At 71.0% G+C, this 56,511-nt stretch carries 50 protein-coding genes and 1 pseudogene (2 of these 51 cut by a window edge); 30 read left to right on the top strand and 21 right to left on the bottom strand.

The window, feature by feature from the left end:
• From WMF34_RS45080 to WMF34_RS45110, 7 genes are all read right to left on the bottom strand, one after another.
• On the bottom strand, positions 1-818 hold the 5' portion of the coding sequence (locus tag WMF34_RS45080) for a hypothetical protein (RefSeq protein ID WP_437991688.1). It extends 493 nt beyond the left edge of the window; 818 of the gene's 1,311 nt are visible here — the first part of the coding sequence; its start codon is at positions 816-818; the stop codon falls past the left edge of the window.
• 10 nt (positions 819-828) lie between these two features.
• Positions 829-2,205, bottom strand: a complete 1,377-nt coding sequence (locus tag WMF34_RS45085; RefSeq protein WP_437991689.1) for a hypothetical protein — start codon at positions 2,203-2,205, stop codon at positions 829-831.
• Positions 2,206-2,536: 331 nt separating this feature from the next.
• On the bottom strand, positions 2,537-4,456 hold the full coding sequence (locus WMF34_RS45090) for a hybrid sensor histidine kinase/response regulator (RefSeq protein WP_437991690.1): 1,920 nt from the start codon (positions 4,454-4,456) through the stop codon (positions 2,537-2,539).
• 234 nt (positions 4,457-4,690) lie between these two features.
• Positions 4,691-5,005 carry a DUF3817 domain-containing protein gene (locus WMF34_RS45095; protein ID WP_012241440.1) on the bottom strand — a complete coding sequence of 105 codons (315 nt, stop codon included), beginning with the start codon at positions 5,003-5,005 and terminating at the stop codon, positions 4,691-4,693.
• A complete protein-coding gene (locus WMF34_RS45100; protein WP_231864585.1) occupies positions 5,002-5,181 on the bottom strand; it encodes a hypothetical protein in 180 nt (59 codons plus the stop codon). Before WMF34_RS45100 ends, WMF34_RS45095 begins: the two co-directional genes overlap by 4 nt.
• A 163-nt stretch (positions 5,182-5,344) precedes the next feature.
• Positions 5,345-6,061, bottom strand: a complete 717-nt coding sequence (locus WMF34_RS45105) for a DJ-1/PfpI family protein (protein ID WP_437991691.1) — start codon at positions 6,059-6,061, stop codon at positions 5,345-5,347.
• Between the two features lie 275 nt (positions 6,062-6,336).
• Positions 6,337-7,296, bottom strand: coding sequence for a GlxA family transcriptional regulator (locus WMF34_RS45110; protein WP_044967338.1), 960 nt, complete (start codon positions 7,294-7,296; stop codon positions 6,337-6,339).
• A 149-nt stretch (positions 7,297-7,445) separates the two neighbouring features.
• On the opposite strand from WMF34_RS45110, the gene WMF34_RS45115 reads away from it, so the two are divergent.
• The 4 genes from WMF34_RS45115 to WMF34_RS45130 are packed head-to-tail and all read left to right on the top strand — an operon-like array spanning position 7,446 to position 11,969.
• Positions 7,446-8,165 carry an ABC transporter ATP-binding protein gene (locus WMF34_RS45115; RefSeq protein ID WP_012241444.1) on the top strand — a complete coding sequence of 240 codons (720 nt, stop codon included), beginning with the start codon at positions 7,446-7,448 and terminating at the stop codon, positions 8,163-8,165.
• A 20-nt stretch (positions 8,166-8,185) separates the two neighbouring features.
• Positions 8,186-9,421: an ABC transporter permease gene (locus tag WMF34_RS45120; protein ID WP_437991692.1), complete on the top strand. Its 1,236-nt coding sequence runs from the start codon at positions 8,186-8,188 to the stop codon at positions 9,419-9,421.
• Positions 9,415-10,614, top strand: coding sequence for an FtsX-like permease family protein (locus WMF34_RS45125; protein ID WP_437991693.1), 1,200 nt, complete (start codon positions 9,415-9,417; stop codon positions 10,612-10,614). The genes WMF34_RS45120 and WMF34_RS45125 overlap by 7 nt, the downstream gene beginning before the upstream one ends.
• Positions 10,611-11,969, top strand: a complete 1,359-nt coding sequence (locus tag WMF34_RS45130; RefSeq protein ID WP_437991694.1) for a sensor histidine kinase — start codon at positions 10,611-10,613, stop codon at positions 11,967-11,969. Before WMF34_RS45125 ends, WMF34_RS45130 begins: the two co-directional genes overlap by 4 nt.
• Here WMF34_RS45130 and WMF34_RS45135 read toward each other — a convergent pair.
• Positions 11,962-13,371 (bottom strand): sigma-54-dependent transcriptional regulator, encoded by a 1,410-nt coding sequence (locus WMF34_RS45135; RefSeq protein ID WP_012241448.1) that lies wholly within the window; start codon positions 13,369-13,371, stop codon positions 11,962-11,964. The two genes, WMF34_RS45130 and WMF34_RS45135, sit on opposite strands and share 8 nt — an antisense overlap.
• Before the next feature lie 34 nt (positions 13,372-13,405).
• On the bottom strand, positions 13,406-14,017 hold the full coding sequence (locus tag WMF34_RS45140) for an NADPH-dependent FMN reductase (RefSeq protein ID WP_437991695.1): 612 nt from the start codon (positions 14,015-14,017) through the stop codon (positions 13,406-13,408).
• 308 nt (positions 14,018-14,325) lie between these two features.
• Between WMF34_RS45140 and tam the strand changes: the two genes are divergently transcribed.
• A complete protein-coding gene (gene tam / locus WMF34_RS45145; protein WP_437991696.1) occupies positions 14,326-15,096 on the top strand; it encodes a trans-aconitate 2-methyltransferase in 771 nt (256 codons plus the stop codon).
• Between the two features lie 18 nt (positions 15,097-15,114).
• Here the strand turns inward: tam and WMF34_RS45150 are convergent, their stop codons facing one another.
• The gene (locus tag WMF34_RS45150) at positions 15,115-15,495 is read right to left on the bottom strand and encodes a hypothetical protein (protein ID WP_012241451.1); all 381 of its coding nucleotides are present in this window, start codon (positions 15,493-15,495) and stop codon (positions 15,115-15,117) included.
• Positions 15,496-15,712: 217 nt separating this feature from the next.
• Here WMF34_RS45150 and WMF34_RS45155 point away from each other — a divergent pair, with 217 nt between their 5' ends.
• The gene (locus WMF34_RS45155; protein ID WP_437994709.1) at positions 15,713-16,642 is read left to right on the top strand and encodes a hypothetical protein; all 930 of its coding nucleotides are present in this window, start codon (positions 15,713-15,715) and stop codon (positions 16,640-16,642) included.
• Between the two features lie 157 nt (positions 16,643-16,799).
• Positions 16,800-17,453 (top strand): exonuclease domain-containing protein, encoded by a 654-nt coding sequence (locus tag WMF34_RS45160; protein ID WP_437991697.1) that lies wholly within the window; start codon positions 16,800-16,802, stop codon positions 17,451-17,453.
• Here the strand turns inward: WMF34_RS45160 and WMF34_RS45165 are convergent.
• A complete protein-coding gene (locus tag WMF34_RS45165) occupies positions 17,389-17,895 on the bottom strand; it encodes a MarR family winged helix-turn-helix transcriptional regulator (RefSeq protein WP_437991698.1) in 507 nt (168 codons plus the stop codon). The genes WMF34_RS45160 and WMF34_RS45165 overlap by 65 nt on opposite strands.
• Positions 17,896-17,945: 50 nt before the next feature.
• On the opposite strand from WMF34_RS45165, the gene WMF34_RS45170 reads away from it, so the two are divergent.
• On the top strand, positions 17,946-18,623 hold the full coding sequence (locus tag WMF34_RS45170; RefSeq protein WP_437991699.1) for a DUF4336 domain-containing protein: 678 nt from the start codon (positions 17,946-17,948) through the stop codon (positions 18,621-18,623).
• A 357-nt stretch (positions 18,624-18,980) separates the two neighbouring features.
• On the opposite strand, the gene WMF34_RS45175 is transcribed toward WMF34_RS45170, so the two are convergent.
• The 3 genes from WMF34_RS45175 to WMF34_RS45185 form a co-directional block, all read right to left on the bottom strand.
• On the bottom strand, positions 18,981-19,505 hold the full coding sequence (locus tag WMF34_RS45175) for an SRPBCC family protein (protein ID WP_173427437.1): 525 nt from the start codon (positions 19,503-19,505) through the stop codon (positions 18,981-18,983).
• Positions 19,483-19,848, bottom strand: coding sequence for an ArsR/SmtB family transcription factor (locus WMF34_RS45180; RefSeq protein ID WP_437991700.1), 366 nt, complete (start codon positions 19,846-19,848; stop codon positions 19,483-19,485). Before WMF34_RS45180 ends, WMF34_RS45175 begins: the two co-directional genes overlap by 23 nt.
• A gap of 335 nt (positions 19,849-20,183) precedes the next feature.
• Entirely contained in the window at positions 20,184-21,050 is an 867-nt protein-coding gene (locus tag WMF34_RS45185) for an AraC family transcriptional regulator (protein ID WP_012241458.1), read from the bottom strand.
• A gap of 108 nt (positions 21,051-21,158) precedes the next feature.
• Here WMF34_RS45185 and WMF34_RS45190 point away from each other — a divergent pair, with 108 nt between their 5' ends.
• From WMF34_RS45190 to WMF34_RS45200, 3 genes are all read left to right on the top strand, one after another.
• Positions 21,159-21,821: a glutathione S-transferase family protein gene (locus tag WMF34_RS45190; RefSeq protein WP_012241459.1), complete on the top strand. Its 663-nt coding sequence runs from the start codon at positions 21,159-21,161 to the stop codon at positions 21,819-21,821.
• Between the two features lie 124 nt (positions 21,822-21,945).
• Positions 21,946-22,962 carry an aldo/keto reductase gene (locus tag WMF34_RS45195; RefSeq protein WP_231864588.1) on the top strand — a complete coding sequence of 339 codons (1,017 nt, stop codon included), beginning with the start codon at positions 21,946-21,948 and terminating at the stop codon, positions 22,960-22,962.
• A gap of 57 nt (positions 22,963-23,019) precedes the next feature.
• Positions 23,020-23,814: a helix-turn-helix domain-containing protein gene (locus tag WMF34_RS45200; RefSeq protein WP_012241461.1), complete on the top strand. Its 795-nt coding sequence runs from the start codon at positions 23,020-23,022 to the stop codon at positions 23,812-23,814.
• A 6-nt stretch (positions 23,815-23,820) separates the two neighbouring features.
• Here the strand turns inward: WMF34_RS45200 and WMF34_RS45205 are convergent, their stop codons facing one another.
• Positions 23,821-24,762: a quinone oxidoreductase family protein gene (locus tag WMF34_RS45205; protein ID WP_437994710.1), complete on the bottom strand. Its 942-nt coding sequence runs from the start codon at positions 24,760-24,762 to the stop codon at positions 23,821-23,823.
• A gap of 185 nt (positions 24,763-24,947) precedes the next feature.
• Here WMF34_RS45205 and WMF34_RS45210 point away from each other — a divergent pair, with 185 nt between their 5' ends.
• Both WMF34_RS45210 and WMF34_RS45215 read left to right on the top strand, forming a co-directional pair.
• Entirely contained in the window at positions 24,948-25,880 is a 933-nt protein-coding gene (locus tag WMF34_RS45210) for a LysR family transcriptional regulator (protein ID WP_437991701.1), read from the top strand.
• 108 nt (positions 25,881-25,988) lie between these two features.
• Positions 25,989-26,519: a hypothetical protein gene (locus WMF34_RS45215; protein ID WP_437991702.1), complete on the top strand. Its 531-nt coding sequence runs from the start codon at positions 25,989-25,991 to the stop codon at positions 26,517-26,519.
• Between the two features lie 202 nt (positions 26,520-26,721).
• On the opposite strand, the gene WMF34_RS45220 is transcribed toward WMF34_RS45215, so the two are convergent.
• Positions 26,722-27,996 (bottom strand): DUF4832 domain-containing protein, encoded by a 1,275-nt coding sequence (locus tag WMF34_RS45220; RefSeq protein WP_437991703.1) that lies wholly within the window; start codon positions 27,994-27,996, stop codon positions 26,722-26,724.
• Between the two features lies 1 nt (position 27,997).
• On the opposite strand from WMF34_RS45220, the gene WMF34_RS45225 reads away from it, so the two are divergent.
• Complete coding sequence (locus WMF34_RS45225) at positions 27,998-28,276, top strand: hypothetical protein (protein ID WP_437991704.1); 279 nt, start codon at positions 27,998-28,000, stop codon at positions 28,274-28,276.
• A 235-nt stretch (positions 28,277-28,511) separates the two neighbouring features.
• Here the strand turns inward: WMF34_RS45225 and hisC are convergent, their stop codons facing one another.
• The gene (hisC, locus tag WMF34_RS45230) at positions 28,512-29,609 is read right to left on the bottom strand and encodes a histidinol-phosphate transaminase (RefSeq protein WP_437991705.1); all 1,098 of its coding nucleotides are present in this window, start codon (positions 29,607-29,609) and stop codon (positions 28,512-28,514) included.
• 210 nt (positions 29,610-29,819) lie between these two features.
• Here hisC and WMF34_RS45235 point away from each other — a divergent pair, with 210 nt between their 5' ends.
• From WMF34_RS45235 to WMF34_RS45245, 3 genes are read left to right on the top strand one after another with little or no spacing between them, the layout of a single operon-like run.
• Positions 29,820-30,377, top strand: coding sequence for a glycine cleavage system protein R (locus WMF34_RS45235; RefSeq protein WP_231864591.1), 558 nt, complete (start codon positions 29,820-29,822; stop codon positions 30,375-30,377).
• Between the two features lie 34 nt (positions 30,378-30,411).
• Entirely contained in the window at positions 30,412-31,353 is a 942-nt protein-coding gene (locus tag WMF34_RS45240) for a hypothetical protein (protein ID WP_437991706.1), read from the top strand.
• Positions 31,354-31,383: 30 nt separating this feature from the next.
• Positions 31,384-31,623: a hypothetical protein gene (locus WMF34_RS45245; RefSeq protein WP_437914050.1), complete on the top strand. Its 240-nt coding sequence runs from the start codon at positions 31,384-31,386 to the stop codon at positions 31,621-31,623.
• Between the two features lie 183 nt (positions 31,624-31,806).
• Here WMF34_RS45245 and WMF34_RS45250 read toward each other — a convergent pair whose 3' ends face one another.
• Positions 31,807-32,592, bottom strand: a complete 786-nt coding sequence (locus WMF34_RS45250) for an HAD family hydrolase (RefSeq protein WP_437991707.1) — start codon at positions 32,590-32,592, stop codon at positions 31,807-31,809.
• Positions 32,593-32,712: 120 nt separating this feature from the next.
• Between WMF34_RS45250 and WMF34_RS45255 the strand changes: the two genes are divergently transcribed.
• The 7 genes and pseudogenes from WMF34_RS45255 (at position 32,713) to WMF34_RS45285 (ending at position 44,612) form a co-directional block, all read left to right on the top strand.
• Complete coding sequence (locus WMF34_RS45255) at positions 32,713-33,501, top strand: Uma2 family endonuclease (RefSeq protein ID WP_044970440.1); 789 nt, start codon at positions 32,713-32,715, stop codon at positions 33,499-33,501.
• 234 nt (positions 33,502-33,735) lie between these two features.
• Positions 33,736-34,848, top strand: coding sequence for a M23 family metallopeptidase (locus WMF34_RS45260; protein WP_437991708.1), 1,113 nt, complete (start codon positions 33,736-33,738; stop codon positions 34,846-34,848).
• A 147-nt stretch (positions 34,849-34,995) separates the two neighbouring features.
• A complete protein-coding gene (locus WMF34_RS45265; RefSeq protein WP_437991709.1) occupies positions 34,996-35,685 on the top strand; it encodes an MgtC/SapB family protein in 690 nt (229 codons plus the stop codon).
• Between the two features lie 496 nt (positions 35,686-36,181).
• Entirely contained in the window at positions 36,182-36,427 is a 246-nt protein-coding gene (locus WMF34_RS45270; RefSeq protein ID WP_437991710.1) for a hypothetical protein, read from the top strand.
• 51 nt (positions 36,428-36,478) lie between these two features.
• Positions 36,479-37,462: an SGNH/GDSL hydrolase family protein gene (locus WMF34_RS45275; protein WP_049876558.1), complete on the top strand. Its 984-nt coding sequence runs from the start codon at positions 36,479-36,481 to the stop codon at positions 37,460-37,462.
• Between the two features lie 896 nt (positions 37,463-38,358).
• Positions 38,359-38,536 (top strand): annotated as a pseudogene (locus WMF34_RS45280) (PLP-dependent aminotransferase family protein); the annotation flags it as partial.
• Positions 38,537-38,858: 322 nt separating this feature from the next.
• Positions 38,859-44,612 (top strand): HEAT repeat domain-containing protein, encoded by a 5,754-nt coding sequence (locus tag WMF34_RS45285; protein WP_012241477.1) that lies wholly within the window; start codon positions 38,859-38,861, stop codon positions 44,610-44,612.
• Between the two features lie 136 nt (positions 44,613-44,748).
• On the opposite strand, the gene WMF34_RS45290 is transcribed toward WMF34_RS45285, so the two are convergent.
• From WMF34_RS45290 to WMF34_RS45300, 3 genes are all read right to left on the bottom strand, one after another.
• Positions 44,749-45,312 (bottom strand): sigma-70 family RNA polymerase sigma factor, encoded by a 564-nt coding sequence (locus tag WMF34_RS45290; protein ID WP_012241478.1) that lies wholly within the window; start codon positions 45,310-45,312, stop codon positions 44,749-44,751.
• Positions 45,313-45,499: 187 nt separating this feature from the next.
• The gene (locus WMF34_RS45295) at positions 45,500-46,396 is read right to left on the bottom strand and encodes a helix-turn-helix transcriptional regulator (RefSeq protein WP_044967352.1); all 897 of its coding nucleotides are present in this window, start codon (positions 46,394-46,396) and stop codon (positions 45,500-45,502) included.
• Between the two features lie 120 nt (positions 46,397-46,516).
• On the bottom strand, positions 46,517-47,647 hold the full coding sequence (locus WMF34_RS45300; protein WP_437991711.1) for an RNA polymerase sigma factor: 1,131 nt from the start codon (positions 47,645-47,647) through the stop codon (positions 46,517-46,519).
• Between the two features lie 346 nt (positions 47,648-47,993).
• Between WMF34_RS45300 and WMF34_RS45305 the strand changes: the two genes are divergently transcribed.
• The 6 genes from WMF34_RS45305 to WMF34_RS45330 form a co-directional block, all read left to right on the top strand.
• Positions 47,994-48,995: a hypothetical protein gene (locus WMF34_RS45305; RefSeq protein WP_012241481.1), complete on the top strand. Its 1,002-nt coding sequence runs from the start codon at positions 47,994-47,996 to the stop codon at positions 48,993-48,995.
• A 95-nt stretch (positions 48,996-49,090) separates the two neighbouring features.
• The gene (locus tag WMF34_RS45310) at positions 49,091-50,644 is read left to right on the top strand and encodes a hypothetical protein (protein ID WP_012241482.1); all 1,554 of its coding nucleotides are present in this window, start codon (positions 49,091-49,093) and stop codon (positions 50,642-50,644) included.
• 38 nt (positions 50,645-50,682) lie between these two features.
• Positions 50,683-52,227, top strand: coding sequence for a hypothetical protein (locus WMF34_RS45315; RefSeq protein ID WP_437991712.1), 1,545 nt, complete (start codon positions 50,683-50,685; stop codon positions 52,225-52,227).
• Between the two features lie 406 nt (positions 52,228-52,633).
• Positions 52,634-54,094, top strand: a complete 1,461-nt coding sequence (locus WMF34_RS45320; protein WP_437991713.1) for a hypothetical protein — start codon at positions 52,634-52,636, stop codon at positions 54,092-54,094.
• On the top strand, positions 54,091-56,295 hold the full coding sequence (locus WMF34_RS45325) for a hypothetical protein (protein ID WP_437991714.1): 2,205 nt from the start codon (positions 54,091-54,093) through the stop codon (positions 56,293-56,295). Before WMF34_RS45320 ends, WMF34_RS45325 begins: the two co-directional genes overlap by 4 nt.
• Positions 56,292-56,511: the 5' portion of a hypothetical protein gene (locus WMF34_RS45330; protein WP_437991715.1), read on the top strand. It continues 848 nt past the right edge of the window; only the first 220 of its 1,068 coding nucleotides appear in the window; its start codon is at positions 56,292-56,294; its stop codon lies off the right edge, out of view. The genes WMF34_RS45325 and WMF34_RS45330 overlap by 4 nt, the downstream gene beginning before the upstream one ends.

The raw sequence follows: 56,511 nt of genomic DNA on the forward strand, positions 1-56,511 counted from the left end.
ATGGCCGCGAGCATCACCTTCGCCGCGCCGGGCTCGGCGCCGAGCGGCAGCGTGAACAGCCCGCCGTCCTCGAACGCAGGCGGCGTCCCCGCCTCGACCCAGTAGAGCGCGCCCTGGTCGACAGCGAGCGCCGTGACGCCGCGGGTGCCGGCCGCGAGCTCGGCCACCTCGCCGCCGGCCTTCGGGACGGCCGCGAGGCCGCGCGCGTGCGCGAAGTACACAGCGGCCTCGTCGAGCGCGAGCGGGCCCGGGAGCTCCTGCTCCGGCGCGAGCGCCACCGGCTCCCCGCCGCCCGGATCGAGCCGCATGACGCTGCCGTCCGGCGCGTCGCCCGTGCCCTGGTTCGTCCAGTAGAGCCCGGTCGCGTCCATCCCGAGGAACGTGGGCAGCCGGAGCTCGCCGGCGAGCACGGCGGCGTCGCAGGTGCCGTTCCAGCAGGCGTCGGCGCAGGTCACGCCGCAGGCCCCGCAGTGGCGCGGGTCCTCCGCGACGAGGACCTCGCAGCCGTTGCCGCCGTCGCCGTCGCAGTCGGCTCGCCCGGCGTCGCACGCGAGGGTGCAGGCGCCCGCCGCGCAGAGCGCGGTCGCGCCGTCGCCGCCCGCGCAGCGCGCGCCGCACGCGCCGCAGCTCTCGACGCTCGTCAGCAGGGCGGCCTCGCAGCCGTTGTCGCTGTCGCCGTCGCAATCGGCGAATCCTTCCGGGCAGAGGTCCTCGCGCGGCGCCGTGGGCCCGGGCGGCGCGGCGCTCGGCGGTGAAGAGCAGGCGGCGAGCAGGAGCGCGCCGAGACCGAACAGTGCGTGACAGGGGTTCGAAGGCATCGGCGTCTCCTCAGGGGTTCGGGTGGACGACAGGCAGGAACGCCACGCACATCTCGTCGAGCGTCGACTCGCCGAGGACGATGTCCTGCGGCGCGGGCAGGCGCTCCTCGATGAGCTGCGCCGCGAGCGCCGGGTTCTCCGTGGTGTTGTCGTACGTGCAGCGCAGCTCGATCGTGTCGCCCGACCGCAGCGTGGGCAGCTCGTCGATCGGCGCGTCGTAGCTGTAGAGCCGCTGCCAGTTGTAGTCCCACGCCGGCGTCTGGACGAGGCACTGGCGGTCGGCCTCGTCGCCCCGCGGATCGGCGCGGATCTGGTCGACCTTGAGGTCGACGCCGGCTCGGTGCATGTGGACGCCGGCGCCGTAGATCGAGATCTCGGGGATCGGGAAGTCGATGACGTACCGCATCCGCTCCACGTGCCCCCGGGCGCCGGCGGGGATCCGGAACTCGACGCTCCCGCGGTCGCCCGGCCCGGGCAGGAGCCCGTTGCCGTCCCGGAACGGCGCCTCGGCGTTGCCGAGCGCGAGGTTCGAGAGCGCGCGGCTCGGCTTCTCGTCCGCGAGGCGGAGCGCGACCCGGGTCGCGTCGGGCGAGGGCGCCTCGCCGGGCTTCGGGTGGTAGTGGACCTGCATCACGAGCAGCGCGTTCGCTGGCACCGAGATGCCGATGTCCGGCGGCAGCTCGAACGCCTGCGTGCCGGGCGCCCAGGCGCCGAGCAGCGACGTCTCGGAGAGGCGCGCGTCGCCGAAGCACTCGTAGCTGCCGCTCTCGCCGCCGAGCGCCTCGCCCTCGCGGTTCGCGTCGATGAAGAGCAGCGCGTGGTGCACCACGGCGCGGTTGCCCGGCAGCACGTCGTAGCCCTGGACCCACGCCTGCTCCGTGAGCCCCGGATCGAGGACGAAGCAGCGGAAGCTGTCGGAGCCCTCCGCCGCCGCGAAGGGGGCCCTGGGCGAGAGCTCGAGGTCCGTGCGCGACAGGCCCGCCGCGACGGGGGTGGTGGGGGCCGGGGCGTCCGCGGGATCCCCCTTGGGCGCGCCGGCGTCGCTCCAGGCGCGGAGCAGGGCGATCTCGTCGAGGGAGAGGTGCAGGTCCCCCCGGAACGGGCGAGGGGGCGCGCACTCGTCGGTCGGCAGGGCGCCCCACGGGGGCATCCGCCGCGCCTCGGTCTCGTCGGCGATGACCGGCGCGAGCGCCTTCGCGCTCTCGTACGAGGCCAGGCTCACCGGCGCGGTGCCGCCCTGCGCGTGGCAGCCGAGGCAGCTCTTCTGGAGCAGCGGCTCGATGTCCCTGTGGAATGTCGGGGTGCTCGCGCCCGGCGCCGACTCGGCAGAACAACCGAGGAGGAGCGCCGTGGCGGAGGGCAAAACGAAGTGGATGAGAAGACGCATGCGGGGCGCCCAAGCAGCGGGCGTGCCCGAGAGGATTGGCCGCAATCCGCGGGCGGCGCGCGAGGGCGCGTGTCCGCGTCCGGACAGGTGTCCGCGGCGGAGGCGGACAGGTGTCGTGCGCCCGCGGTCCGGCGCCGGTTTCTTGCGGGGGACGAGCGAGGGATGCGGACTGGAGCCCTCCCGCCTGACCTCCGAGGAATCCCTGCAATTGCAGCCCTTTTCAGCGGAGACAATTTCACAGGGAGTCGGCAGACGGGGAGGGAAATCTTCAAAATACTCCCCGTCTCCCTGCCTCCCTGTGAATACTCCCCGCTTCCGCGCCTGGTTCGTATCAGGCGCCTTTGCGCGCGAGCCGATAAACCGTCGCCACGAGCTCGCCCGGCTGGACCGGCTTGGCGAGGTGGAGCTGGAACCCGGCGTCCCGGGCCTGAAGGATGTCCTCGCGCCGGGCGAAGGCGGTGAGCGCCAGCGCCGGCACGGAGCCACCGAGGTCCGGAGCGCGGGATCGGAGCTCCCGAAGGAGGGCGTAGCCGTCCTGCTCCGGCATGGCGATGTCGCTGACGAGCACGTCGGGCCGAGCGCGGCACATCATCTCCAGCGCTGCCGAGGCCGAGCCGGTCTCGTCCGCCTGGGCGCCTGCCTCGCGCAGCACCATGGTGACGAGCTCCCGCGCGTCCGGCTCGTCGTCGACGACGAGCACGCGCAGCCCGTCGAGCCGGGGGAGCGTCCCGGCCGAGGGATGCTCGATCTCGGACGAGACCTCGGAGCTCTCGCTCTGCGCCAGGGCCACGGCCCGCACCGGCAAGCGCACGCAGAAGGACGCCCCCTTCCCCTCGCCGTCGCTCTGCGCGCGGACGGCGCCGCCATGGAGCTCGACGAGGTATTTGACGATCGCCAGCCCCAGACCGAGTCCGCCGTGCTGCCGTGTGGTGGCCGCCTCCGCCTGGCGGAACCGCTCGAACACGTGCGGGAGAAAGGTGGCCGAAATGCCTTTCCCGGTATCCGTCACCGTCACCTCGACGCCGCCCGGATGGAGCGCCGTCTGGAGTCCGACCTGCCCGCCGCCCGGCGTGAACTTCACGGCGTTGACCAGCAGATTCGTGACCACCTGCTGGAGGCGATCGGGATCACAGACGATCTCCCCGACACCGGGATCGAGCCTGACGTCGAGGGCGACGGCCTTCGCGTCAGCGGCCGGCCGGACGGCGTCGACGGCGGTGCGGACGAGCTCGTTCACGCTCGCGTTCCTGGGGTAGAGGCGGATCTTCCCGGTCACGATGCGCGAGCTCTCGAGGATCTCCTCGATGAGCCTGGCCTGCGCCTCGGCGTTGCGTTCGATGACCTCCATCGCCTTGGGCGCGAGCTCCGGCCGCGAACGCTGCATGCGCGCCCACCCGAGGATCGCGGTCAGGGGCGTGCGGAGCTCGTGCGAGACGATCGCGAGGAACTCGTCCTTCAGCCGGCTCGTCTCCTCGGCCTGCGCCAGGACCTCGGCCCGCTGCTGCTCGAGGCGCTTCTGATCGTCGACGTCGGTGCAGGTGCCGAACCAGCGGAGGATGCGCCCCGCGTCGTCACGCATCGGCACCGCGCGGCCCAAGAACCAGCGGTATGCGCCGTCGGCGCGCCGGAAGCGGTACTCGATCTGGTAGTCTTCCCCCGTCTCGACGGAGCGAACCCACCGCTCCCAGGCGCGTTGCTGATCGTCCGGGTGCAGCTGGTCGTTCCAGCCGGCGCCGTGCGTGGCGTCGGGCGTCTCGCCGGTGTAGTCGTACCAGCGGCGGTTGTAGAAATCGTGATAACCGTCGGGCCGCGTCGACCAGACGAGCTGCGGCATCATGTCGAGGATGCGGCGAAGGCTGCGCTCGACCTCCGGGATGTCGTGGGTCTCCGAGGTCAGCGCTGGAGCGGCCGGCACCGGGGCGGCGCGCTCCTCGACGAACAGGATCCCGACGAACGCCACGGCGCCTGAAGCGTCGCGGATCGGGAAATAGTGCCCGGTGAACGGCGCGCCGCTGATCGAGCCGAGCGGCACGGCGCGCGAGACGCCGTCGAGCGCCGCGCGAAGCGCCGAGGCGTGCCCGCCCCGCAGCGCGGACGCGATCTCGTGGCGGTCGTCGGCGCGCGTGCCGAACCTCGCTCGATACGCCGGGTTCTCGTGGGTCGCGACGCCAGCCGGGCTCAGCACGAGGACGGGGAGGGGGAGCCCTCCGATGACGTCGTCGAGCCACAGCTGCTCTTGCTGCTGCTTCATCCGCAACGACATCCTATAGCGCACCGGCGCGATCGGCGCCGTCGGCGCGTCGCGACCTCGAGGCGGACGAGCGGCTTCGCGAGCAGGCGAGCGTGCCGGGGCGATTCGAATGCAACCGCCTCGCAAGCTCAGCCAGTCCTGGCCTGTCCGTCGTACCTGGGCATCACGCCCGTGTCCTTGAGCCGCATCCGCGCGCAGCGCCGGCGCGCGTGACGTGGACGCGACACGCCAGCGTCAGCCCTCGCCGGCCGCCTGCGCGTCGCCCTCGATCTCGCGCTTCAGGGCGCGATCCAGCACGAACGTCCCGAAGGGGACGAGCGACGCGACGAGCGCCGCGAGCGAGCGGCGATGCGGCCAGTCGCGCTCGCTGGCCACGCGAATCAGCGCGCCGACGAACAGCAGGAAGAGGAGCCCGTGGGCGCTGCCGACGATCCGCACGGCGATCGGCAGCTCGAAGAGGTACTTGAGCGGCATCGCGACGCCGAGGAGGACAAGGAAGGACAGCCCTTCCAGGAAGCCGACGAGGCGCAGGGCGCGGAGCGCGCTCATCGTTCGACACCAGACCAGGTGGGGGGAAAGACCATCATCAGCAGCACCACGAAGAGAGGGGTAAAGGTCGTTACGAACCCGCCGATCGTCCGTCGATCGCGCGCGGCGCCATGGACGAGGGCGAGCCGTGAAGCCAGCGACAGCGGGATCGCCGCGGCGATCCAGAGCTCCGTCATGGGGAGTTGCCGCAGCGCGGTCAAGAGGTATCCCGCGATCCACGTGACGACCAGCCCCGGGGAGGCCGCGGCGTGGGTGGTGGCGCGCTCCCGATCGACGAGGGATGCGGCGACAGATGCTGGCGTGATTCTGCGGGCCATCGCGGCTGCGCGCCCGTGCGCCTCAGCTCGCTCTCTTGCTCCTCTCGGCGGCGATCTTCCGCATCTGCTGATCGTACGGGTCGAGGACGCTCACTATGCGCTGCGTCAGCTCGGGTCCCGCGGCTTCGGGCACCCCGGCGTTGAAGGGCGGGGCGGGGTCGTATTCCAGCATGAGCTGCGTCAGCTTCGCGGCATCGTCCCCGCGCAGCAGCGCCAGCAGCGTCAGCCCGAAATCGATGCCTGCGGTCACCCCGCCGCCCGAGATCCGGTTGCGATCGACCACGACGCGCGCCCGGACGCACTCCACGCCGAACGCCTCCAGGATGTGGCGCGTCGACCAGTGTGTCGTGGCCTTGTATCCTTGCATCAAACCCGCCGCGGCCAGGATGAGCGACCCCGTGCACACGGAGGTCACGTACCTGGAGCGGGCGCCCCGATCCCTCAGGAACCGAAGGATCTCCTGATCCACCATGGCGTCGGGGGTGCCCATGCCGCCCGGCACGAACAGGATGTCCAGGTCGTCCGGACAGTCGCTGAAGGTCGCCGTCGGCTGGATAGGAACCCCCGAGTCCGACATGATCAGGTCGCGCGTCTTCCAGAGCAGATAGGTCGTCGCGTGAGCGGTCAGCACGCTTTGCGGGCCGATCAGATCCAGCGCCGTGAGGCCCGGGTAGAGCACCATGCCGACCCGGAGCGGCGGCTGAGGATCTGGCAGCTTGATATCGTAGGTGTCCGCCATCGTTCGTCCCTGAACCCTTTCGTTTCGTCTCGTCATCTGCCGATGAACGCTCGATGGCGGGGCTTCGTCTCGACGCGGCCCCGCGCATGGCGTTCACGAGCGCGGCTGAGCGCGCTTCGCAGGCCTGACTGTGAGCGGCGCCGGCCGCGGCGGAAAGGACATCGTCCCCTGCTTTCAGGACACGCGGGCGCAGGGCCCCGCGCCCCGTCGCGCGCGACCGCGCGCGAAGGATCCGGCGAGCGACGACGGCGTGCGGCCGGGCGCCCGGCGTCCGCTCACGCTCGACCGAAGCGCCTCCGGTAGTCCTCCGGCGTGACCTGCAGGGTGCGCTGGAACGCGCGCCGCATCCGCTCGTCCGTGCCGAAGCCGCAGTCGCGCGCGAGCTGCTTCATCGAGGCTCGGCCTCCCTCGAGGCAGGAGCGCGCCTGCTCCAGCCTGGCCGCCTCGACGAACTTCGCGGGGGTCATCCGCATGGCCCGGGTGAACGTCCGCGCGAAGTTGCGCGGGCTCATCCCGGCCCTCTCCGCCAGCGCCTCGACGCGCAGGTCGGCGTCGAGGTGCCGGAGCACCCAGTCGATCACGCCCTGCAGCGGGCCCGCTGCGACCGTCTGCGCGAGGAGCGGGCGGCTGAACTGGGACTGTCCACCCGGGCGCTTGAGGAACACCACGAGCCCCCGCGCCACCTGGAGCGCCATGTCGTATCCGAGATCCTCCTCCACCATCGAGAGCGCGAGGTCGATGCCCGCTGTCATGCCCGCCGACGTGTAGATCTTTCCGGACCGCACGAAGATGGCGTCGGGGTCGACCTCGACGCCGGGAAACTCGCGCGCGAGCGCCGCCGCGGAATGCCAGTGGGTGGCCGCGCGGCACCCCGCGAGCAGCCCCGCGGCGGCGAGGAGGAAGGCGCCCGTGCAGACGGCGCCCATGCGCCGCACCTCGGGCGTCGTCGCGCGGAGCCAGGCGAGCAGCCGGGCGTCCCGCGTCGCTTCACGGGTCTCGCCCCCGGCGACGAGCACCGTATCGATGCCGGGCGCCAGATCCGCGAGCGCCTTGTGGGCGACGATCTGCACCCCCGACAGCGTCCGGATCACGCCGCCGTTCACGGCCGCGATCTCGACCGCATAGGCGGGGGGAGCGCCGGGCACCTTCGCGCTCGCGATGTCCGAGGCCAGGGCGAATACGTCGGTGGGCCCCACCACGTCGATGGCGCTCGCGCCGTCATACGCCACGGCCACGACCCTGCGCGTCGGTCCATGGCGATGCGCGCGCGGCGCGGCAGAGGGAGCGGATTTCGATGCAGACAGCCGCTTCACGCGACGACGGTAGCTGGCTGGCCGGTGGCCGTGAAGATAAAGTACCTGCATTTCCTGCCAAAGTGGCCGACATGATACGGATGACGAGCGTCACCAAGGTCTACCGGCGCGGCCTGTTCGAGACCCACGCGCTCGCCGGGTTCACGCTGCACGTCGCGCGCGGCGAGTTCCTCGCCGTGATGGGCCCCTCCGGCTCCGGGAAGACGACGTTCCTCAACGTCGCAGGGCTCCTCGATCCCTTCGACGGGGGCGAGTACCTGCTCGACGGCGAGCCGATGCAGGGGCTCTCCGACGCCCGCGCGAGCGCGATCCGGAACGGGAAGATCGGCTTCGTGTTCCAGAGCTTCCAGCTCATCGCCGACCTCGACGTGCTCGACAACGTCGACGTGCCGCTGCGGGTCCGCGGCCTGGCCGCGCGCGTGCGGCGCGAGCGCGCCCTGCGCGCGCTCGAGGGCGTCGGCCTGAGCGCGCGGCTCCACCACCGGCCCAGCGAGCTCTCGGGCGGCCAGCAGCAGCGCGTCGCGATCGCGCGCGCGCTGGTCGGCGAGCCCTCGCTCCTCCTGGCCGACGAGCCCACCGGCAACCTCGACTCCCGAGCGGCGCGGCAGATCCTCGATCTGCTCGAGCGCATCCACGCCGGCGGCACGACGATCGTCATGACCACGCACGACCCCGAGCTGGCGGCGCGGGCGCGCCGCAGGGTCCACGTGCTCGACGGCAAGCTCATCGATCCCTGGGCCCCCGCGCCGCCGGCGCCGCCCTCGGAAGCTCCGCCGGAGGGCCTCCCGTGACGGCTGGCGACGCGCTCCGGATGGCCCTCAGGAGCCTCGGCCGGCAGCCCGGGCACACCGCCATCATGCTGCTGGCGTTCACGCTCGGCCTCGCGGCATGGACCGCCGCGCGCGCGGTCCTCCACGCGCGCGCGTCCGATCCGTTCGCGTCGGCGCGCGGGCTCTACTTCGTCTCCCTCCCGCGGGAGGGCGGCGCCGTCACCGATCCCAGGGCGATCGATCCCCCGAGCTACCGCGATCGCGTCCTCCTCGAGAGCCCCCACCCTTCGCGCGCGTCGGATCTCTTCGCCGCCGTGGCCGCCGGGAGCCCGGACGACGGCCCGCTCGTCCCTGTCCAGGTGATCTTTTGCACCAGCGATCTCTTCGGGATGGTGGGCGCAACGGTCCGGAGCGGCGCGATCTGGCCGGCGGCGGAGGGCGCCGGCCACGAGCGCCCTGTCGTGCTCTCCGACGCGGCGGAGCGCGCGCTGTTCTCCGGATCGAGCGGGATCGGGCGCGCGCTGCGGCTCTTCGGCGAGCCGTTCCGGGTGGTCGGCGTCGTCGCGCTCCCGGCCGTCCCGCGCACGCGCGCCCCGCGCACGGCCGTGGTCTTCGCGCCGAGCGCCGCCGGCCTCGCGCTCGGCGTCCGGCCGGCGCTGGTCCGTGAGGTCGAGGACCCGGGCGGCAGCTTCGACGCGCTCGCCGCCACCGACAACGGCTGGCTGGATCTCGTGGTCGAGCTGCGGGACGAGCCCAGCCGGGCCGCGTTCCAGGCCGAGCTCGACGCCTACGTCCGCGGCGAGCGCGCGCGCGGCCGGCGCGTCCTCGGGGCCGAGCTCGTGCCGCGCGAGCGCCTGCACGCGCTCCGCGCGGACGACCCCGGCACGACCCTGTTCGTCCTTCTCGCCGACGTCCTCCTCGGCGCCTGCACGCTCAGCGTCGCGCGGCTGCTCGAGGGGAAGCTCCGGGCGAAGCGCGCCGAGATCGCCGTCTACCGCGCGTTCGGCGCGAGCGCCCGCGCCGTCTTCCTCGGGCTCCTGACCGAGGTGGCGCTCGTGGCCGCGAGCGCCGCCGCGCTCGCCATCGGCGTTGCCGCGGCGGCGCTCGAGATCGTCAACCGCGTCATCCACCTCCGGCCGGTCGACTACCACCTCGAGGCGCGCTCGGCCGGCGCGGCGCTCGTGGCCGCGATGGCCGCCGGCCTCCTCGCCGGCGCGTACCCGGCCCTGCGCGCGGCGAGGATCCCTCCGGCCGAAGGGCTCCGGCGATCGTGCTAGGCCCCCTCGTCAGGGCGCTCTCTCGCCGGAAGACGCCCGCGCTCCTCATGGTGCTCGAGACCGCCTTCGGCTTCGCCGTGGCCGTGCACGCCTCGGGGCTCGCCGTCCACTATGCCCGCGGCGCGTCCGCGCCGCGCGGCATCGAGACGCGGTCGCTGCTCCTCGCCGCGACCGAGCGCGACGGCCCGAGCTTCGCGTCCCTCGACGAGCGCGGGGCCGCGGTCCGCCGCGACGCCGCGGCCCTCGCGCGCGTCGCCGGCGTCCTCGCCGCCGCCGAGGCGGCCGCGGCGCCGTTCAACCTCACGCACAGGGAGGTCGTCGAGACGACCCTCCCGGGCGGCCCGCGCGCGGTCGCCTGGATGCTCGACGATCGCGGCGGCGTCGCCGAGGTCCTCGGCCTCGCTCCCCTCGCGGGGCGCCTGCTCGCCGCGGGGGACACCGCGGGCGCGGAGGCGACGCCCGCCGTCGTCACGCAGGCGCTCGCGGCGCGCCTCTTCCCGGACGGTCGCGCGGTCGGGCAGATCGTGCGCCGGAGCGCCCGGCAGAGGCCCCTCGTCGTCGTCGGCGTCGTCCCGTCGTTCCGCGTCTCCATGGGCCGCGATCCCGACGACGCCCAGCGCGCCCTCTTCGCGGCCGAGGAGCCCGCCCTCGGCCGCTCGCTGACGTACCTCGTCCGCGTCGGTCCGGGCGCTGACGACCGCGCCGGCGCGCGCGTGCGCGAGGCCCTCGAGCGCGCCGATCCGCGCCGCGCCGTGCTCGTGCGCCGGCTCGACGAGGGCGTCGACCTCGACGCCGGCACGAGCCGCGGCGCGGGCGGCCTGGCCCTCGCGCTCCTCGGGGCGATCTTCGTCGTCGTGTTCCTGGGGCGCATCGGGATGGCCTCGCTGCTCGTGGCCGAGCGCCGCCAGGCCCTCGGCATCCGCCGCGCCCTGGGCGCGACCCGCGCCGACGTCGCGCGCCTCGTGCTCGCGGAGAACGCGCTGCTCACGACGGCCGGCCTCGCCGCCGGCGCCGTCGCCCTCGCCGGGCTCCGGGCCGCGGCGCGCGCCGCCGCCCCCGAGCTCGACGTGCCCCTCGAGCCGCCGACGGCCCTCCTGGTCGCCGTGGCCTTCTGGCTCGCGGGCATGGCCGCGGCGGTCGTGCCCGCGCTCCGAGCGAGCGCCGTCTCCCCCGCGGAGGCGTCGCGATCATGACCTCCTTCCACGCGTGGCCCCGCGCGCCTCTCCGCGTGCCCCTCCGGGTCCGCCTCGCCGCCGTGGTCGCCCTGACCGCCGCCGCCGCTTGCGCCGGGAGCCTCGCCGCCGCGCGATCGCAGGCGTCCCTGCCCGTGTCCGCCCTTGCGGGGCTCGGGCTCGCCCTGGCCGCCGGCGCGCTCGCCTCCCGCGCGCTGCTCGGGCGCGCGGTCGGCCTGCTCCGCGCGGTGACCGATGGCCTCTCGAGCTTCGCCGAGTCCGACTACACGCAGCGCGTCCGGCACGACCGCCGCGACGAGCTCGGGGATCTCGTCGAGCGCCACAACCGCCTCGGCGACGCCCTGCGGGCGCAGCGCGACGACCTCTACCAGAAGGAGCTCCTGCTCGAGACGGCGCTCGACGCCACGCCCGTCGCGATGGTGCTCCACGACGAGGCGGGCCGGATCGTGTACGGCAACGGCGCCGCGCGCGCCCTCTTCGCCGCGGGCGAGCGCGTCGGCCAGAGGACGCTCTCCGCGCTGCTCGCGGGGGAGCCCGAGGAGCTCCGCGCCGCGATGGTCGCCGGGCGGGACGCCCTCGTGTCCGTCGAGCGCCGGGGCGAGCTCGAGACGCTGTACGTCGCCCGCCGCGCCTTCCGCCTGAACACCCAGGCGCACGTCCTCGTCTCGGTCCGGTCGCTCACGCGCGAGATCTCGCGCCGGGAGGCGGAGCTCCACAGGAACGCGATCCGGTTGATCAGCCACGAGCTCAACAACTCCCTCGCGCCGATCTCCTCGCTCCTCCACTCGGGCCGCCTCCTGCTCGATCGCCCGGAGCAGCGGGAGCGCCTCGGCGTTGTCTTCGACACCATCGAGGAGCGGAGCGCGCACCTCGCCCGCTTCCTCGCCGCGTACGCCGAGCTCGCGCGCCTCCCGCCGCCCGCCCCCGAGCGGGTCGCGTGGCGCCCCTTCCTCGAGCGGCTGCGCGGGCTCGCGCCCTTCACGCTGGGCGGCGCGCCGGACGAGCCAGGGTTCTTCGATCCAGCGCAGATCCAGCAGCTCCTCCTGAACCTGCTCAAGAACGCCGTGGAGGCCGGGAGCCCGCCCGACCGGATCGAGGTCTCGGTGCGGCGCCTCTCGACCGGCGAGCTCGCGCTCACGGTGGCCGACCGCGGCCACGGGCTGCCGGACGACGCCCCGGGCAAGGCGCTCCTGCCCTTCTACTCGACGAAGCAGCAGGGCCGCGGGCTCGGCCTCGCGCTCTGCCGCGAGATCGCGACCGCGCACGGCGGCGCGCTCGCGCTGCGGCGCCGCGAGGGGGGCGGGGCCGAGGCGGAGTGCCGCCTGCCGCCGCCGCCGGACGAGCGCGCTACTTGAGCTTCCGCTCGATCTGGATCCCGAGCCGGTCCATGCGCCGGTAGAGCCCCTGCCGGCTCAGGCCGAGCGACGCCGCGGCCTTGGCGACGACGCCCCGCGCCTCGACGAGCGCGCGCTCGATCTCGAGGCGCTCGGCGGAGGGCGCGGAGGACGCGGCGTGCGCGGCGCCGGTCGCGATGGGCGCCGGCGGCGCGCGCGCGGCCGCGTCGAGCCCCAGGTCGTGCGGCTCGATCGTCTCGCCCTTGCGCACCAGCGCCGCGCGGGTGAGCCGGTTCTCCAGCTCGCGGACGTTGCCCGGCCAGTCGTGCTCGGCGAGCGCGTGGCGCGCGCGCGGGCCGAGCGTCACCCGCTCGCCGCCCGCCGCGCGCGCGGCCAGGCGATCGAGCAGGTGGCTCGCGATCGGCGCGATGTCCTCGGGGCGATCGCGCAGCGCGGGGATCGTCAACTCGATGACGTTGAGCCTGAAGTACAGGTCTTCGCGGAAGGATCCCTCGGCGATCGCCCGCGGGAGATCGCGGTTGGTCGCGCTCAGCACGCGCACGTCGGCCTTGCGGGTGACGCTGCTCCCGAGCCGCTGGTACTCGCCGGTCTGGAGGACGCGCAGGAGCTTCTTCTGGCCGTTCAGCGACAGCGTGCCGATCTCGTCGAGGAAGAGGGTGCCGCCGTCGGCCTCCTCGAAGCGGCCGGCGCGGAGGCGGGTCGCGCCGGTGAACGCGCCTGGCTCGGCGCCGAACAGCTCCGCCTCGACGAGCTCGTCGGGCAGGGCCCCGGCGTTCACCTTGACGAACGGCCCGTCCCGCCGCCGCGAGTTGGCCTGGACGATGGTGGCGAGGAGCTCCTTCCCGGTCCCGTTCGGCCCGGTGATGAGGACGGGCACGTCGGCGGGCGCGACCTTGACGGCGAGGCTCACGACCTCGTGCATCGCGTCGCTCGCGTACACGAGCCCGGCCAGGTCGTGGCGCTCGGCGAGCCTGTGCCGCGCGCGCCCGCGCTGGGCCAGGAGGCGCGCGTTCTCCTGCTCGAGCGCCCGCAGCCGCGCCAGGTTGCCCACGGTGGCGACGAGCTTCTGGTCGTCCCACGGCTTGGGCACGTAGTCGCTCGCCCCGGCCTTGATCAGCTCGACCGCGCCCGCGATCGACGTGAACGCGGTCATGGCCACGACGGGCAGCTCGGGGTCGACGGCCTTGATCCGGCGGAGCAGCTCCATCCCCTCTTCGCCCGAGGTGGCGCTCTGCCGGAAGTTCATGTCCTGGACCACGGCGCCGAGCTCGTCGCCGAGCACCGCCGCCATCGCCTCGTCGGGCGTGGCGGCGACGCGGACCTCGTGCCCGTGCAGCTCGAACAGCGTCGTCAGCGCGACGCAGACGGCGGGCTGATCGTCGATGACGAGGATCTTCGGCACCCGGCGAGACTAGCGTGTCCGCCGCCGGCGCTCGTCACATCCCGTAAGGGTACTTGGCCAGGTCGATCACGCCGCTCGCGCGGACCTGCTGCAGGGCCTTCCCGTACTGGAGGAGCATGCCCAGCGCGTAGCGGAGCCGCTCGCGGATGCGCTCGTCGTCGGGGGACTGCGGCGCCTCCGGATCGTTGAGGAGGCTGCGGACGTTGCGCACGATCACGTGGTCCGGGATGTAGCAGAGGTACGTGTTCTTGTAGCTGCTCATGCGCAGCTCCGCGATCGGGTAGGCGCCGCCCGCGCTCGCGGAGACCCCGACGATGAGCGCGGGCTTGTGCGCGAGCTCGCCCCGGGAGCACAGGAGGAAGAAGTTCTTGAGTCCCGCGGGGACCATGCCGCCCCACTCCGGCGCGATGATCACGAAGGCGTCGGACGTCTTGAGCTCGGCGGAGATGGGGGCCCAGACGCGCTCCCATTTCTCGGACGGCTGCCAGACCTCCGGATCCCAGAGCGGAAGCGGGTTGTCGGCGAGATCGAGCGTGTACGTGGAGGAGACGTCCGCCGACGACGACAGCTGTTGCTGCACGTGGCGGGCGATCTTCCCCGATTCGGAGCCGTTGCGGTGACTGCCTGAGATGACAGCGAGCTTCATAGGGTCTTGCGTGCGGCCGGCGACGGATCGCGCGGCGCTCCTCGGTGATCGGTGGATTGCGGCGCGATGCTACCCCGCGCTCGCGCGGCGGGTCGAGGAATCGGAGATCTCCGGAGCATCCACCGGCGCGAGGGTGCCGCTCCCGTGCGGGGATGTCCAGCGCGACGCTCGGCGGCTCCGGCGCTGTCGCCGCGGGGGTTGTCCTCGGTTTCTGCGTCGACAGGCGCGCCCGGATCTGCTGGAAGTAGGGAAAGGAAACGGCGGCGGGTCGGCTCACGCTCTGCCGCGCTGGATCGATGGAGGGCGCGATGGCGGACTGGGATCCTGCGCAGTACCTGAAATTCGAGGACCAGAGGGCGCGTCCCGCGATTGACCTGCTCGGCCGGGTCGACCTCACCGCGCCGGGCGACATCGTCGATCTCGGGTGCGGGGCCGGCAACATCACCCGCCTCGTGGCGCAGCGCTTCCCGGGCCGGGGGATCGTCGGGGTCGACAGCTCGCCGGAGATGCTGGCGCAGGCGCGCGCCGCGCTGCCCGGGGCGCGGTTCGTCGAGGGGGACATCGCGCGCTTCGCGCCGTCCGCGCCGCCCGCGCTGATCTTCAGCAACGCCGCGCTGCACTGGCTCGACGACCACCAGGCGCTGTTCCCGGCGCTGCTCGGGCGGCTCGCGGCCGGCGGCGTGCTGGCAGTACAGATGCCGAGGAACCACGGCGCGCCGTCGCACGCGGCGATGGTGGAGGCGAGCCGGTTGCCTCGCTTCCGCGACAAGCTGGCGGCGGTGGTGAGGGAGAGCCCGGTCGCGGCGACGGCGGCGTATTACGGGACGCTGGCGCCGCTCGCGGCGCGGCTCGACCTCTGGGAGACCGAGTATCTGCACGTCCTCGAGGGCGCGAATCCGGTCGTCGAGTGGACCAAGGGGACCGCGCTGCGACCGCTGCTCGCGGCGCTCGATGAGCACGAGCGGGCCGAGTTCCTGGAGGAGTACGGCGGGCGGGTGGCGGCGGCGTATCCGAAGGCGGCGGACGGGAAGACGCCGTTTCCGTTCCGGCGGTTGTTCCTCGTCGCCACGGCGCGGTGAGCGCGGCCGCCGCGCGGATCAGCGCGTGTACTCGATGGCGCCGACGCCTTCGGCCTCGGGGAGCACGGTCACGAGCGCCTGCGCTCCGACGGAGGCGGACGAGAGCGAGGAGCGGACGGCGACGAGCCATGTCCGGTCGCTCCTGCGCGCGACGAGGATGGCGCAGCGCTCGCCCTGGGGCGTGCCCGCGCGCGCCTCGGCCTCCTGGACCACGCGCGCCTCGGAGGCGTCGCAGCCCTGGACGTCGAACTTGCGGTTCAACAGCGCGGTGAGCGCCATGCTGGCGGCCTTCTTCGCGGTGACCTCTTCGGCCGTCGGGGCCGCGGGGGGCGGCGCCGGGGCGCACCCGGCGGAGAGCGCTGCGAGGAGGGGGATCCACCGTGCAATGGGGCGTGTCACGGCGCTGTCTTATCGCGGCGGCGCGGCCACGGGAAGCCCTCGTCGCGCGGGGCTGTTTGACGCCGGCCTGCACGGTTGAGCCGCCGCGCGTGGAGCGACACGGCGACTTACGTGGTTAAACAATGGTTCATTTCGCTCATTTACGCTCATGGGAGACATGGCTGGAGGCGTGCGCGCAGCTTGCCCACCTCATGTAGGTGGCAGTAGCGTGCTGCCCATGCCGACGCTCGAGCACAACGGTTTCGTCGACATGTTCCGCGAGAATCCGTCGCTCGCGCCTCATTTTCTGGAGATCCTCTTTCACCTGGATCTCCCGCCGTATGCCACGGTCGCGGTCGTCGAGGCTTCGCTGGACCAGCTCCTCCCGGTCGAGTTCTGCGCCGACCTGGTGCTCGAGCTCCGCGACGGGGCCGGTGCGCTGGTGCTCTCCATCGTCCTCGAGGTCCAGCGCGACATCGATCGGCGCAAGGGCTACTCATGGCCTGTCTACGTTGCGGTCGTGCGGGCCCGGAAGGAGTGCTCGGCTGTCGTCCTCGTCGTCGCGCCCGACGCGGAGGTGGCCGCCTGGGCCGCGCAGAAGATCGATCTCGGGTTGGGGCTCGGGACGCTCCAGCCGCTGGTGCTGGGGCCGGCGAGTGTGCCGGAGGTGACGGATCAGGCCGAGGCGGAAAAGGAGACGGAGCTCGCCATTCTCTCGGCCGTGGCGCACGGCAACGGACCGAACGGCCTCGCCGTGGTCCAGTCCGCGCTCGGGGCGCTCGGACGGCTCGACCACGAGCACGCGGCGGTGTACTTCCAGATCGTCTACAATGCGTTGCGTGACCCCATGCGGAGAGCCCTGGAGGCGCTGATCATGGAGAGGCAGACCGAAGGCAAGGCAACTTTTCCCCCGTTCGCCCAGCAGCTCATCGAGCGTGGCCGGATCGAGGGCATCCGGGAGGGCAAGCTCGAGGGCATCCGGGAGGGCAAGCTCGAGGGCATCCTCGAGGCCAAGCGCGACGCATTGCTCCGGCTGGTGGCGCGCGCTGGGATCGCCCTCACCGCCGACCATCGCGAGCGCATCCAGTCGTGCAAGGACCCTGCGATCCTCGATCGATGGGTCGATAACGCACTCGAAGCAAAGGACGCTTCCGAGGTGCTCTCCTGACGAGCGGCGCTGTCGCCCGCGTGACGGCACGCCGACTCGGCGAGCGCGATCGCCGCCGCGCGGGCGAGCCCGTTGAGGTGGCGTGTCCGGAATCGTGTCCGGGTGCTCCGGTCCTCGCGACCGCAGACTACCCGCAACGAATTCAAGGAGAACGCCGATGTCTTCCCTCACGCACTACCTGGTCATCGATCTCGAGGCGACCTGCAGCGACGACCCCGCCTTCCCCCGCGACGAGATGGAGATCATCGAGGTCGGCGCCGTGCTCGTCGATGCCGCCACCCTGCGACCCGCCGCCGAGCTGCAGTGCTTCGTGCGCCCGATCCGACACCCGCGCCTCTCGGCGTTCTGCATGCGGCTGACGAGCATCCGCCAGGCCGACGTCGACGCCGCGCCGCGCTTCCCCGCGGCGGCGGCGCGGCTGAGGGAGCTGGTGCGCGGAAGACAGGCGCTCTTCTGCTCCTGGGGCGGCTACGACAAGCGGCAGCTCGAGCGCGACGCCCGCCGCCACGGGGTGGCGCTGCCCTTCGGCGGCGATCACCTCAACCTCAAGCGGGCCTTTGCCCGCCGCCTCGGCGCCGAGCGTGAGCTCGGCGTGGGGCAGGCCCTGCGCCGGGTCGGCCTCTCGTTTCAGGGGACGCAGCACCGCGCCATCGACGACGCCCGCAACATCGCGCGGCTCCTGCCGCACGCGCTGGGCCTCGAGCCCCACCCCGCCGGCGTTCCCGGGAGCCCCGCCGCGCCGGCGCTCACCGGCCCTCCGGCGGCGTCTCCGGGGCCTCCGGCGCCTCCAGCGCCGCGAGGAGCGCGGTGAGCCCCTTCTTCAGCGAGGCCATCTGCTTCTCCCCCATGGCTCGCGTGAGCTCCTCCTCCAGCTCGTGCAGCACCCCGAGCCCGTGGAGGAGCATCTTCAGCCCGTGCGGCGTGAACCGCACCCGCTTCGCCCGCCGGTCCTCCGGATCGGGCGTCCGCTCCACCACGCCCGCCGCCTCGAGCTCCTCCACGAGCTGACCCACCGCCTGCTTCGTCACGCCGGCGCGCTCCGCCAGGTCGATCTGCCGCGTGCCCTCGAGGTCGATGTACGGCATGAGCGCCGTGTGCGCCCGGCGCACCCCGGTCGCGCCGCGCCGGACGACGCGCGCCACCGCCCGCTCGTCGAGCAGCCGCGCCGAGCGGAGCAGGAGCTGCCCGAGGCTCGCGCGCTTGCGCCGCTCGAGCTCGGCGACGTCGCATGGATCGAGGTCGTGCTTGTTCATGATGGTCAACTTACTTGACCAAATGGTCAAGCTGATTTACCAATTGAAACATGCTGCGACGGCTCGATCAATCCCTCTGGGTTGCGGAAGACACGTTGAAGGTGGGGTTTCTCCGGTTTCCGGTGCGATCTCCGGTCGTGCGCCTCGAGGACGGCGGGCTGCTGCTGTTCTCGCCGCTCCCGAGCGTGGAGCGGGAGGCGGACGAGATCCGCGCGCTCGGCGAGGTGCGGGCGATCGTGGCGCCGAACCTGCTGCACCACCTCGGCCTCTCGCCGGCGGCGCGGCTGTTCCCGGGGGCGCGGCTGTTCGGCGCACGGGGGCTCCGCGAGAAGCGCCCTGACGTGACGTTCACCGGCGCGCTCGACGGCGCGCCCGACCCGCTCTGGTCGGCGGAGATCGACCAGGCGGCGGCCTTCGGGATGCCGAAGCTCGAGGAGACGGTCTTCTTCCACCGGCCGAGCAGGACGCTCTTCGTCTGGGATCTCTGCTTTCACATCGCGCAGAGCGAGCACCTCCCGACGCGCCTCTTCATGCGCCTGAACGGCGCCTACGGGAGGTTCGGCCCGTCCCGCATCGCGCGCTCGATGATGCGCGATCGCGCGGCGGTGCGCGCCTCGGTGGACCGGATGCTCGCGTGGGCGCCGGAGCGCATCGTGGTGGCGCACGGCGACGTCGTCGAGCGCGGCGGTCGAGACGCGCTGCAGGGCGCGTTCGAGCGGGTGCTCTGACGTCCCTGACGGTGTGATCGTCGAGAAGGTAGTGGCGGTGCTCGCTCACCGTGCGGCCGGCAACCGGCTGGAGGCGTCGCTCACTGGCGGCGCCGCTTGAACCGGGCGCGCAGGCCGGATCGCCCTGCGCCAGGCCTCGGGCAGCCTTGCGGACGCCACGTTCCCAGGATGCCTGGCCCCCGACAGGCAAAGACGCGTACCCCGCGCTCCTCGCCGCCGTCGCGGGCCTGACGCTCGGCGCGCGAGCCCGCAGGCGGCGCGCCGCGAGGCGCGGCCGCGCCGCCCGCGTGAATGCGCAGCGCCGAGAAGGAGGACCGCGCTCGTCGCGCTCCCCGGCGCCCCTTTCGCGCGATGGCTTCAGGACGATCGCGCCGTCGTACCAAGCGTGACGAGAAGCTCTTCGAGCTGCTCGAAGGTCTCGCCCATCCCGCTGTACGCGCCCGAGGCCAGTGCGGCGTCGCGCGCTTGCTTCGATCGATAGAGCTCGTGCAGCACCTGCAGCGTCTTGCCGCCTTTTTCCTCGAGGGTCACGGTCGTGACGGCGCCATCGTCGCCCGCTTCGTCGTTCGTCCACACGATGCGCGAATGCGGTGTCACTTCGAGGTACGTGCCGAAGAACGCCATCGCCTGCGCGGCATCGTGACCAAAGACCAGGCGGTAGCTGCCGCCGGTACGAATATCCGCTTCGTAGGAAAGCAGAGGCACGGGCATCGACTTCGGTATCCACCACCGCCTGAACAGCTCCGGCGTGGTCCACGCCTGGAACACGATGCGCGCCGGGGCATCGAAGGTCCGTGTGACGACGATCTCGCGATCGGACTTCGGTTCCACCGTCGTGCGATGACTCGTCAATTGGGGCTCACTCTCTTTGCTTGCGTCCATCGACGTTCTCCTTTCGTTTCAGCTCCTCGATGACCTTGTCCAGCTCGTCGAAGCGTGCGGCCCAGAGCTGGCGGTACCTCTCGATCCACGCCATCTCTTCGTCGAGCCCGCGCGGGCCGAGCTTGCAGGTACGCACGCGGCCGACCTTCTCGGTGGTGACGAGCCCGGCCCGCTCGAGGACGCCGACGTGCTTCTTCATGCCCGTGAGGGTCATGTGAAACTTCTCGGCGAGGTCCGTGATCGAAGCGTCGGCTCGTCCGAGCTGCTCCAGAACGCCGCGCCGGGTCGCGTCGGAAAGCGCGGCGAAGGAAGCATCGAGGCGGGCACTCGAATACTGAACCATGTGGTTCAGTATATAACGCGCGCCTCGGCGTCGTGCAAGAGGAGATCGAGCGCGTGCTCCGTCACTCGCCGCCCCGCGCGCCGCTCCCCCCGCGCCTTCGGCCACGTGAAGGCCGCGCCGCGCTCGGCGTCGGAGAGGATCAGACAGTCGAGTCGCCAAGGACGCCAAGAGGCGCGATTTTCACGTGTCTCTGGCGTCCTTTCTGTTCACTTTCGCTGTGTCCGGTACGGCCGAGCGCCGCGCCGTCTAGTGGAAGTCCGGGTGGACGCAGACGTCGGCGGCGTTGGTCGCATAGCCGAAGTGAGCGCCGACGTTCGCCTTGCACTTACCGCGGGTCATCCTGCCGGGATGTCGTGCTTCGGCGATGCGCCGAACTTGCGCGTGTAATCGCGGCTGAACTGTGCCGCGCTCTCGTAGCCGACGTCGAACGCCGCCGCGGAAACCGAGATCGTGCCGGCGCGCAACAGGCGGCGGGCCTCGAGGAGCTGCAAGCCCTTCCGATACTGAAGCGGCGACGACGCCGTGATCGCCTTGAAGTGCTTGTGAAACGAAGACGGGCTCATCCCGACGCTGCGCGCGAGCTTCGGGATCTCGACGGGCGATCGAAAGTCACGCCGCAGCTGTGCGATCGCGCGCGCGATCGCGCTGGCGTGGCTGTCATGGCGGATCAGGTCGCGCAGCATGCCGCCGAACGGCGCCGTCGCGAGCCGGTAGTGGATCTCGCGCGAGACGAGCGGACCGAGCACCGCTGCGTCCGTCCGCGAGCCCGCGAGCGCGAGATAGCGATGGAGCGCGTCGACGAGCCTGGCATCGCAGGTGTGGACCGCCAGCGAGCGAGGCGGCGCGGCGGAGGGGAGCGAGTCGGCCATTGCCTCGTACAGATCGCGCAGCGTATCCAGCTCGACATCGAAGAGCAGCACGAGGTACGGGGCCTTCGTGACGCGCGCGATCACCGGAAGGTCGTGGCTGATGAGCAGGCACTCGCCGACGCCCATCGGAAACGAATCGGCTCCCAGGACCGTTTCTTTTCGCCCCTGGAGGACAAGGCCCATGACCGGCTCGTAGACCGCGGCTTCGAACGAGGTCGGCTGGTGGTGCCGGAGGATGCCGATGTTCTTCAGCGGTCGCACGTACTGGCTAGCGCGGTCCTCCGGGCGAGGGAGCTGGCGCGCGGCGAGCTCGGCGAGCGCCGCGAGGTTCATGCGGAGAGCGTAGCACCATCACGCTTTTCTGTCCCCGGCGAGAGGATCGAGCAAGAAGCAGAGAGCTACCGGCAAGCACCCCGCGACGTGCGGTCGTACGTTGAGCTCATGGCGAACAACACGCTGACCGTGCATCACCTCGGTCGCTCCCAGTCGGAGCGGATTGTCTGGCTCTGCGAGGAGCTCGGGCTCGACTATGCGCTGAAACGGTACGAGCGTCGAAAAGACAACAGGATGGCGCCGCCGGAATACAAGGCGCTTCACCCGATGGGGACGGCGCCGATCCTCACCGACGGGCAGCTGGCGCTCGGCGAATCCGGCGCGATCGCTGACTATCTGATCGCGACCCATGGCGAGGGGCGGCTCGCCGTGCAGCGCGGCCAGCCTGGGTTCGCCGACTATCTCTACTGGTTCCACTTCGCCAACGGGACCTTGCAGCCGGCCGTCTTGCGGGTGTGGTACCTGGAGCGCGTCGATGCGTCCGAGAAGAACGCGGCGCTGCATGCGGCGAAGGATCGGTTCAACCTGATCTTCTCCACGGTGGATCAGCGTCTGGGTGAGGCGCCTTATCTCGCCGGTCCGGAGCTGACGGCGGCGGACATCATGACGGTGTTCTCGCTGACCACCATGCGGCTGTTCAAGCCGTACGACCTCTCGCCGTGGCCGAACATCCTGGCTTATTTGCAGCGGATCGGCGCGCGCCCCGCGTATCGACGCGCGATGCAGAAGGCGGATCCGGACATGACGCCGTTGCTGGGGGCCACTCCATGACCGAGGGGGCGGTCGGCTGCGGGCTCGATCCGCGGGTCTGGTGCCCAGTCGGAGCGAGATGTCGGGGTCCCCGAATGTCCGGTTTTTCCAATCGGAAGCCGCGGGCGCGTGGCATGAACACCCCATGACCCACCTCGACGCCGCGATGAGCCGCTCCCCGCTCCGATCGACTCCGCTGGGCAAGACCGGGCCCAGCGTCTTTCCCGTCGGCCTCGGCTGCATGGCGATGTCCGGCGCCTACGGCCCGGCCGAGGACGCCGAGAGCGTGGCCACGATCCGCCACGCCGTCGAGCGAGGGATCACCCTGATCGACACCGGAGACTTCTACGGCAACGGGCACAACGAGCTCCTCCTCCGGCGCGCGATCGAGGGGGTGCGCGACAAGGTCCAGCTCTCGGTGAAGTTCGGCGCGATGCGCGGCCCGGACGGCGCCGCGCTGGGCATCGACACCCGCCCGGCGGCCGTGAAGAACTTCGCGGCGTACAGCCTGCATCGGCTGGGCGTGGAGGTCATCGATGTGTACCGCCCCGCGCGCCTCGACCCTCAGGTGCCCATCGAGGACACCGTCGGGGCGATCGCCGACCTCATCAAGGCTGGCTTCGTCCGGCATGTCGGGCTGTCCGAGGTGGGTATCGAAACGATCCGGCGCGCGAGCAAGGTGCACCCGATCGTGGACCTGCAGATCGAGTACGCGATCGCGACGCGCGGGCCCGAGGCGTCCATCTTCCCCGCGCTCGCAGAGCTCGGGATGAGCGCGACGCTCTACGGGGTTTTTGCGCGGGGGCTGCTCACCGGCAGCAAGCCCTCGGGAAAGGGGGACTTCCGGCAGTACATGCCACGCTTCGCAGGCGAACAGGGGGCAAAGAACGCGAGTGTGGTCGAGAAGCTCCACGCCTTCGCCGGCGAGCGCGGGATGACGTCGGCTCAGGTCGCGCTCGCGTGGGTGCTGGCGAAGCAGCCCACGCTGGTGCCGATCGTCGGGGCCCGCACGCGAGCCCAGCTCGACGATGCCCTCGTGGCCCTCGACAAGCCGCTGTCGGCGAGCGACGTCGCGGCGCTCGAGAGCATCGTGCCAGCGGACGCGATCGGCGGGACGCGCTACCCCGCCCAGCACATGAAGGCTCTCGACAGCGAGCGGTAGCGGATCGATGCGGGCACCCGCGCCGGCTTGAACGGCCGCACGAGAGGCGTAAGAGTGATGAACGTGGCCGCAGCGATGGATCTCCTCACCCTCACGCTCCCGCGCTTCGTCGAGGACGTCCATGTGGCCGCGCCACCCCCCGGTCAGGCGTTCGACGTCGAGTGGCTTCCCGACGGCAGAACGGGCCTCCTTTTTCGAGCGCTGGAGGGCGGGCGCGAGGGGGATGTGTGGGTCGCGGGCCCCCGAACGCGCGCGATATTCAAGAGCAAGGCCGGCCTCGCGCGGACGGTCACCCTTCGGTTCAAGCCGGGCTGGTCGGTTCCGCTGCTCGGCGTGACAGCGAGCGAGCTCACGGACCGGATCGTTCCGCTGGAGGACGTGTGGGGCCGCGCGGGGCGCGAGCTGTGCGGTGACCTGCTCGCCGCGAGGAGCCGCGCGGACGTGATCGACCGCGTTGCCCGAGCACTCACCCTTCGTGCCGGCCAACCACTCGAGACGGTATCGGGGCAGCTCGCTCGTCGTGCGGTCCGCTTGCTCGAAGGGGGCGAGGTCCGGGTCGAGAATGTCGCCGATCGGCTCGGCGTCACGGCGCGGCATCTTCGCCGCGCTTTCACCGAGAACGTCGGCATCGGCCCGAAGGAGTTCGCGCGGGCCGTCCGGCTGCAACGCGCGGTGCGAATGGTTGCTACCTCGTGCGACTGGGCACGAATCGCCGCAGACGCGGGCTATTATGACCAGGCCCACCTCATCGCCGACTTCCGTCAGCTCGTCGGGCTGACACCGGGCGCGTTCCTCAAACGCGCGAGCGGCCGGATGACCCGTTCTCCTTGCATGCGGGCTGATGGCGGATGATCGGCCTCAGGCATTTGCGTTCGGGAGGAGAAGGCACCGCACATCCGGCTCCTCGTTCCAGGCATCGGTCACGGCGCTGAGCGGCAGACTCTTGAACGGCGCACGAAAGCCGGCCGCCGGGGCCGCTGCCAAGAGCTCACCGGCCCCGGCCAGCAGCTCCTTCACGGGAACGCTGCCGATGAGCTCGAGCCCCGTGCTGCGCAGCATGTCACCCCGGATCGGGATCTCGTCGCCAGCCACGGTACCCAGCTGAACAAAGCGCAGGCGCGGCTCGCCGGCCCTGGACCCACGGTCCTTCGTCGCGGCCTGGAGAACGCGGACGGCCGGCTCGCCCCACACGAAGTCGAGCACGACGTCGACGCCTCGATCGAAGTGATCCCGCAGTGATCGATCCGCGTCCTCGTCAAAGGCAATCTTCACGTCGGCGTCGAGCCGGCCAAGCTTCACCTTGTCACGACCGACGGCGATCACCTTGCTCGCTCCAAAGTAACGGGCGGTTTGAATCGCCATGCCTCCCGCCGCGCCCGTCGCGCCGTTCACGAGCACCGTGTCGCCCTTCCGGAGGAGCGCCCGGCGTGACAGCGCGATCCAGGAGGCGAGCCCCGCGGTCACGATCGCTGCGGCCTGCTCATCGGACAGCGCGTCGGGCACCGGCACGACCATGCTGTCCATGGCGAGCGACCTCTCGGCCATCGAGCCGAAGGGCGCCTTGGGGAACAGGAAGTAGACGCGCCTCCCCGCAGGGTCTGTGCCGACGCCATCGACACCCGGGACGAAGCCGCCGCTCTTTCCGCTCGCATAGTGCCTGCCCGAGGCCAGGCCTTTGACGATGGGGCTGAGCGGAGCGGCATGTACGGTCACCACGGTCTCACCGTCGCCGGGCTCCGGATCGCGGAAATCGCCATAGGACGGCGGGACACCGAGCGCATTTACGACGGCGGCCTTCATGCTGAACACTCCAATCGATGATTGCGGTGGCGCCGTGTCGGCAACGACCGAGCCCGTGTTCCCCGAACCCCGGCGATGACGCAGTGCATGTGCGTGCTCCTTGTTTTCACGGCGAACGCGCCGTCGACGCGGAGAAGATGCGCCCGCTCGGCGCATCGATCCACTGCATGATAGACATATGCATCATGCCTGCATTTCATGACGTCGCTTCGGTCGATCTCAACCTCGTGCGGGTGCTCGGCGCGCTCCTCGACGAGCGGCACCTCACGCGCGCGGGCAAGCGGCTCGGCCTCACCCAGTCGGCGACGAGCCACGCGCTCGGCCGGCTCCGGCGCCTCTTCGGCGATCCGCTCTTCGTCCGCACCTCGCGCGGCCTCGCCCCGACGGCGCGCGCCGAGGAGCTGGCGGAGCCGGTGCGCGACGCGATGCGCGCCCTCGATCGCTGCTTCCGCGCCGAGGAGCCGTTCGTCGCCGCGAGCGCCGCCCGCAGCTTCAGCGTCGCCACCGCCGACTATGGCTCCTTCGTCCTCGCGCCGAAGCTCCTCGATCGCCTCGGGCGCGAGGCGCCGAACGTCGATCTCTGGCTCCGCGCGCTCGACGCCTCCTTCGAGGAGCAGCTCGCCCGCGGCGACGCCGACGTGGTGGTGGCCCCGGCGCGACGCGACGGGCTCCCCGCTGGCATCCACTCACGCCTGCTCTACCGCGAGCGCTTCGCCTGCCTCGTGCGCAAGGGGCACCCGCTCGTGAAGAAGGGCATCGACCTCGCCTCCTGGACGTCGATGCGCCACGTCTTCATCGCCCCGCGCGGCACGCCCGGCGGCGTCGTCGACGAGACGCTGGCGCAGCTCGGGAAGCGCCGTCGCGTGGCGCTGGCGGTGCCGCACTTCCTCCTCGCGCCGCACGTTGTCGCCGGCTCGGACCTGGTCGTCACCGTCGGCGCGCGCGTGGCCGAGGCCTTCGCGGAGATCCTCCCCTTGCGCGTGGTCGATCCGCCGGTGAAGCTCCCCGGCTTCGAGGTGCGCATGTACTGGCACGAGCGCCACCACCGCGATCCGGCGCAGCAATGGTTCCGCGACGCGGTGCGCGGCGCGGCCGAGCCGTCGTCCATCAGAGCGTGACGCCGAGACGAGGGCGCTCGCGGAGCGCTTCCTCGTAAGACGCCACCTTCGCGCGATGCCTGCTCACTCCTTGATCCCCCCTGCCGCGCCGTGGTTCACTCCGCGCTCATGAACGCGGGGTCGCTGCTGCGAGCGGGCATCGAGGCCAGCAACAGGACGGAATGCCTCGGATCGAGGGAGCGGGCGAACGTCGCTGCCGGGCCCTCGGCGCGCGCGAGACGCCCCGGCGCCGTGACGTCCGCGGCGTGGGAGAGGGTTGCCCGCGTCGTCGCGGCGCTCGCGCTCGCGCTCGCCGCCGGCTGCGGCGACGGCGACGGCGACGATCTGCCGGATCCCGGGCCGAGCTCCGGGCTCTCCCCCGAATTGCCGCTCTTCGACCTGCCGGAGGCGGATGCCGCGACGCTGTGTGATTGGGTCGCTGGTCGCTTCGGCGGCTACGGCCGGCGCGTGGACTGCGGCGGCGGCGCGTACATCTCCTCCGCGCCCAGTCGCGCCGAGTGCGTCCGCAGCTATCAGGCCGCCGACGACACCTGCGCGGCCACCATCGGCGTGGTCGAGGCGTGCGTGAACGGCGCCGTTGAGGGCCCCTGCACCGCCATCCCTGTCGAATGCGTCGAGCTGCTGTTCTGCGCGAGCTGAATCTCGGCGCGCCCGATGGCTGCGGACCAGGCTCGATCGTTTTCTTTCTTCCTCCCCGCCTCCCCGCCTCCCTGTGAAAATTCTCCGGGTTTCAACATGATCGATTGGTGTTCTAGCACGACGAAGCTCAGCGCTTGACGGCCGCCGGATCAGCCTGGGCCGCGGGGGCGGCCGCTCGCGCGCGGCGGGGCCGCGTGGCCGGTCACTCGACCACCCGGACCGCAGCGTCGAGCCGATTGACGCCGCTGGCGCTGTCCCACGCGGCGCCGCTCGAGAGCCGGATCGCGTAGCGCGGGTCGTCGCGCAGGCGCTCGGATGCGTCGGGCAGCCACAGGCCGAGCTGGTAGTCGCCCGGCGGGAGATCGGCCGGAATCTTCGCCTCGAGGCACATCTCGCTCTCCTCGCCAGGAGCCCAGCGGCGCGGATCGGCGTCGAGCTGGGCCACGCGCCGCGCTTCGCCCTGCTGGAGCACGAGGTAGACCGGTCGCGGGTTATAGGCCCGGGCGTACCCGTCGTTGAACACGCGCAGCCGGAGGGACAGCGGCTGCCCGCGCGCGATCTGCTCGGGTGACTCGTGCTCCATCACGACGAAGCGGTATCCGAGGCGGCAGGCGATCGTCTGGAAGCAGCCCCCGGATCGCCAGTCATCGAGCACGTCAGGATGATAGTCGGTGTTGATGAAGCTGAAGTGGTGCGCGGACAGCTCGGCGAGCGCCGAGGCGCACTCGCTGCGCGGCGGGTTGCGGCCGCAAGTCTCGCCTCCGACCGGCGTGAACGCCGAGTCCGCGGCGGCATAGGCCTTCTCGCCGGGGAGCTGGTAGGTGCCGACGTCGTCTTCGCTCGCGAGGAAGCAGTCGTTCAGGTGGCCGATCCGCGAGAGCGGCGCTCCGGAGAACGCCGTCTCCTCGGTCAGCGGGCCGCCGTACGCCTCGAGCTTGTGCGAGGGGCGGCGCGCGAGGGTCATCCGGCTCGCGGGCAGCGCCTGAAGCAGCGCGTCGAAGATCTGCTCGCGGCTGTCTGGACGGGTGAGATCGTTCGTCGAGGAGTGCCACTCGCCCCAGGCGCCGACGAAGCCAGGGTGCAGCACGGCGATGACGTCGGCGTTCGCCTCCAGGACGGGCTTGAGCTGATCGATGTGGGACAGCACGCGGCCGAGCGGCGCGTCGTCCTCGCCGATGTCCGTCGCGTAGTAGAAGCGGGGGAGCACCTTGAGCCCCGCCGAGCGCACGGCGGCGAAGCTCTCGTCGAGCTGGTCGATGAGGGGCTGGTCGATGTCCCGCGCGCGGTAGTCGTCGATGAGCGCCTGACCGTAGATCAGCGTGTATCCCTCGTCTCGGAGGCCAGCGATGGAGTCCAGGCCCCGAAGATCCCTGAAATGGAAGACGCCGCGCTCGGGGTTGAGCACGCCCTGGCACTCGGCATCACCGGAGGGATCCGCGCCCGCCGCGAACAGCCTGGGCGCGTAGGTGCGCCTCACGATGGCGCCGCTCGCGCCGCAGCTGCCCGGCGGGGCGACCGCGCCGCCGCCGCTGCCGGAGCTGCCGCCGGCGGCACCGCTGCTGGAGCCGTCGCCGCTGCCGCTGCCGCTGCCGCCGCTGCCGACGGAGCCTTCCGCTGCCGCGCTGGACGTCAGCGAGTCGACCGGGCTGCCGCCGGAGCCAGCGCCGCACGCCGTCGCGAGCGCCAGGGAAAGACAGGGGGCGCTGCCGCGAAACAGGCGCGACGGGACATGGGACGATGACCGGCTGCTCTGGTGATGCTGGTGAGGCATAAGCAATCTCCTCTCCCGCCGTGAATCGACGAGGCTTTAGGGCCCGACCCGTGGGGCACGCTGTCCAGTGAACGGTCGAGGGGATTGCAGGGCCGATGCCACCGGCGCGGCCCGCCGGCGCGCGAAGCGCCGAGGCCAGGGGCTGCGCAAGGATCGTACACGTGCGCACGAAGCGGACGGCGCGCGAGGGCGCATCGCCCCATCCGCCACGGCGGCTCAGCTCATGACGCGCTCGCGCCACCGGCGGCGCGCGACAGCTCGTCGATCGCGCCAAGCAGCGCGTCGTTCTGCTCCGGCGTGCCCACCGTGATCCGCAGCCTGTCCTGGATGCGCGGCGCGTCCCAGTAGCGCACGAAGATCGCGCGGTCGTAGAGCGCCCGGTACATCGCCTGCGCCGACAGCCCTCCTCCTGGCGGACTCGCCAGGACGAAGTTGCTCTGGCTCGGCGCCACCGTGAACCCCTTTTGCCGGAGCGCCCCCGTGAGCCGGGCGCGCTCGGCGATCACCTTCTCCCAGCTCTTCCTCGCCTCGTCCCGCGCGGACAGCGCCGCTGTGGCCGCGGCCTGCGAGAGGATGTCGGTGTTGTAGCTGTCGCGGGCCTTGTCGAGCGTCTCGATGAGCCGCGGGTGCCCGAGCCCGTACCCGAACCTGAGCCCCGCGAGCGAGTACCCCTTGCTCAGGGTCCGCAGCAGCAGCACGTTGTCGAGCCCCCGCGCCGGGTCGAGCAGCGGCGTCGCGTCGAACTCCGCGAAGTCGACGTACGCCTCGTCGATGAGGAGCACGCCGCGGAACGCCCGCGCGACGCGCTCGAGCTTGTCGAGCGGCTCCTGCCGCCCCGACGGCGCGTGCGGGTTGACGAGGAGCGCGAGCCGGCAGCCGCGCTCGTTCAGGCGCTGCGCGAAATCCTCCGGGACCGACCAGTCCTCGGCGAGGGGGACCTGGGTGATCGTCGTGCCGTGGATCTCCGCGAGCACGTCGTAGAGCGAGTAGGTCGGGTACGTCTCGCCGATGCCGCGGCCGCCGGGCTCGCAGAACACCGTCACGGCCATGCGGAGCAGCTCGTCGCCGCCGTTCGTGGCGATCACCTGCTCGGGCGACAGGCCATGGAGCCGCGCCGCTGTCTCGCGGAACTGCTGCGCCCGGGGCGGCGGGTACCGGCGGAGCTGATCGGCCGAGACGTCCCGGATCGCCTCGAGCACGGCGGCCGGCGGCGGGTACGGGTTCTCGTTCGTGTTGAGCTTGACCACGTCGGCCCGCTGCGGCTGCTCACCGGGCGTGTAGGGCGTGAGTCGATGGATGTTGTCGCGTTCGTACAGCATGGGGATGGCCGTCTCTCGCCCACTGGCCCGCCGGAGACAAGCGCCTCGTCGCCGGCGGGAGGCGCGCCCGGCGCTCGATCCGGCCGCCCTCGGGGGAGCTCGGCCGGAGGACACGGACGGCGTTGCCCGGGCGCCCGCCGTTCGACCCGCGCAGCCCGCGCGCCCGCGGCGAGGTGCGCTGGCTGCGCGGATCGGACTAAGATGCGCCGCATGACGACGACGTCCGAGCCTGAAGTCTTCCTGGTCCTCTCCTGCCTCGGCCCTGATCGGACGGGCATCGTCGCGGAGGTGACCCACTACCTGACGGAGCGCGGCGCCAACGTGGAGGACAGCCGGATGGCGGTGCTCGGCGGCGAGTTCGGGATCCTCCTGCTCGCGTCGGGCCCCCCCGGCGCGATCGAGGCGGTCGAGCGCGAGACGGAGTCGCTCACCCGGGCGACGGGGCTCACGGTGCAGAGCCGCAGGACCAAGAGCCCCGAGTCGCACCGGCGCGCGGCGACCATCCCTTGCGTCATCTCCGTCGACGCGCTCGATCACGAGGGCATCGTGCGCGCGGTGTCGCGCGCGCTCCACGGCGTCGGCGTCAACATCGTCTCGCTCGAGACCTCGGCCTACGAGGCGCCCGTCACCGGCTCGCAGCTCTTCCGGATGGAGGCCCGCGTCGACGTCCCCGCCGGGGTGACCGTCACCCAGCTCCGCAAGGCGATGGATGCGGTCGCGGAGACCGAGAACCTCGACATCGACGTCCGCTCGCTCATCAAGGGCTGACCGCGCCGCGCGAGAACCGGTATCCTAGCCGGCCATGCCCTTCAGCAATCTGAGCTCCCCCCGCAAGGTGCACGGCCTGGACGCGGAGATCCGAGGCGCCGCGGTCCTCGCGAGCCCCGGGCTCGTCGCGATGGTCTCGACCGATCCGGTGCGCCTCGGCGTCTGTCCTGTCGGCGGCTCCGGCGCGAAGACGACGAACCTGTCGCTGTCCTCGGCGCACGACGTGGCGCTCCTGTCGAAGGACGTCGCCGTGGTGCGGAGCGGCGACGACGCGGTGTGGGCGCTGCTCGGCATCACGCACGGCCCGAAGCTCGATCAGGTCGGCCGGGACGTGCGGCAGCTCGCCACGCGGCCGTCGGGCGAGACGGCGCTCGCGCTCGGCTGGGACGGCAGCGCGACGGAGCTCAAGCTCGACAAGACCGAGGTGAACGGCCGCACGTTCGCGGTGCGCGGCTCGGCGCGGGCGTTCGACCTGACCGAGACCGAGGCGCACGTGGTGATGGACGGCGCGGGGGAGGGCGGCGAGCTCCGCGTCCACCCCGGCGCGACGCCCGAGCCGGGCCCGACGCTCCGCGCCTCGCTGCCGCGCGCGGCCCAGAACCTCGATCGCGTGCGCGGCGGCCCCAAGCTGACGGCGGTGTACAAGCGCGGCGCGAGCGCGGTCTGCGCGGTCGTGAGGTCGTCCGGCAAGCTCGCGGCCAAGATGCTCGCGTTCGCCGATCCCGTCGCCGACGTCGCCGTCCTCGAGTCGAGCCTCTTCGCCGCCTTCGCGGACGGCCGCGTCGCGCTGTTCGACGGTGCCGCCATCGAGGCCGCGTCCGGCGCGCCGCTCGCGCCGACGGCGAGCGTCACGCTCGGCGCCCGCGGCGAGCCGGCCGTGCTCGCGGTCGCCGGCAAGGGGTCGCCGACGCTGTGGGTCGGGACGAGCGCCGGGGAGATCTGGAGCCTTTCGATCGTCCGCAAGCAGGGCGGCTGAGGGGGCGCCGCACGGTGCTATGATCCCTCGATGCTCTCGCTGAAAGCCACCGTGCGGAACGGCCACCTCGTGCTCGACGAGCCCACCGAATTGCCAGAGGGGGCCGTCGTGGATCTTGTCGCGGTGGGGGGAGACGCGCTCGATGAGCTCGATGACGAGGAGCGGGGGGCCCTCCACGCCGCGCTCGCTGAGGGCATTGCGCAGGACGACGCAGGAGACACGCTCGACGCCGACGAGGTGCTTGCTCGCCTCCGTGCTCGCGCGTCGTGACAGCGGTCACCAGGGCGGAAAGGTGAGCTTTGGCTTCCGCGAGCGACGCCTTGCGCAGTTGACCATTGTGACCAGAACACTCGCTCGATCAAGCGCGGTTTCAAGCGGCACCCGAGCGTGGGCCGAGGGAACGCTGTCTGTGCAAGGTGGCCCCACGAAGAAGTCCGGCGACGTGCGCCCTCCTCACGCCGCGCGCGCCGCGATCCGCCCGTCGACCAGCGCGTCCGGATCGAGCTGGTCGAGCGTCGTCACGACGCGATCCGCCCCCGCGGCGGCCAGCAGCGCCTCGTCGGCGAGCCGCGCCACGCCGATCGAGGTCATCCCGGCCGCCTTCGCGGCCTGCACCCCGGAGGGCGCGTCCTCGATCACGAGGCAGCGCGGCGGCGGGACGCCGAGCGCGCGCGCGGCGGTCAGGAACAGGTCCGGCGCCGGCTTTCCGCGCGCCACCGCGGCGCCGCAGAGGTCGGCGTCGAACAGATCGAGCAGCGTCGCGCCCAGCGAGACCGGCGCGCGGCGGGGGTTCTGGTGCTCGACGAAGGCGTCGACGCGGATCCTGCGGAGGAGCTCGCTGGCGTTCCTGGACGACGACGCCGCCGCGAGGAGCACGCCGCGCGCCTTGAGCTCCAGGATCAGCCGCGTCGCGTCAGGGAACACGACGAACTTCCCCGCCGCGATCTTCCGGAGCAGCACCTCCTGCTTGCGCTCGGCGTAGACCCCGGCGCGCTCCGCCGCGCCGGGCACGCCGAAGTAGTCGAGCGCCGCGCGCGCGCCGCTCTCGCGCGCCTTGCCGGCGACCTCGCTCTGGTAGACGGCCGTCGTGAACCGCTCGGGCGCGTAGCGTGTCTCGGGCGCGATCGCGCGCCACTCGGTCGCCATCAGCGCCTCCAGCGCCTCCTGCCAGGCGCGCTCGTGCGGCGAGTCGACCACCACCCCATCCACGTCGAAGAGCACTCCCCCGAGAGGACGCATGCCGCTGACATGGCGCCAGCGCGCCGGAACGGGAGCCCCACGGCGCCTCGGCGACGCGGCGCGCGGTCGCGCCCGCCTGTGGCTCCCGCCGCCCCGCTCGGGGTGCTACCGTGTGGGCTCGTGCTGCCTGCCCGCTCCGGAGCCGCTCCCCCTGCGACGCGCCTGCCGCGCGCGCTCGTTGTCCGCGACCCGGAGCCCGAGGAGCTCCGCGCGACCATCGACTGGTCGGACTGGTACCTGGACGACGCGGACGGCATCGGCGCGTGGGGCGAGCACGACGAGATCTCCCGCCTGCTCCTCTCCTCGATCGCGCAGCTCGCGCGCGAGCGCGGCTGGACCGACCACCACGCCGGCACGGATCGGTTCTTCGCCTGGGTGCGCGAGGAGCCGCTCGTGCGCGTCTCGCCGGACGTCTACCTCCTCGATCACCGCCCCGCGCCGCCGCTGCCCAAGCAGTGGCAGACCTGGCTGCCCGGACACCGGCCCCCGCGCTTCGCCCTGGAGATCGTGGCGACCGACTGGCAGAAGGCCTACGAGGACGTCCCGCTCAAGTACTGCCAGCTCGGCTGCCCCGAGCTCGCGATCTTCGATCCGCTGGCCGCCACGCACCGGCCGCCGGCGGGGCGCGTGGCGCTCCAGGCCTACCGGCGCGACCCCGATGGCGCGTATGTCCGCGTGTACGCCGGCGCAGGGCGCGTGTGGAGCCCCGCGCTCGACAGCTGGCTCTGCGTGATCGGCGCCGGGGCCGAGGCCCGGCTCCGCCTCACGCGCCCCGGCGGCAAGGGCGAGCTCGTGCCCACCCAGGAGGAAGCCGCGGCGATCGAGGCCCGCGCGAGGGAGGCGGCCGAGGCGCGCGTGCGCGAGCTGGAGGCGCGCGTGCGCGAGCTGGAGCGGCTGGAGCACGGGTAACGCGCGGACCCGAGGACGAGCGCCGCCTTGCGGCGCTGTGCGGGGCGGACAGCGGATGATGAAGGGGCGCGCTGATCCAGCTGCGCCAGCCGATGAAGTACCCGGCGCGTGGGGCGACGTGGCGCGACGCTGCCGAGGTTGACGCGAGCGACGCTCGCGCATAGCGTCGGCATGTCTCGTGCTCCTGTCACTGCCGCCAAGGCTCGCCGGCGCCATGGCGCAAGGTGCTCTCTGATGCCCGGTGGAAGCCCCAAGCGACCCGAGCCCACGTTCGACGGCTGGTCGCCCCGCACCGAGGCCTCGGTGTGGCTCGGGCTCGGGCTGCTCGGCGTCGGGGTCCTGTGGTTCACGGTGCGCGCCGTCGAGATCGACAGGTCGCTCGACGCCGCGAGCCGGCAGCTCGCGAGCGCCGGGCCTCCGGACGCGGCGCCGCCGCCCGCGCCGGCTCCCGACGCGGGCGCAGAACCGCACCTCGCGCTGTCCTGGACCGTGGGAGCCCCGGGCGAGCCGGCGGAGCCGCTGGCGAGCGTGCGGCGGGCAGCCGAGGAGCTGCTCGCGCGGCGCCTCCCTCACGGGCTCCGTCGCGGGGCGGTGATCCGCGCCGTGGCCGAGGCCGCCAGGGCGCCGAAGGAGCCTCGTGTCCTGGCGCTCGCCGTGCGGGCGGCCGGGCAGCCGGAAGCCCGCTTCTACCGGTTCGACGGCAACGCCACGGGGCGGCTGGTCGACGAAGAAGGACGCGAGCTGGTGCCGAACCCGTGGCAGGCGCCGCTCGCCACGCTGCGTCGGACGTCGCCGTTCAACCCCAAGCGGATGCACCCCGTCTTGCACCGCGTCAGGCCGCACGAGGGCACGGACTACGGCGCGCCGTCGGGAACCCCGGTCTATGCCGCGCTCGAGGGCAGCGTCTCCTGGGTGGGGCCGCATGGCGGTCACGGCAACTGGGTCGCGATCCAGCACGAGAACGGGGTCGAGACAGGCTACGCGCACCTCTCGAGGTTCGCGGCGGGCCTGAAGCGCGGGGACCACGTGGCGACCCATCAGCTCGTCGGCTACGTGGGGTCGACCGGGCGGTCGACGGGGCCGCACCTGCACTTCAGCGCGAGCCGCAACGGCGTCTACTTCGACGCGGAGACGCTGCTCGCGATGCGCCTGCGGGAGCTCCCCGCCGATCAGCGCGACGCGTTCCGCGCCGAGAAGGGCGAGCTCGATCGCGAGCTCGACGACATCGGGGATCCCCTCCCCGCCGCGTCGCGGCCCGGAGGCGGGGACGAGCCGGCGTCGCCGGCGAACGATTCGGTGTCGCAGCCGCGCGCGGCCGCGTCCGGCGCCCGGCGCCAGCGGCGGTGACCGCCGGCGAGGCCGCCCGGCGGCCTCGTCTCCCCTGCGCGTCGGCGAGCCTTATGTACGGGGACGCGTCGCCACGCGTCCGGCGAGGAGGCGCGCGGGCGCAAGCGCGCCGCGAGCCTCGGCCACCCTCGGGAGGTGCAAGCACAGATGGACACCATGCACGTCGACCTGTTGATACGGATCGTCGCGGGCGCGGCGCTCGGGGGCGTCATCGGATACGAGCGCGATCGCCACGGCCGCCAGGTCGGGCTCCGGACGCACCTGCTCGTCGCGATGGCCGCGGCGACGTTCATGGTGATCTCGGTGAAGTTCGTCTACTTCCAGCATTACGGTAAGGAGGATCTGGTCGTCGTCGACTCCTCGCGCATCGCCGCGTCGATCGTCGCCGGCATCGGCTTCCTCGCCGGCGGCTCCATCCTGCGCACCGGGACCACGGTCCAGGGCCTCACGACCGCGGCGGGCCTGTGGCTCGTGACGGCGATCGGCATGTGCTCGGGCGCGGCGATGTACGTCGAGGCTGTCGTCGTCACGCTCCTCGGCGTGCTCGCGCTCACGGCGCTCCGCCGCCTCGAGGACAAGGACGACCGCAGCACCCGGCGACGGATCGCCCTCGTCCTGGGCGAGGAGTCGACCGGCGTGGCCGACATCATGAAGGCGCTCGAAGCGCTCGGGGCCGTCGTCTCGGACATGGATTACGATCGCCGCCTCGACGACAAGCGGCGCGTCAACGTGACGCTCGACGCGAGGATCCCGAACACGATCGGCGTGGAGACGCTGATTGACCAGCTCGCAAAGCAGCCCGGGGTCCGGCGAGTCCACGTCCAGGCGCCCACGTGATGGAAGGGTACAGACCGGCGGCCCTGCTGCGCGGTCTTCCGGCCCTGCAGCGCGGCCCCGGCGGCCCTTCTGCGCGGCCTTCCGGCCCTGCAGCGCGGCCCCAGCGGCCCTTCTGTGCGGTCCCGCCGACCCTTCTGCGCGGCCCTGGCGCCCTGCAGCGCGGCCCCGGCGACCCTCCTGCGCATCCACTTTGGTGTCCTTTCGTACGATCGCGTGGCTCCTGCGCGGTCCCAGCGGCCCTCCCGCGTGCCCGTTTTGGTGTCCTATCACACGTTTTTGTGGCTCCTACGCAGCCCCGGACCCCTCCTGCGCAGCCCCGGACCCCTCCTGCGCAGCCCCGGACCCCTCTGAGCGCCCCATTTGGTGCCCTGCATTACCATGGTTCGACGACTGCACCTGGTCGTTGGTCGTCGCCTCCGCTACGCAGCCCCGGAGTCCGCCTGCGCGGCGGCGCGTAAGTAAAACAAGCCCGATCGCGGCGCGACGAGGTGTAGGTATGGCGTGGCGGACGGCTCCGGCAGGGTCGCGGGCATCGGAGGGCGGCGTCCTGGGGGGGCCGGAGTGTCAAGCGACAGTCATTGTCGCTGATCAGGCGGCATTGTTGATGATCGCGGCAATCCGCGGAGATTCGGTGAAGTTCACCGGTGAACCTACCCTCGCGATGAAATCGTTCAACAACGACGGCAATTTCGATAAGCCGCGCTTCACAATCGCGGTGGTGCCGCGATCGTGGTATGCGTAGCAGATGCACGTACACCGCCTAAAATTTTCTTCTTCCGCCGTCCTCTCGTGTGTGGTGCTGCTCGTCGCGGCGTGCAGTGACGGCGCCGACTCGCCTGGCACGACGACGGGCGGAACCGCGAGCACGACCAGCGCCGGGAGCACGAGCGGCAGCGGGACAGCGGCGGGCGGCGGCTCGCCCGGCAGTTCCGGCTCGAGCGCGACCAGCGGGGGCGCGGCGAACGCCGGTGGAGGAGGCACGGCCGGCGGAGGCACCGGGGGCGCCGGCGGAGCGGGCTCGGGCGGCATGGGCGGCGCATCCGACGGTGCCGGAGGTACCGCGGGCAACGGAGGTGACGCAGGGGGCAGCGCTGGCGAGGGCGGCGGCCCGGCATTCCAGCCCTGCCCGGCGAGCGGCTCCTGTAAGATCATGCCCTTCGGCGATTCAATCACGCAGGGTTTCAACGTCGCCGGCGGCTACCGCGCCCCGCTGTTCCACCTCGCGCTCGAAGCGAACCGCGACATCACCTTCGTCGGTTCCGCCAATGATTACAGCGTGCCCATGGTGGACGGAGTGACGTTCCCGAGGAACCACGAGGGTCACGGCGGCTGGACGATCGAGGGCAACAACGGCATCGCGCAGCTCGTGGGCACCAGCATTCCGAATTACAAGCCCAACATCATTACGTTGATGATCGGAACGAACGACATCAACGGTAACATCAACCTTGCGGACGCGCCGAATCGCCTGGGCAAGCTGCTCGACTCGATTTTCATGCGTGATCCGAACATCCTCGTGGTGCTCGCGCAGATCGTGCCGACGAGAACGGACGCCACGAACAACGCCGTCAAGGCCTACAACGCGGCCATGCCCGACCTGGTTTCGACGCGCGTCAGCAAGGGGCAGCACATCGTGCTGGTGGACATGTACACAGCGTTCACCAACGACCCGAACTACAAGCAGTCCCTCTTCGCCGACAATCTCCACCCGAACCAGGCAGGGTATAACCGCATGGCCGATGTTTGGTTCCAGGCGTTGAGCCCGTACCTTCGCTGAAATCGAAAGGCGAACGCCACCAACGCTCGAGCAGATTCGCGGCGCACGCGGCCTCGCGTGCTTGGGTCTGCTCACCCGTTGCGACGATGATGATGAGCGGCAAAACCGCCGAGCACGAGTGCTTGGACCTGCCGGCTTCCGGTCGGCTCACGCTGCTCTCCCACGGCGGTGAGCTGACTTCCAACGCGCGAGTCCGCGTCGCCGCCATGCGCCAAGGCCCCGCTTCGAAAAGCAGTTGGTTGAGACGCGGGCCCAGGATGTCACCACCGTGCGCGGGCTCCTGCGCGCTTGCGGACACAAGCTCGCGACGTGCACCACCGAGGGCTTCGTCACGGTGCTCCAGCGCGTGCAGCGTGGCTATACGGCGAAACCGGTGATGCCGGCGAGCCCTTCACCGCCGCGGGCGACGCGGCGGCGGAGGGCGCCCCGTTGGGCCACACCGGAGCCGCCCTCGGCGGCGAGACAGGCGAAAACCATAAAAGTCTCTACTGTTTCCGGCGACCGCTCGTCATCGACCGGTTTCTCTGGCGGGACGATTCCGCGGGGGCGAACCGTCGCGATCCGTCGGATGCCTCGGGATTTGGGGAGGGGGTGACGACGGATCGCACCCCCTCGGAAGGTGTGGGCCCAACCCGGGCCCAGCGGCCAAGCGCCGGGCCTTGGGAGCTCGCGCTGACCGATCCGTCGCCTCGGGCGGCCGTGGTCGCCTCGCTCGCCGGCACCCTGAGCCGCGCCGTCGCGCTCGGGGATGACGTGGCGGCCCGGGTCGTTCACGAGGCGTTCGGTCGCCTGATCGGGCTGCCCGTGGCACCGGAGAGGTGAGCGCGCTTGGATCGAACGTCGAGCTCGCCGCTCGCGTCGACTCACTGTCGGAGCCTTGCCGCTCGCCAGCGCCCGGCCCCGACACGGTGGAGCTGCTGCCGCGGGCGGTGGATCGCCGCGTCGCCTTTGTGCCCGGCGCCGCCTTCGATGCGGACGCAGCGGACGTGTGCACGCGGCGCTTGTCCTTCGTCACCTTCTGTGGAGCAGATCGACGCCGAGATCGCGGCGCTCGCCGCTATCATCCGCGAGAACCACGCTATGTTGGAGATCTGGGGCCGCATCTCCTCCATCAATGTGCGCAAGGTGGCGTTCACCGCGCAGCTGCTGCATCTGCCCTTCGAACGCGTCGGCGCCGGCGCCGCCTTCGGGATCCCGAAGACGCCGGAGTACCTGGCGCGCAACCCGAATGCGCTGGTGCCCACGCTGGAGGGCGCCGCCGCGATGGTCGAGCTGGTCCGGTCCGTGGCGGCCCGGTGAGGCGGGACGGCGCGGGTCGCGCCCTCGGCCTCTGGCCGGAGGCGCCAGAGCCGCTGACAGCTGCGCATGCGCCGCCTGGCGGTGGTAACCTACATCGATGCCCCGTTCGCTCGACCTACTCGAAGATCTTCGTCAAGCTTACGAGTCAGGCAACCTCATCGTTTTCGCCGGCGCAGGGGTCTCGGCCGCAGGGGGCCTGCCGACGAGGCTGGAGCTCGCCAAGCACCTCCGCGACCGCTTGCACCCTGGCAACGCTCCCCCGGAGGCTCTCGACGAGCTCGATTGCCTGCTCGCCCGCGGCGAGCTCATCGACGCGCTCTCGGCCGAAGAGCAAATGCTCGGGCCACAGGAGTTCTGCCGGGCTGTCGAGAGAGCGCTGGACGATAAGGACATCCCATTGCCGAACGTCGCGGAGGCGATCGGCGCGCTCCGACCCAAGCTCCGCGCCGTGCTCACCACGAACCTCGATCGCTTCCTGGTGCGCGCCTTCAAAGGCGAGTGGAGCGAGCTGACGCTGGCGTCGTCTGCCGGCGACGTCGCCCAGCGGCCACACCACATCTTGAAGCTACGTGGCACGCTTGGGAACTGGAGTAGCTGGGTCCTCACCCGCGAGCAGCACGACCGCTTGATGTCCGGGACACCGGAGTATCGGAATATCTGTTGCACTCTGTTCCGCGCATGCCCGCTCCTCTTCATCGGCTACGGGACGGCGGAGGATGACTTTGCACAGGTGCTCAAGGAGGTGCGCGCGCTCTCGGGCGAGCAGCCACCCACGCACTTCGCGTTCGTGCCCGCTCCCGTGCCGCCGTTCCGCCGCACACAGCTAGAGAAGTCTGGCCTCCGCCTGATCGAGTACGAAGACGTCGATGGGAAGCACGCGAAGGTGGTGGAGATCCTTCGCGATTTATCGGGCCCACCGCCGATCAATGCCGGCACGACGAGCGCGGGACCGCAGGCTGGGTCGAGGCCGCGCGTCCTCGTCGCGGGGCCGTACTTCGGGCTCTCGCCCGAGGCTGCGGCGCGGGTGCGACAGTTATGGGCCGAGGGACTCACGAAGGAGGGGCAGGATCGCATCGGCGCAGAGCTCCAGAGGAATGACGTCTTGCAAGCACAGATCATGGCGATCGTCGCGCACGACGTCATCGTTGACATGAGCCCGTGGCGCGCCTTCAAGCGGTGGAGTAGCGACGGCCTGCGCGAGCTGGAGCGCGGCGGGTACGATGCCGGAGATGTGCCGCTCGTGCACTTCGGGTTTCCAGCCGACGCAGCGCCTGCGAGCGCCGACAATCTGCCCGAGGCCGCGCTCCAGCAAATGCGGGCGCGGTGGTTGCTTATCCTGGCCCGCGTCGGGGAGCAGCACGCCAGCGCCATCGCGCTGGGCGGGTTCGAAGGAGCGCCCGCATGGTTCCAGGCAGCGGCCACGTTATGTCCAGGCGCAGAGCTGGTCGTCGATAGTGAGCCCCCCGCGCTGGAGAAGAGACGTCTCCGACGTGTGAAGCGGCTCGATGTTGACGCGGCCGACCTGACGGAGAGGGAATACCTCCGTGCCCTGCGGGTAGTCGCCGGCCAGGTAAGGCTAGCGGGAGAGGCTGAAGCCCGCGCTCTCCACGACGTCTTCATTATGGTGGAGATCTTGCCGTTCGGGCGGCGGGATGATGAAGAGCGACCCACGCGACGCCGGGATGCTGACGAAGAGGCAAGAGGCTCCGGGGCAGACGACCTTGGAGCAGAGCTGAAGGCACGCGCCGCGGTCACCACGCGGTTCACCTCGGGAACCGCTGTCTCGGCGGAGGCGGTGCTCGATCTCGCGCAACGGGTGTTCCTCTGGGGTCAGGCTGGCACCGGCAAGTCGACCCTGCTCCAGTGGCTTGCCTGCAGGGCTGCACGCGCATCTCGAGAGATTGAAGAAGCACGGCTGCCGGTGTGGATCCCGCGGTTGCACGGCCGGTCTGGCGATGATCTTCCCGGCCGGCTCATCACGCTCGCATTCGAGGCGCTCCACCTGCCCATCGATCGGCGCTCGCCGCTCTACCGAGCCCTGGAGGGACGGATCAGCTCTGGAAGGGCACATCTTTTTATCGACAGCCTGGACGAGGCCTCCAATGTGGCGCAGGCCCTGCTCACGAAGCTACATTCTCGGATCCACGTGCATGTGGCCTCGCGCATGACGGAGCCGGTCCAGGGCCGCTTCACGGAGGTCGAGCTGAAGGGGTTGCCACCATCTGGGACCGGAAGCTTCGTGAGGGCGTACTTCGGTGATGTCCCCTGGCTCTCATCGTTCTTGCGTGAACTGCACGACTTGCCCGATGGGTCGACCTGGGCGCGCACGCCTGTGCTCCTGTCGATCGCGGCCGCGTACTACCGCCGGAAGCAGCGGCTCGCGGGCTCGACACTCGATCTCTATGCGGAGGTCATCGGCCTCACCGAGGACACCGAGGATCGAGGGCTGGCGAGACCGCTGGACCGCGTGATCGACGAGGCGCAGGTCACGCGGGCACAGATCGCGCATGAACTGTCGCGGCTCGCTCGCCGCATGCTGGCGCCTGACGAGGGCGAGCCGACCGTGACCTTTCCGGAGAGCGATCTGCCGTGGAACATGCGGGAGGCCCTGCGCCGGTCGGGACTCTTCACCGGCACGGCGCTCTTGCGGTTCGCACACCTGACGTTTGGCGAGTATTTCGCCGCACGATCCGGCCTCGACCTGAGCGCGGCCCGAGCGCGCTGGATCTCGGCGGCGCGCATGGGTCGCGAGGAGAGCCTGGAAGTCCTGCCGATGGCGCACGCCGTCGAGGGAGCGGCGGCGCTCCAGGCCGCTCTGGAGGACGCGGAGACGCGGGACGCTCCCGACCACCGGATGCTCCGCCTGCTCTTGCGGTCGCTACGCTACGGAGGCGACGGCGTCAGCGCGTTCTGCGAGGAGCGAGGCGCGAGGGTGCTGGACCTGCTGCTCGCGCGAATGCAAATGCCCTCGGGACGGTTCGGCGAGGCGGAGCGGCGCCTGCTCGACGCGGCGGAGCCCGCGCTACTGGTGCTCGCGCCGTTCCTCAAGGCGGGGCTGGGCGGACCGGCAGCGAACGATCGGGTGCTCGAGTCGATGCTGGACATGCCGGGCGAGGTGGGGACCGAGGCCCACGTGATCGCACGCATGCTCGGGCTCCGAGCACCCGAGAGGCGGACGAGCCGATGGTGGAGCGCCATCCACCGAGTAGCGCGGGCGATGGTACGCAGCGGCCTTGGCGTGCGCGAGGTCGTCGCGTTGACGCAGGGCGGAGAACGCTACGAGCGAGATGATGCCGTTCGCGTCCTGGCCAGGTTTCGCCCCTACCGGGCCGTGCTGCGCTCGCTCGTCCGCGATCCCTCCGACGGCATCCGCGAGGACGTCATCCGCGCATTGAGCGACGAGCCCGAGGCGGTCCCCTTGCTCCGAGAACGCCTGTGGGACGATGAAGGACGTGTAAGGGCGGCTGCGGTCCGTGCGCTCAAAAAGGACCCGCCCTCTGAAGATATGCTGGGGGTCTGCCTCGACGACAGACACGCATTTGTCCAGTTTGCCGCAATAGGCGTGCTCGAGATGCATCCAGAACGCTGGGATCTTCTCCGGCATCTCATCAGCGACCAACGTACGGACGTGGCTGCCGACGCGATCGACGCGCTGAGGGACGATGCGAGCTCACGTGAACTCATCCGAGCGCGACTGCAGAAGTCGCTGGAACACGGACAGCTATGGTATATTCCGAACGCGGCAGTTCGCGCGCTACGCAATGATCCAGCATCTCGCGAGCTTGTCGCCCGGGCGCTCGCCTGCCCCGACGTCCACTTCAGAGCGGAAACGTTGAAGGCGCTCATGGCGTCGCCGGAATGGCGTACGGAGGTGATTCGTCTTGCCGAAGGGGGCGACGCGAGCGCCATCGCAGCGCTCGCGGACGATCCGGGGCACCGGCCTCTCCTCCAGAGCTTGCTCAAGCACGATTCAGAGCACACTCGGCGTGCGTGCGTCGAGGCCCTCGCGGCGGATCCCGACGCAGGGACGCTCCTTCGCGATCACCTTCACGACCCGGACCCCAATGTCCGCAACCGTGCTATCGATGCACTCGCGAAGCATCCTTCCGCACGTCCGTTGCTACGGGATCTGTTGCGCACAGACGAGGCTTCAAATCCCGATGACCCCAGAAGCGGGTGGCAGCGAGCGCATCTCGTGAGCGTCCTGGCAGGCGACGAAGGCTCGCTGCCGCTGATCCTGCGCGCGCTCAGCGACCGCTCAGCGGACGTGCGCGCGGCGGCCGCGAGCGCGCTGGCCAGCGTGGCATCGGTGCGCGCTGAGCTGCGAAAGCTGCTGGACGACGACGATCCGCGTGTCTGGGGCAATGCCGTCGAGGTGTTCGCTGATGAGCCGCAGGTTCGGGAGCAGCTTCGGTCGTTGCTCTATTACGATCTCTGGCCGGTGCGCCTGGCTGCGTTCCTCCTGCTGGTGAACCAAGAAGGGGCGCGCAGACAGCTCCAGGATATGCTACATAACGATCCCCGGGCCCGGGCCGCCGCGTTTCAGCCTCTGGCGAGTGACCCGGGATCTCGGGCGTTGCTGTGCGAGATCTTCGGCAGTGTGTCGGAGTCCGAGCAGCTCACTCTGATGAGCGTGCTGAAGGGTGAACCGAAGCTGAAGCGCGTCGCGCGGGAGAGGCTCGATCGGGCTCTGATCTGGCGATCGATGCTGTGGCCGCAGCTCGCCCGCGGCTACGTCCAGCTCCTCGCGGACGATCCGGAGTCAGCGCCGCTCCTCTCGGAGCTCTTCCATGACGAAGTCCACGCCGTTGCCGCAGCGGTTGCGCCGGCCATGGTCGGCAATCCCGAGGCGAAGCCCAGGCTATTCGAGCTGCTCCGCAGCGAAGACGCCGCCGCCCGGAAGGCCGCGGTAGAGGCGCTCTCGACGGATGTCGATGCTGTCCAGACGCTTCGGCAGATACTGCAGAACGATGACGATCATAATGTGCGCGCCGCGGCAGCCGAAGCGCTCGCCACCGATGCGGGATCCCGGGTAGCGCTCCGGGAGCTCCTCAGTGATAGAGATAAGAAGGTGCGTACGGCGGCATTCCACGCCCTGGCCAATGATCGCGAGGAGCATCCGCGGCTGTGGGTGAGGCTCGCGCAGGAAGAGGAGGACGAGCTGCGTGCGGAGATTGCCGCGTTCCTCGCGGCCGAGCCGGCGTCCTCTCCCGAAGCGCGGGCCCAGATGCGCTCCTGCCTGACGGACCCGTTCAGCGGGGTCCGCACGGCTGCGAGCAAGGCCCTCTCCCCGTTGCCTGCGTCTCCGGGCGTGCCCCTCGCAAAGGTGCCGTCGCTGCGGCTCGCGCTGCACTTGCATGGCCTACACAGGGGGCGTCTCTGCGCCGAGGACTACGCTCTGCAAAGCCGGCTCGACGAGTTCGTTCGCCGGAAGGAGTCGTTCGTCCTGGAGAGCGATCCCGAGCTCGCCGAGGCCGTGCTCGGTTGGCTCTGTGTGCGCCTGGGCTGGGCTTCGCCTGACGGCTCGCTTGATCGGGGTGGCCGCCTCTTCGGTGAGGTGAGGGAAGCTCCTGCGTCCCTCCTTGCGCCTGCTCCGCCCCTGCTCATCCGTGTGGCCATGGATTCGTCCGAGCTCCCCATGGAGCGGTGGCTTCATCCCACGCATAACGTCATCGAGGCCTGGCACGTGGCGAAGAAGCTTCGTGCTCGCACGGCAGCGCCTGCGATCATCCTCGCCTGCGCTGACGTGGACTTCAGCGACCTGGTCCCCCAGGACTTGCTCCCCGGACAGGTGAGCTGGGGGCCAGCGTTCTTCGGCTTTCGCATACCCTGCCAGGATCAGGCGCCATGAGCTACGTCCCGGTAGGCATCATCCAAGGGCGACTGCTGCGCCTGACGCTTGCCGCTGCCGCTGCCGAGCCGAAGCCGGCCAGCCGCGCAAAGAGAGCGCTAAAGCCCTTGACCTCAGAGGTGCCTCATCGTTGATGCTATTGCGGCCCCACTCTCCGGGCGAAGTCCTCCGTGTCTTCCCGAAGCCCGATGATGTCGCGCAGCGCACCGATCGCCTTGGCGCGTCGCTTGTAAATCACAGAGAGAGGTAGCCCTGCATCTTCGGCGATCTGGGCCATCGAGACTCCCTTGAGATCATGTGCCACGAGAACAAAGCGCAGCTTCGGTTCGAGATCGTTCACCGCGTCGATGGTGGCCGTCCTGATGCTGTCGGACTCCATCGTAGCAGCGGCATCCGGCGCTGGATCGGCCACATCGATCAAATCGACGAGCTCTTCCCTGCGGCGCTCCATACACTCGTGATAGTGTGAGGCCACGTGTACGGTGATCGCCTTCAACCAACGTTCCGGCCTGCCGCGCTTCGGATCGAACCTGGGCCAGCTCTCCCACGCGGTGAGCCAGACCTGGCCTGCGACGTCGGCACGATGGCACCGGCGGACCCCCAGCCTCCCCAGCCAGCGCAGCACGGCACGAACCTGCGCCGGGCAAAACAAGCGCGCGTGCGCGGCGGCGCGCTCGTCTTCATTCGACAAACGATCCATGGCGTTACCCTGCCCCGCGGGCAATCGCCCGTAAGCGGATGATGCCGCGCGTCCGCCTCATGCGGCACCGGTAAGCGGTCTTGCCCGTCCTCTACCAAAGGAAGACGTCAGCCGTAGCTGCTCAGTTCCCGTAGCGTCGGCATGCTCGCCAGCAGGCTCCTGATGTAGCTGCGAAGCGCGGCGGCGCTCATCCATGGCTCCCTACGCCCGGCAGTGTCGTGTTCAGCGGAGAGCGCTCTGCGTCCTCCCAGTCGGACGCGTTGGCGGAGTTCGTGCCCCCTTCGTCACGCTGTAGCGGGAAGCTTGTCAGCGTGGCGGCGCGCTGGACGAGCTCCACCCCCGTGGCGGTGCGGGCAGGGAGCGGCGACCGAAGCCGCGGCAGCGGAGGCGGCGGGAGCTTCGCCCGCGGGCTCCTGGCCACAAGCTCGGGAGACGGCACCACGGGCGGAGGAACGTCGAGCGCGCGGGGAGGTACCGGGGGCGGAGTCGGCGACGCCGAACTCGGGGCCGACGACGACGCCGGACGCGCCGAGCTCTCGCGCTTGGTGACGGGCTCGCCCACCTGGATCACCACGGTCTCCTCTGCGTCCGTCCGGTAGTCGTCGTGTAGCCGCCAGAGGCGCTCCCAGTACCGCGCAGGCGAGCCGGTGAAGGACTCCAGCTGCCGGGCAAGGCCGGGCGTCATCGGCAGGTCGCTCCTCAGCAACCGCTCGACCTCCCTCGGTTCCAACCCCGTGCTCTCGGCCAGCTTTCTCCTCCACGAAGGCGTCGTCGCGCAGAACGACTCGAGGACCCTCCCCGGCCGGGGAGCGGGGCGCGCTCGGGCGTCTGTCAGCTCGGCGAGCGCCGCGTCGACGTAACAGTCCAGAAGGCGCCGATATCGGTCCCGCTCCCCCGCGGCCTGCTCCTTCGCATCGGTGAGGGCTGCTTCCTCGTCATCATGCGCGTGCTCGCGCGCCTCGCGAAGCCCGCGCTCTCGTCCCAGCGCTTCGCGCGCGGTGACCGCGAAGCCGATCGCGACGCACGCGATCATCGCGAGCCCGAGCGGCGAGACGAGCCACATCGCACCCAGCATGTCTTCCATGAACTTTCGCCTCCTGGACCTGAGCGTTGTTGTCCGACGCAAGGCGGATCTCGGCATTGCGCTGCGCGAAAGCAGCACCGCTATCCCCGCCTGCCTAGCTGTTGATGGGTAGCCGACGATTCAGCGAAGCTGCCTGAGCAGCGCTTCGCGCTCCGCGGCGAGCCGCCCTCGCGGGAACTGCCGCGCGTGGGCCTCGAGCAGCCGGCGAGCCTCGACGTCGGCCATGACGTCGTTGGCCTCGATGGCCCTCCGCGCCTGGTTGACCAGGCTCCTCTCGACCTCGCCGGCGGTCGGTCGAACAGCGCTCGCCGGAGGCGCGGCCCGGTGACTTCTCGTCTTCGCGTTCGTGGGAGCGGGCGTGCCGGTCGCCATCGCCTCGCCGTGCGCGCTTCCGTGTTCCGTGCGCGACGAGATCTCGTGCGCGGTCGCCGCGGCGGGCGCCGCAGCGTCGTGCGCCCCATCTCCGCTGGCGGGCCCCGCGGCGCTCTGGGCGCCATCTCGCGCGGGGGGCGTCACGGCGTTCTGCGCCGCGGGCGCGGTGGCAGGGGCGCGGACCGCCGCCGCCCTGATCCACGGTTCCAGGTCGGGCATGGGCGGCACGGCGGCGACGAGCGCGCCGGTCAGCAGGACGAGCGCGGCCTGCACGACGATCCTCAGGCCCAGCCGGCGCAGCGAGGCCAGCCACGACGCGCGACGGCCGAACCCCAGCGCAAGCGGCACGCAGATGCTCCCGTCCCTTCCCTGAGAGCGCTCCTGGGCCTGCCACCGTCCCCCCTGCACCTCGAGCTCCTTGTGCGCCCGCCGGTGTCGCGTCTTCACCGTGTCCAGCGGGAGCCCCTGCTCGGCGGCGATCTCGGCGAGCGGGACCTCCTCGAGGTCGTGCTTGATCACGAGATCCCGGTACTTGGGCTCGAGTTGGTCGATCAGCTGCCGGGTGAGCTTTTCCCGCTGCCGTCTGCGGAGCAACTCTTCCGGCGTGGGGAGCTCATCTCGGATCTCGCGCTCATCGAACGACGTGAGCACCTCGCCGCGGCAGCGCGCGTCCCGGACGTGATTGCGCGCCTGGTTGACGGCGATGGTGACGCGATACGGCCCTGGGTCGCCGCCCGGCTCAATCCGTTGGTCGGCGTCGAGCCCCCGCAGCAGCGCTTCCTGGGCGACATCCTCGGCGTTTCGCGCCGGTACGCCGTGGCGCCTGGCCAGGCGCCGGAAGAGCTCGAAGCCGGGGGAGACGGTCTCTGGCTTGGCCACGGTAAGCAGCACACGTGAGGCGGCCCAAAAGGTTCAGAAAAATGAGTCGAGGAGCAACTTCGGTCGGATAGTGTGCCGCCATGTAGTTGGTCAGACCGCGCTTGACCATGTCCGACGGATGGTTGAACGCATTCCCTCATTCGACCGCCAATTCCCACCCAAGCCGCCTAGACGTGCCGATTTCTGCCGGTTGACGCCGAGCAGCCGGCGTCGGTACCGTCGCGGGATGCGTTGCATTGCGCATTCGCTCTCGATTTTTCTTGCGCTCGGGGCCGCAACAGGCTTCCCGAACTCGTCCAGTGCGGACGATACCCATCCGAAGGCGGGACCGAGCGACGGGTCGACGGTGAAGGAGCATGTTCGCCGTGGTCGCAGAGCGCGCAAGGCCGGGCTGTGGACCGAGGCAACCGCTGAATACAAGGCAGCATTGGAGGCCGCGGACGCGGCGACCAGCACCGAGGTGGAGCGCGCGGAGCTCGCCGGTGAGCTCGGCCTTTGCGAGCTCGCGCTGCACAAGTACCGCGACGCGGCCGAGCACCTGGCCAGGAGCCTAGAACAGCGTGAAGCATTGCCCGAAGCGCTCCAACAGCGATTCGAGGCAGGGCAGCGCAAGTCAGCGCCGCACGTTGCGCGGCTCGTTCTCGGCGTCGATCCGCCCGACGCCGAGGTGCTCGTCGACGGCAAGCGCATCGGCCGGACCGCGCGGACCTACACGCTGTTCTTCGAGCCAGGCCAACACATGGTGCGGGGCCGTGCACCGGGCTGTAAGGACGCTCTTCATTACTTGCGCGCCGTGGCAGGCGCGGAGCACGAGTTCACGATGCCGTTGCTGTGTGCGGCGGCGAGCGGCACCAAGGAGTCGAGCAGCGCCAAGGGGACCACGACCGCGACGCCGACTCCGGTGCGCGCTTTGCCCGCTCCGCGCGCGCAGTCCCCCAGCCCGTGGGCCTCGTGGCCGGGGACGCTGCGTGTCGTGGGAATCTCGCTCGCGACGGGCACCGTATCGGCAGGCGCCATCCTCATGATCAGCGCCAGCAAGCTCGATCAGGACATGAGCGCGCGGCGTGACCAGCTCGAGAGCGACCCGAGATCGAGCTCGTCCATGTGCTGGCAAGCGCCAGATCGCTCGCCATGCGGCGAGTTGCGGCGCCTGCGCGACGCGCGCAACCTGTCCGACCGGGTGGGCACGGCCCTGGTCATCACGGGCGGTGTGATCGGTGCGGCCACCGCCGCGTCCTTCTTCACGGACTTCTCCTTCCTGGGACGCGCGCCAGCGCAGGATCGGGTCCAGATATCGCCCGTCGTGACCGGGCACGAGACGGGCGTGAGCATCGAGGGGGTGTGGTGACCATGCCGGGTACCGAGGGGATGCGGCCATGGGAAGACCGAAGAGCGTTGGCCGCCGCCGTTGCTGTCGTGGTCTGTGCGTGGGGAGCTAGCAGCATGCTGCTAGCTTGCACTTCGTACCGTGACGATTGCTGGGAAGTGATGGAGTGCGCCCCGGCGCCTGAGCCGACTTTCTGTGACGGCGACCCAGCGACGACAATGGCGCTGGACGAGTGCGGGGTGTTCGTCAGCGAGCAGGGCGACGACAACAGCGCCGGAACGAAGGACGCTCCGGTGAAGACCCTGCAACACGCGATTGGGCTCGCCGCGTATGGGCGAGGCCACGACGAGGAGCCGACCCGGCGCGTGTACGCGTGCGGAGGGGAGTTCGCGGAGACGATCACGCTGCCCTCGGGAGTCGACCTCTGGGGCGGGCGCCTGTGTGACGGCGGGGATTGGTCGTACGAGGGGTCATTCGGCGGGCCGGAGCACCCGACGATCATCGCTCCGCCGGGGGGGATCCCGCTGAGGGTGATCGCAGGCGAAAAAGAGGGCAAGACGTCAACGGTCTTCGGTGCGAGCGTCAAGGCGGCCGGCGCCTCGGCACCCGACGGCAAGTCGTCGATCGCGGTGATCTTGAGCGCGGGGGCCAGGGCGATCGTGCGGGAAAGCGTGATCGTCGCGGGCGACGGCAAGGACGGGGAGCCGGGGAAGGACGCGCCGAGCTTCCGCGCGAATGCCGGCATGGTGGGGAACGACGGTGCGAACGCCTGCACCACGGACTCCCCGACGGGCGCGCTGGCAGTCGTGACTGTGTGCGATGATGGCGTCGAGTCCACCGGAGGCTACGGGGGCGACGGTGGGCTCGAGTCGGGGAGCGATGGCGCTCCGGGGCAGCCGCGGCCCGCGGAGAATCCAGAAGGCAACGGCCTTGGAGGCACTGGCGCGGGGAGCGCGCGTTGCGGTGATGGCGAAAACGGGATGGACGGCCCTGACGCCGGTCGCGCGGACGGTGCTGTTGGCGCAGGCTACCTCACCGAAAACGGCTGGATGGGAATCCGCGGTGATGATGGAAAGAGGGGCGGCGTCGGTCAAGGAGGGGGCGGCGGTGGCGGCAGTAAATCGCGGGGAGCTATGGGGGCATGCCCAGCTGGCCGCCCGCAGGCCGGCGCTGGTGGCGGCTCCGGTGGCAGCGGCGGCTGCGGTGGCCTTGGGGGCAAAGGCGGTGGCTATGGCGGGTCGAGCATCGGCGTCGTTGCCCTTCCGGGAAGCGCGGTGACGCTCGAGGCGACTCGGGTGACGACGGGCAACGGTGGCAACGGCGGGGTCGGCGGCACAGGCCAACCGGGCGGAGGGGGCGCCGTCGGCCGCTATGGTGGAACGCCTCCTCCCGGCGTCAGTGAGATGTGGCCCGCGTGCAAGGGGGGCGCCGGAGGTAACGGCGGCCGTGGGGGCGACGCCGGCGGCGGCCTCGGCGGGTCGTCCTACGGCGTCGCTGCTCACAGCGCCTACGTGGGCATCGGGCCGGACACCCCTGTACAGCTTGGAAAACCTGGCGAGGGCGGCCTCGCAGGCAATGCAGCACCTGATGACGAGGTGGGGAGGGGCCAGAGGGGCGACTCCATGCCTTACCGTCAATTCGACGTGCCCAATCCCGCACCGCCCCGCTGATTGTGCCCCTCGCTACGACACGACATCGAGGAAGAACGATGCGAACCACAAGAGCGATCCATCTGTCCCCCGCGCTGCTGCTCGCGGTGGCCGGCTGCGGCACCGCGCCGGGCCCCAACGAGCCTGGCGGAGCGGCGTGCGACGGCACCTCGCCGTGTCAAGGCGAGCCGCCGCCGGAGTCGGTCTGCCTCGAGCGTCTCGCCGCCGATGTGTGGGAGGATGGATGCGGCGTGTTCGTGGGGGGCGTCTGGGGCAGCGGCGACGACGCGAACCCCGGCACGACCAAAGACAAGCCAGTGCGCACGCTGCAGCGCGGCGTGGAGCTCGCGCGTGCCGGCCGAGGGCGCGTCTTCGCGTGCGCTGACGGGTTCTTCGGGCCGCTAACGCTGCCTTCCGGCGTGGATCTCATCGGCGGCTTCGGTTGCGTGAGCTGGAAGCGCCAGGCCGACACACGCTCCCTGATTCAGATTTCGGACAAGGCGGACATCGTCCTGACCGTCGTGCCGGCGAGCGATGGCGACACGGGCGCCGCGGACGGGGTGTCGAGGATCGTCGACATGACTTTCACGGCGTGGGGGCCGATCACGATGCTTGTTCGCTCCAACACGGCCGTGGAGCTCATCCGGAGCGAGATACGCACCTCCTATGGATGGGCAGGCCACGATGGCGAGAAATGGGGCGGGCTAAACCATGCACCGCACGGACCGGATGGCGTGTACGGCGGCGATGCGTGCTCGGCAGACACCGTCCCCGGCGGCCCGGCGGTGATGAATCCGTGCGATGGCGGAATCCCGAGCGCCGGTGGCAAGGGAGGCGACGGGCGCGCCGACGGCGCTGGAGATGGGGAGGCCGGCGAGCCCGTACCCGAGCCGGACCCCGGCCACGATGGGCAGGGAGGACTTGGCAACCGGGCAGACGGTGGTTGCAGCGGCGGCTTCACCGGGAAGAACGGCATGTGGGGTACCGTCGGCGCCGCGGGTCAGGGCATCGGGCGTATCACCGCGACAGGATGGGAGGCCGGCTGGGCAGGCGACGGCGATAGGGGCATGCCGGGTCAAGGCGGCGGCGGGGGTGGTGGCCGTCGAGGCGGCCTCGCCGTGTGCGGCGTGGCCTCGAAGGGAGGCGCCGGCGGCGGCTCCGGAGGCGCCGGTGGCTGCGGTGGGCGAGGCGGTCGAGGGGGTGAGAACGGCCATCCGACGATCGGGATCGTCGCGCTCCACGCCAACCTGACGGTACGCGACACCGTGATCGAGACGCTCGCCGGGGGACCGGGTGGCGACGGCGGGCCACCCGAGCAAGGGGGCAAAGGCGGTCGAGGCGAACTGGGCGGCGCCGTGGGAGACGGCACCTGGTCCTGCAAGGGTGGCGACGGCGGCCTAGGGGGCGATGGCGGCTACGGCGGCCCCGGGCGCGGCGGCGACTCGATCGGCATCGCCTACCTCGACGAAGCTCAGCTCACGCTCGAGAGGGTGACCTATACTCTCGGACCGCCGGGAAAGGGCGGCGTGAGCTGGGATTGGTCTGGCGAAGAGATCACGGGGGAGGACGGCATCCAGGTCGAGACGCTGCGTTTCCCTGAATAGGATCACGACACCTCAGGCGAACCCTGGTGTGACAGGGCGCCGACGGTGGCACGCTCGGAGCTCCACGAGGGCGCCCGCGGACCTGCTGGTGGCGACGTGGACAGCCGCGCAGCGCCCCAGGAGCACGACGCCGAGACCTCGCTCGCGGAACTCGCCGGCGAGGGGCACGAGCTCAGCGGCGTCCGCCTCGACCCCGCGGCCGGTCCGCAGGCCGTGGCGCCGCGCACCCCCAAGCACACCTCTCCTGTTCGGCGACTGTCCGCGCATTGAGGACGGACAACCTGGCGCTCGGGGCGCGATCCACGGCCGAGCAATGTCCTAGCGCTCTGGTGAGGACGCTTGCTTCTGAAGAATGTGCGGGCGAGCGTGCGCGGGCGAGAAATTTCGCGGGGTGGAGGCAATGAGCATGATCGAGAGATCCAGATCGGCGCGACGGAGGGCGATCCTTGCGGCGGCCATCGGCGCGCTGATGTTCGGCGCCACGGGGGCAGGTTGTTTGTGGAAGTTCGGGGACGACACGTTCGGGAGCTTCTGCGCGGCGGCGGTGGGCGGCGAGGAGCACTGCGTGGGCGAGAATCAGGGGCCGGGCGCCGCGTGGGCCCAGGCCGAGAAGGACGGCGCGCTGCCCATTGAGGTGTGGGCCACCTGGCCGAACAACAAGACGCCGGAGGAGATCGTCGCGAGCGAAACCTCGCTCGGCGTCTGGTTCGGCCACATCGACGAGGCGATCGCGTACGTGCGCGACGACGCGAGGAACGCCGAGTCCCTGCGGGCGACGCTCGCGGGCAAGCTCGCGCGGCTGCTCGACGAGGCGAGGGACCGCCAGAGGGTGCTGCTCGCGGAGGCGCCGGTCGACGCGGCCGGCAACTTCACGGCGGCGATGCTCGATAAGGCCAGCGCGGAGAGAGAGCCGCTCGCCGCCACGCTCGCGGCCGACAGGCAGGCTATGGCGGCCGTGCAGGTGATCTTCGACCAGGCCCGGGACGAGGCCGCCCCGCTGCGATCGAAATACGCGGGCGTCGCGGCGCGCTTCGCCGCGTACCGCGCGACCGAGGCGGCGGAGACGGCGGCGTATGCGGCGCTCTCGGCGCAGGCGTCGCGGTCGGACATCGACGGCATCGACGGCGTGGAGCAGGCGGTGCTCGCGGCGGCGCGCGAGGCGAGCCGCTCGCCCGGCGAGCTCACCGCGGAGATCCTGAGCTGGTCGGCGACGCTCCAGGTCTTCGCGGCCTCCTTCGATGAGGCGATGGCGCCGCACAGGGAGCTGCTCGCCACGCACGGCGCGGTGCTGCCGGACATGACGTCGGGCGCGCTGCGCTCGCTGAACGCGATGCTGGGTTACGTGAAGGGTCGCGTCGCCCGGAGCGACGCGACCGCGTCGGCGCTGCTCGGCGGCATCGCGCTGCGCCGGCAGGCGCTCCGCGTGCTGCAGATGGACGAGGGGGCGCGCGAGGCCGTCGCAGGGGCGCGGACGCGCAAGGCGTCGGACGCCTTCGAGCAGCGTGCGCGCGCGCAGGTCGCGGCGCTCTCGGCGGCGCCGCCGGTGAGCGAGAAGCTCGGGCTGCCGCTCTTGGCCGAGCGGTGCGGCGAGCTCCTGGCGCTGGCGCAGCTGCGACCGCTCTGCGAGGCGGCGGGGTCGTCCTGGCGCGAGGCCGGTTGCACAGCGCTTCGGGGGCGGTTCGACGCCGCGGCGGCCGAGCTCAGCACAGGGGTGCCGCAGAAGATCGCGGCGGGCCTCGCAGCGCTGCGGGAGAAGGGGATGGGCGCGGCGGAGCTCGACGCGGCTCAGGCGAGGCTCGACGCGGGGGACGTGAAGGGCGCCGCGATCGCGTATGACGCCGCCGTGCGCGGCGCGGAGGGGACATGAGAGGCTCCAAGGACGTTGCGCTGCGCGGCCGGAGCGCCGCGGTGTTCCGGAGGCTCGTCGCGCTGGTCACGGCGCTGGCGGTGCTGGCGCCGTCGTTCGCGTGGGCCGGTACGCCGTACAGGCTGGACTGGGAGCGCACGGAGCTCAGCTCCTCGTGCGAAGGGGCGTTCCTCGTCGGACACAACTTCTTCAGCGTAAACGATACGCCGCTGACCACGTACGAGGTCCACGGCGCGCTGCTGGAGCTCCCCGACGGAACGCAGACGAACAGGGCGGAGACGGAGTTCGACTCGGTGCTGCTCCAGATGGGAGCGAACGACTTCCACTTCCATGTGAAGAACTCTGCCGGCGATGACTGGTGCACCGAGTCGCACGAGGTGGTGCATCTCGTCTCGGAGCCGCTCGGACTGAACAAGCCTCTCTTCAACGTGCGGCGCAGCGGGACGGCGTTCTTCGGCGACACGACGCTCGACCTGAGCCTCGCGGAGGTCAACCCGGCGCTGGCGCGCGACATCGAGATCCTGCTGGCCGAGATCGCCAAGGAGCGCGCGGCGCTCGTGGCGAACGCACGGGCGGTGGGCCTGCTGGCGGAGAAGATGGACCTGCTCCAGCAGCTCGATACCGAGCTCAAGGACCTGGTCGGCCGTCCGCTGGACGAGATCTCGCGGACCGACCTCGAAGCGATCCTGGACCGGTACAAGGACGCGGTCGCGCCGGAGACGCGCGCGGCGATGGAGCAGCTCGTCGACGACCTGAAGCAGAGCGTCAGCGACCTCGAGGACGAGCTCGCGCGGCTGATGGACGAGTTCGGCGCGCAGGCCGACGAGGTGGCGGACCTGGCGACGGAAGACGCGCGCGCCGAAGGCTGGGATCCGGACGACCCGCAAGCGTACGCGCTCGGGGAGAGCGAGGTGCCGTGGGTCGAGGTGCCGGACATCGCGGAGGTGGACGGCGCGTTCGACGAAGGGAGGGATCCCTACGCGGCGTACGCGGATGCGGTGCTCGCGGCGCTGGAGGCGGACGTGAGCGGCCGGGTGGTGGTCTTCCGGGCGGACTTCGTGGCGAACGTGCGGGCGTGGAGGTCCAACAGCGCGGCGCTGGAGATCGCGCTGCGCGACCGGATGGGCGTGTCGCTGGCGGAGACCAACGCGTTCCTGAAGGCGCAGAACCGGATCACCGGGTTCGTGCGGCAGTTCATGGATGCGTCGGACTGGTTCGAGGACTCGCCGATCCCGCCGGATCTGCGGGTGCAGGTGGACACGGTGCTGAAGCCACGGTTCGATGCGCTCGCGGACCAGATGAAGGACAACCTCAACCTGTGGACGGGGGGCGGGCTCGACCTGGAGCAGACGCAGCTCTACCAGACGATCAGCGCGTTCGCGGGGGCGATGTCGACGGTCGCCGAGGGCTTCGAGGCGTACGCGGAGGTGATGCAGACGCTGGTGCACGCGACGACGCGCATCGGGGTGGGGTTCGTGCCCGTGGTCGGGCCGACGCTCGACCTGTGCGAGGCGGTAACGGGCAAGGAGTGGTGTGTGCCGTCGGGGCGAGAGCTCAGCGATGAGGAGCGGATCTTCTCGGGGCTGGGCTTCGGGCTCGGGGCGGTCGGGCACATCTGGCACGGCGTTGCTGCCGCCGGCGCGCTACCGCCGCGTGGGATCCGGATCGCTGGAGAGATCTCAAAGGTAGATAAGGTCGTTGTCAAGGGGTTCGAGGTATGGAGGCTCCGCGGGTTCAAGACGCTGAAAGGGCACGTCACGGAAGCCGCATTCAACACCTTCGAGAAGGCGGCGATCAGCCACATGACCCACGAAGGGCGGGCGCTCCTCGGCGTCGGCGACGGCGGCGTGCGTAAGATGCTCGACCTTCCAGACGAGTCGCTCCCCGGCATGTCCGGTGGGAAGGCTCCTGACTTCGTGACGGTGTCCCGCGGGCAGAAGCTGATCGTGAGCGAAGTGAAAGGGGGCAACCCGGTTGAGCTAGACGATGTGTTCAAGCAGTTGTCGAACGGGATGGAGGGGCTACGGAACAAGGGGGTCGCGGGGGATGTCGAGCAGGTCGAGCTCATCATTACGCGCGGTGCGAAATTCAAGCCGAAAGATACCTATGCCGTCAAGGATGGGTACCTCTTCAACACGAAGACGCGCAAGAAGGTGACCCTGAAAGGATTCAATCACCCCATCAAGGTGACCCAGCTATGAGCGAATCAGGACCGTCGTTCTTCGCCTGGTGTGACGCGGCAGAGACGCTCGACGCGTTCCTGGCGGCGCTGCCGGCGCTCATGCATCCAGGGACTCGTATCAGCATGATGACGGACGATGGTCTATTCTACACGACCTCCATGGACGAGGCGGTTGCGATGATCCGCGCCGAGTTTGCCGCAGGTCCTTCCGCTGGAGCAGGCCTCGACGTCATGC

The sequence above is a fragment of the Sorangium sp. So ce145 genome, assembly GCF_051525985.1.
In the GTDB taxonomy this organism is placed as follows: domain Bacteria; phylum Myxococcota_A; class Polyangia; order Polyangiales; family Polyangiaceae; genus Sorangium; species Sorangium cellulosum_B.

Bases quoted from the DNA above. Each gene is read 5' to 3' on its own strand.
- WMF34_RS45285 (WP_012241477.1), top strand. From the start codon at position 38,859: ATGCCCCGTTCGCTCGACCTACTCGAAGATCTTCGTCAAGCTTACGAG.
- WMF34_RS45320 (WP_437991713.1), top strand. From the start codon at position 52,634: ATGATCGAGAGATCCAGATCGGCGCGACGGAGGGCGATCCTTGCGGCG.
- WMF34_RS45190 (WP_012241459.1), top strand. From the start codon at position 21,159: ATGGCGAACAACACGCTGACCGTGCATCACCTCGGTCGCTCCCAGTCG.
- WMF34_RS45185 (WP_012241458.1), bottom strand. From the start codon at position 21,050: ATGAACCTCGCGGCGCTCGCCGAGCTCGCCGCGCGCCAGCTCCCTCGC.
- WMF34_RS45155 (WP_437994709.1), top strand. From the start codon at position 15,713: ATGCCGACGCTCGAGCACAACGGTTTCGTCGACATGTTCCGCGAGAAT.
- WMF34_RS45210 (WP_437991701.1), top strand. From the start codon at position 24,948: ATGCCTGCATTTCATGACGTCGCTTCGGTCGATCTCAACCTCGTGCGG.
- WMF34_RS45115 (WP_012241444.1), top strand. From the start codon at position 7,446: ATGATACGGATGACGAGCGTCACCAAGGTCTACCGGCGCGGCCTGTTC.
- WMF34_RS45140 (WP_437991695.1), bottom strand. From the start codon at position 14,017: ATGAAGCTCGCTGTCATCTCAGGCAGTCACCGCAACGGCTCCGAATCG.
- WMF34_RS45095 (WP_012241440.1), bottom strand. From the start codon at position 5,005: ATGAGCGCGCTCCGCGCCCTGCGCCTCGTCGGCTTCCTGGAAGGGCTG.
- WMF34_RS45325 (WP_437991714.1), top strand. From the start codon at position 54,091: ATGAGAGGCTCCAAGGACGTTGCGCTGCGCGGCCGGAGCGCCGCGGTG.
- WMF34_RS45105 (WP_437991691.1), bottom strand. From the start codon at position 6,061: ATGGCGGACACCTACGATATCAAGCTGCCAGATCCTCAGCCGCCGCTC.
- WMF34_RS45120 (WP_437991692.1), top strand. From the start codon at position 8,186: ATGGCCCTCAGGAGCCTCGGCCGGCAGCCCGGGCACACCGCCATCATG.
- WMF34_RS45160 (WP_437991697.1), top strand. From the start codon at position 16,800: ATGTCTTCCCTCACGCACTACCTGGTCATCGATCTCGAGGCGACCTGC.
- WMF34_RS45260 (WP_437991708.1), top strand. From the start codon at position 33,736: ATGCCCGGTGGAAGCCCCAAGCGACCCGAGCCCACGTTCGACGGCTGG.
- WMF34_RS45085 (WP_437991689.1), bottom strand. From the start codon at position 2,205: ATGCGTCTTCTCATCCACTTCGTTTTGCCCTCCGCCACGGCGCTCCTC.
- WMF34_RS45265 (WP_437991709.1), top strand. From the start codon at position 34,996: ATGGACACCATGCACGTCGACCTGTTGATACGGATCGTCGCGGGCGCG.
- WMF34_RS45310 (WP_012241482.1), top strand. From the start codon at position 49,091: ATGCTGCTAGCTTGCACTTCGTACCGTGACGATTGCTGGGAAGTGATG.
- WMF34_RS45225 (WP_437991704.1), top strand. From the start codon at position 27,998: ATGGCGCCGCTCGCGCCGCAGCTGCCCGGCGGGGCGACCGCGCCGCCG.
- WMF34_RS45200 (WP_012241461.1), top strand. From the start codon at position 23,020: ATGAACGTGGCCGCAGCGATGGATCTCCTCACCCTCACGCTCCCGCGC.
- WMF34_RS45215 (WP_437991702.1), top strand. From the start codon at position 25,989: ATGAACGCGGGGTCGCTGCTGCGAGCGGGCATCGAGGCCAGCAACAGG.
- WMF34_RS45315 (WP_437991712.1), top strand. From the start codon at position 50,683: ATGCGAACCACAAGAGCGATCCATCTGTCCCCCGCGCTGCTGCTCGCG.
- WMF34_RS45130 (WP_437991694.1), top strand. From the start codon at position 10,611: ATGACCTCCTTCCACGCGTGGCCCCGCGCGCCTCTCCGCGTGCCCCTC.
- tam (WP_437991696.1), top strand. From the start codon at position 14,326: ATGGCGGACTGGGATCCTGCGCAGTACCTGAAATTCGAGGACCAGAGG.
- WMF34_RS45245 (WP_437914050.1), top strand. From the start codon at position 31,384: ATGCTCTCGCTGAAAGCCACCGTGCGGAACGGCCACCTCGTGCTCGAC.
- WMF34_RS45100 (WP_231864585.1), bottom strand. From the start codon at position 5,181: ATGACGGAGCTCTGGATCGCCGCGGCGATCCCGCTGTCGCTGGCTTCA.
- WMF34_RS45170 (WP_437991699.1), top strand. From the start codon at position 17,946: ATGCTGCGACGGCTCGATCAATCCCTCTGGGTTGCGGAAGACACGTTG.
- WMF34_RS45180 (WP_437991700.1), bottom strand. From the start codon at position 19,848: ATGGTTCAGTATTCGAGTGCCCGCCTCGATGCTTCCTTCGCCGCGCTT.
- WMF34_RS45205 (WP_437994710.1), bottom strand. From the start codon at position 24,762: ATGAAGGCCGCCGTCGTAAATGCGCTCGGTGTCCCGCCGTCCTATGGC.
- WMF34_RS45295 (WP_044967352.1), bottom strand. From the start codon at position 46,396: ATGGAAGACATGCTGGGTGCGATGTGGCTCGTCTCGCCGCTCGGGCTC.
- WMF34_RS45195 (WP_231864588.1), top strand. From the start codon at position 21,946: ATGACCCACCTCGACGCCGCGATGAGCCGCTCCCCGCTCCGATCGACT.
- WMF34_RS45175 (WP_173427437.1), bottom strand. From the start codon at position 19,505: ATGGACGCAAGCAAAGAGAGTGAGCCCCAATTGACGAGTCATCGCACG.
- WMF34_RS45290 (WP_012241478.1), bottom strand. From the start codon at position 45,312: ATGGATCGTTTGTCGAATGAAGACGAGCGCGCCGCCGCGCACGCGCGC.
- WMF34_RS45090 (WP_437991690.1), bottom strand. From the start codon at position 4,456: ATGAAGCAGCAGCAAGAGCAGCTGTGGCTCGACGACGTCATCGGAGGG.
- WMF34_RS45270 (WP_437991710.1), top strand. From the start codon at position 36,182: ATGGCGTGGCGGACGGCTCCGGCAGGGTCGCGGGCATCGGAGGGCGGC.
- WMF34_RS45235 (WP_231864591.1), top strand. From the start codon at position 29,820: ATGACGACGACGTCCGAGCCTGAAGTCTTCCTGGTCCTCTCCTGCCTC.
- hisC (WP_437991705.1), bottom strand. From the start codon at position 29,609: ATGCTGTACGAACGCGACAACATCCATCGACTCACGCCCTACACGCCC.
- WMF34_RS45250 (WP_437991707.1), bottom strand. From the start codon at position 32,592: ATGCGTCCTCTCGGGGGAGTGCTCTTCGACGTGGATGGGGTGGTGGTC.
- WMF34_RS45240 (WP_437991706.1), top strand. From the start codon at position 30,412: ATGCCCTTCAGCAATCTGAGCTCCCCCCGCAAGGTGCACGGCCTGGAC.
- WMF34_RS45165 (WP_437991698.1), bottom strand. From the start codon at position 17,895: ATGAACAAGCACGACCTCGATCCATGCGACGTCGCCGAGCTCGAGCGG.